The following is a 57,671-nucleotide window of genomic DNA, read 5'->3' on the forward strand; positions in this document are numbered from 1 at the left end:
GGTAGGAGGTGGTCCGGGTGATTTTCTTTTCATGTAGGTAATTTAATTAGTTCTTATTTATCTCCAACATGTAAAGTCAATTCTGAATCAATACAATTTACAGCGCCTTAAAAGGAACAGTAAAGGCTGGCTTAAAATACTGATCACCTGACCCTGGAATAAGAGCCGGTTCCTACCCCGTGAATTTTGCTTAAATTGCTGTCTGAATTTTTAGCGCCATTGATTTCACAGAATACCATACAACAGATACTCAGCCGGATTGACATAGTGGAGATAGTAGGCAATTTCGTGAAACTGAAAAAGCGCGGCGCCAACTATCTGGGACTTTGTCCGTTCCATAATGAGAAGAGTCCTTCCTTCACTGTTACTCCCAGCAAGGAGATATTCAAGTGTTTTGGTTGCGGACAGAGCGGGAATGCCATCAAGTTCATCATGGAACATGAGAAATATTCTTATGTGGAAGCACTGCGCTGGCTGGCGCAGAAATATGATGTTCCGATTGAGGAGACAGAGGTAAGTCCGGAGGTCAGACAGCAGCAGCTGATGGCAGACAGCCTCTACATCATCAATAATTTCGCCCGCGAATACTTTTCCAATACCCTTTTCAATACAGAAGAAGGCCAGAATGTTGGTCTGAGTTACTTTGAAGAACGCGGTTTTACACAGGAGACCATCCGTAAGTTCCAGCTGGGTTACAGTCTGAATACCTGGGATGCGTTTACAAAAACGGCGCTTGCCAAAGGCTATAATCTCGAGTATCTCCAGAAAACGGGGTTGGTCACCGTCAGGAACGAGCAACCCGGTGATAACTACCGCGGCCGTGTGATCTTCCCGATCCATAACCAGAGCGGAAAGGTATTGGGATTTGGCGCCCGTATCCTCGTTAAAAACGACCGTGCACCGAAGTATGTCAACTCTCCTGAAAACGAGATCTATGTAAAAAACCGGGTACTGTATGGTACCTACTTTGCCCGGCATGCGATTGACAAACTGAATGAGTGTCTGCTCGTAGAAGGTTACACAGACGTTGTCTCCCTGCATCAGGCAGGTATTGAGAACGTGGTAGCTTCCAGCGGCACTTCCCTTACGCAGCACCAGCTCAGACTCATTAAGAAATATACCAACAACCTGACCATCCTCTTTGACGGGGATAATGCGGGCGTCAAAGCTGCATTGAGAGGGCTTGATATGGCCATCGAGGAAGGGTTGAACGTAAAGCTCGTTTTAATCCCTGATAAAGAGGACCCGGACAGTTACGTACAAAAGATAGGTGCAGATGCTTTTCGTGAGTTTATTGCCAATAACAGGCAGGATTTCGTGCTGTTCAAGCTGCAGATCTCCATGCAGGACGCAGGCAATGACAGCAGCCGTAAATCACAGCTGGTAAATGATATCGCAGAGACCATTTCCAAGATCGATAAAACGGAGGACTTCACCAGACAACAGGATTACATCCGTCAGTGCAGTCAGTTACTGAAGATCGATGAGCAGGGGCTTATTAACCTGGTCAATAAATTCATCCGCGAGCGTTTCCAAAAGAAAGAGCAACAGTTCAACCGGGAAAACAATAATAATAACACTGCCGCTCCTGGCATGGATGACGATCTGTCTCCGGAGGCCATTGCTGCCATGGAGGCGATGGAAAATGGCGGAGAACCAGCGGTTAACTTCTTCAATCCGGATGAAAAGCAGGAAAGAGAGTTAGTGAAGATACTTCTACGTTTTGGCGACAAACCTTTCAGCGAAGAAGATCAGAGTACGGTGGCGGATTACATTTTCCACCTGCCCTATGATTTTGAATCGCTGGCAGACAATGAAATGGTGAAGCGCATACTGCGGGAATACAAGGTGATGTATGATCAGGATAGTCTGCCGGATAAGAAATGGTTCCTTTATCACAGTGACCAGGACGTGGCCACACTGGTAGTGGCGATCATGGAAGATAAGGAAGCAGAGCTCAGTGCTGCCTGGAAAGATAAGTTTGAGATCGATACGGTATATGGTGATAATGCTTATCTGAAAGATACGATCTCTACTACGAATTATCTGATCTTAAGAAAGATCCGTAAGATGATCATGGAAAATCAGCAGGAGATGGAACGATCAACAATATTTGAAGACCAGATCAAGTGTATCGAGATGCACAAACACCTGAAAGTGCTGGAAAACGAACTGACACAGGGACTGGGAACGGTTATTTTCAGATAATCTTTTCCGGCTGATATCATAAAAGCGAATGGCCTGACTGTAACAGTCAGGCCATTCGCTTTTATGATAGTACGTTTAGTGTTCTCTTTCCCACACCTGGAAGTTCAGCGCATATGCATGTTTTTCATCTTTTTCATGCCTTTCATCTTTTACCAGTTTCCATCCTGTCGGATCGAATTCCGGGAAATAAGTATCTCCTTCTACAGTAGCATGTACACGTGTCAGGTATACTCTGTCTACCAGGGACAGTGCCATTTTGAAAATCTCTCCGCCACCGGTCACAAAGATCTCTTCTGTACCAAAAGTTTTAGCCTTTTCGATACCTGCTTCCAGGGAAGGCACGATGTGCAGTCCTTCAGCAGCATAGTCTTTCTGACGGGTGATCATGATATTTGGTCTTCCTGGCAATACTCTTCCCAGTTCTTCGAAAGACTTACGGCCCATTACGATAGGTTTCCCCATTGTTGTATCCTTAAAGTATTTCATATCAACCGGTAAATGCCAGGGCAGGTGATTATTGATCCCTATTACATTATTTTCAGAAGCCGCAACGATTATAGAAAGTGTCAAGCAGTAAACATTTAAAATTAATAAAGTGATATTTCCGGTCCTCTTATATGGCTACAGGCGCCTTTATATGAGGGTGATGCTGATAATTCAGCAGCTCAAAGTCTTCAAATTTGAAGCCGAATATATCTTTTACTGCCGGATTGATCTTCAGGGTAGGCAGTTCAAATGGCTGGCGGCTGAGTTGCAGTTTCGCCTGTTCCATATGATTGCTGTATAGATGTACGTCTCCGAAAGTATGTACAAAATCGCCTGGTTCCAGGTCACATACCTGCGCCATCATCATAGTAAGGATCGCGTAGGAAGCGATATTGAAAGGTACGCCAAGGAATACATCTGCGCTACGCTGATACAGCTGACAGCTCAGACGGCCATCTGCTACGTAGAACTGAAACAGACAGTGGCAGGGACTCAGCGCCATATCCGGCAGGTCGCCTACGTTCCAGGCATTTACAATGATTCTGCGGGAATCAGGGTTATTTTTGATCGTTTTTACTGCGTCAGTGATCTGATCGATCACTCTGCCGTCTTTGGTTTCCCAGCTACGCCATTGTTTACCATAAACTGGTCCCAGGTCTCCATTTTCATCCGCCCATTCGTCCCAGATGCTCACACCATGATCTTTCAGGTATTTGATATTGGTATCACCGTTCAGAAACCATAATAATTCATATATGATAGATTTCAGGTGCACCTTCTTGGTGGTGACCATGGGGAAGCCTTCCTGTAAGTTGAATCTGAGCTGGGCGCCAAAGCAGCTGGTAGTACCTGTACCGGTACGGTCTGTTTTCACACTGCCTTGATCTATAATATGTTGGAGTAGTTTAAGGTATTGTTCCATGGGACAAAGTAACGAAATTTTACTTTCCCTATTTTACGCGGACATATTTGATTGAACAAAAGTCGAGACAAAATCCGCTGGTCAGGACTAAAGTATCTTTTGTCAGCCGGTTAATGAAAAAACTACCAGTCTGGTCCTGCTGAGCGGCTTTAGAAAGGGATAATACGGTGTCCCCGGCCGGATTGCTGTAAGTCACGATTTCCAGCTTGTAGGTGTCATAGATCATCTTGGGGGAGACAAATAAGCCATTAGAAGAAAAAGCAATATTGATCTTTTCCGTAGCGGGCGCCCATCCATTGGACGTCAGGAAAGACACTGATTCCCAATCGCCCTGTAGATTAGCGACCGTTTTAGGCTGGGAAACATAGTCTCCCGGAGGATTATTTTTGTCTTTTTTACAGGCAGCAAAAATCAGCGTAATGGCAGTGGCCATATACAGTACAACATTTTTCATAACATTTATATTTACTTCATTATTAAGGGAATCCGATAGTTGATGGCGAAATTATGTCCCCGCGCTTCGTGTGCTTTGCCACAACAGGGCAATGATCCTGGTTGAAATAAAAAAGCGTTTCACAACAGTTGTGTATACTGTCATGAAACGCTCTTCATATTGAAAAGTTACAACGTCTGATAAAATTCCTAAATACCTCTACGTTTTCTTTCCTTGCGGATAAGGCCTAATTCGCGGCCTACCTGGCCGGAGATAGAGGTATTTTCCTGCGCACGGCGGAGCAGGTATGGCATCACGTCTTTTACTGGCCCATAAGGCAGGTATTTAGACACATGATAACCGGCATGCGCCAGGTTAAAGGTGATATTGTCGCTCATACCCAGCAGCTGGGAGAAGTTAACATGCGGATGATTGTGTGGCAGTTCCTGCTGGTGTAGGAGACCAGCTGCCAGCATGCTGCTTTTTTCGTTGTGTGTACCGACAAACACAGCCAGCTTATCAAGACGCTCCATACAGAACGTCACAGCGGCATTGTAGTCACGGTCAGTTGCTTCTTTATCTGGCTGGATCGGAGAAGGATAACCCATCTCTTCGGCGCGTTTACGTTCTTTTTCCATATAAGCGCCCCTTACCAGTTTAGCCCCCAGCAGGTAGCCCTGTTGTGCTGCTTTCTCAAAAGAGCGTTTCAGGAAGGCCAGTCTGTCGTGACGGTACATCTGGAAAGTATTGTATACAATGACATCTGTTTTATTAAACTGGGCCATTAGTTCGTCTGTCAGGTCATCTACCGGTTGCTGGATCCAGGACTCTTCCGCATCGATCAGCAGACCCACCTTATGCTTAGCGGCAGTCGCTGCGATCGTCTGGATACGCTGGCGCACCCTTGCGTACTCGGCCGCCTCTTCAGGCGTCAGGGTTTCGTTGGCATGCAGCTTTTCCAGCAGACTAAAGCGGGCAAAGCCGGTCACTTTAATAGCGATAAAAGGAATGTTAGGATTACCTGCGGCATATTCGATCGCGCGAACGAACTCAGGTACTGCATGATCGTAGTTTTCCTCTCCTTCCATGGCTTCAACACCATAATCCAGCGCTACGCCAACGTGGAATTTACCCAGTAAGCTAGCTGTGGCAGCAGCTTCCTGGAGGTTTTCGCCTCCGCAGAACTGGCTGAAGATGGTATTACGGATCAGCCCCTTAATAGGCAATCCGATTTTCAGGGCAAACGGCGTAACCGCTGCTCCTACCTTCACCAGCCAGGGCTTACCTATATTGCTAAACAGGAAGTCAGCTTTTTTTAATGCTTTGTCTGTCTTTGATTCAAAAGCTATGGCGGTATTCTCGAATGATAATGATAGCTGCTTTTCCATGGGCCGCAAAGTTATCGTACAGCGGGATTTCAGCAAAAACGATCTGGCAACTATAACAATTCGATTACAATCGTTTTGAAAACATCTAATGAAAATCTCCCTTTCTTAAATAAATCATCCAGGAAATTACCCTTATTTAAACCCAATAAAGCTACCTTCCTATATTTTTTTCTTTAATTTTATATCTTCATCAAAATCAGTATTCCCAGTGCCTTCCAATCAGCAGCATTCTTTAACCCGCCGGGGAGCGGGCCTTTTCGTACTTATTATACTTTGTTCAGGGGCGTTTCTGTCTGCCTGTAAACAAGGGAAAAAACCGGTTTTAGGTGGATTTCAGGAAGCAGGGGTACAATATACCACTTATGAGGGCGCCATCGGAGAACGCAAAAAAGTGACTTTACCGGGGGGTATAAACGTTATTCTGAACAGTCACTCCCGACTGCTCGTACCACCGGATTTCCCGACCACCCATACCCTTTTACTGGATGGGGAGGCTTATTTTGATACGACCGCATTCCCATTGAGCGTCAAGACCAATATCCTCGTAATGACAGCAAAGACACCGGCAGCTTTTAAGATCCGTTGTTTTGAAGCGCAACAGGGGGCAACGGCTTATGTTTTAAAAGGAGAAGTGGAAGTCAGGAAGTCATACTATTCCAAAACGGATACCCTGCCTGAGTTGTTAGCTACAGGAAATATGGTGCTGGCAAACAAAGAGATCGATCTTATGGAAAAAGAGACCTACCACCCCGTAGATATGGAAACCTGGTTACAGGATAAGCTGGTGTTCCATGACGAGCCGTTTATGAATGCGGTTAGGAAACTGGAGGAATGGTATAGTACAGAGATCTATGTGGATGGTGATCCTTCGCATGCGGGTGGTGTGAATGGTGAGTTTCAGGGAATGTCTCTGAAGAGTGTGCTGGAGAAGATGAAAGAGACGGCGAAGTTTAGTTTTGATGTGAAGAAGAATAAAGTGATGATCGAGTTTTAAGGTTTAGTGCCGTGATAGGTAAAATGCATGCTTTGATATAGGTTATCTGAAATTTTTCTTCTTAGATAACCGGGGTATCAAAGCATGCATTTTTCTTTTTGCAGAGATTACGGAGCACTGAATTCAGCAGACCTCATGTCAGGAATACCAGGTATTGCCTATGATTGCCATTCAGGTCCATATTTCTTTAAAGAAAAGTGCTTTTGAATAATCTTGCCTATTCGGATCGATCATGTGGACTGAGAGGGGAGACCATCAACCATTCTCTGTTTATGAAGCAAGCGATTCCGGTTCTTTTTTGCAAGTTCAATTAAATCTGACGGGATAGGACACCTTGCAAGATTAGCTTCGGCTTGCGCCAATTTCTTTTTGAAAAAAGGAGCATCTCTATAGTCTTGCATATTATAATCTATGGTGAATCCATATTTACTATATATATCAAGCCTTCTCTCCATTGATGTAACTGTTTCCATAATTTTTTTCAGATATAGTTATAATATCAAAACTCCGAAAATAAGGTCTGCGAACCCGGCAGACCGATACAGATTTAACGTATTGTCTTGCGGTTTTTCAGATATTCTACAAATCCTTCGGTATTCCCCACTTTGCAAGACTGGCTTGCGCATGAGCTTTTTTCTTTACAAAAACCGGATCATCGGAATAGTCTCTCATGTTATAATCGATCGTGAACATACTCTTTTGACGAGTGCGTTCTTGTTTATTTAAGTCAATTGTCCTCATATTTTCACAGTTAGTTATGTCTTAAAAAAAGACCTCATAGAATAGCATCTCCATTCGGATTAATGAGATTTCTGGATTGACGAAGATGCGCATGACGCCTTGAATATTCCACAAAATCTTCGGGAATACCACACCTTGCAAGAGTAGCTTCTGCTTTTGCTGTTTTCCTTTTGAAAACCGGATCGTCAGAATAATCTCTCATGTTATAATCAATTGCAAATTTAGATTTAGGAAAAACATAGTTTCCCATTTCTTCTGATGTAATAGCTTCCATGTTACTTTTTTAAAATAGTTATAGTAATAAGATTTTAACTGGACCATCAATGTCATTTTCTCCTCGCTAGTATAGCCTCGTAATTTCTGTTATGCTGAAACGATTCCCATTCATCATTAATTTTTCCTTTTACTGAGAAAAAACTTGTAATCATTTCCCAGTTAGAATTTATTGTCATCTGATATAAACGTGTTCGCGCAGCTGTACTTCCTTCTCCATAGACAAAACAACCTGGATTCTTATTGGTAAAATCCATAATGCTATCAGCAACCGTGGACAATACTTTGTTCTTGTCATTATTATTCGTTACCTGTCGATCACATTTTCTTGCGGCACGCTCATCCCAATCTCCAAAACAGAGATTGTATCCTACTACGTCATTCCCATTTTTTATATATTGGTAATCGATAACCTTCTTTATACTGCCCTTGGGTCCTTCGCTATAAAACTCATACAGGCCGGTGGTCGGATTAACTGAACAATGGTATGCATCTAAATTCATGACTGCAAAATAATGCATGCAACATCACGTTTGCACTGCCGTGCAAACATGCATAAAAGTGAACAGAAAAACCATTATTTGAAAAAAAGTGAACAAACTGGCAAATCACGCAATCACGTCCATAAACGAGCCATAGCAAAGCATTTGACAAACAAACTACTCCCCTCTTCCAAAGGCAAACATCGCATGCACCTTATCTTTCTTCCCCTGAATAATATCCGCTAATATCTTCGCAGCAATCTGGCTGAACGTAATACCATTGCCACCAAAACCCAACGCAAAAAAAGTACGCGGCATACCAGGATAATTGCCAATAAAGGGAAGTCCGTCGGCAGTAGTAATAAACGTACCTGTCCATTTAAACGCAGGTATAAAAGGTATATGCGGGAACTTCTTTTCAAAATCGCTTTTAAGCGCGGCTGCTTTTTTATGGATCAGTTTATCACGACGGGCGGGGTTATAAAATTCTTCATCACGTCCACCGATAAGCAGACGTCTATCCATAGTAGGACGCATATACAGATAAGGATCTTTGGTTTCCCATATCAGACAGTCATTATACCAGCAGGATTCTTCGCCTGCTACACTTTCACTTACGACTGCATAGGTAGACCGTAATTCAATCAATGGTTCTTTGATGTATTGTGAGGCCTCATATCCGGTAGCGATGACCAGATACTTTGCTTTGATATGATATCCTTCTGATGTGGTTGCGGTAACGCCAGTACGTGTGTGACTGATACCTGTGACACTCGTTTTATCAAAAACTTCCATCCCCTTACCGATATTATACTGATGTAACGAATGGGTCAGCATATAAGCATCTGTCTGTGCAGCAACAGCTGAATAAATCGCGCCTGGTGCATCAAATCCCATGTTCGTTCTGATCATTCCGGCATCCCAGTAATCCACCTCGAATCCGGCTGCCTTTCGTGCAGCAAACTCTTTCCGGATCAATGCAAGGTCTTTCTTGTAAGAAGCGACAAAGAGACTTTGTTTACGATCAAACCAGGGGGCTTTTATTTTCTTACAGATCTTCTCCAGCGCAGTAATCGAGTCGTAACAAAGCTGATAGGCAGTAACCGCATTCTTCTCCCCTATTTTCTCTGATAATTCTGTCAAAGGGACATCAATCTCATATTGCAACAGGGAAGTGCTTGCACAGGTACTTCCCAGCCCGATAGTGCGCGCATCGACAACCGTGGCAGGTATACCAGCTTCCGTCAGATAAAAGGCGGCTAATGCACCTGAAATGCCTCCACCTATTATCAACACGTCCGTGTGAAGATCACGGTTCAGACGGGGGTAATTAAACGGCAGACCATATCTGACCAATGAATAAGGATAACCGGATTGAAGGTCCAAGGGGAACAAGTTTAGTTAACAGAGAACCGGCAATTATTGTACCTCAGGGCTTCGGGCTAAAATAAAAACGGAGGCATATCGATACGACATACCTCCGTTTCCCAAATTCATCTCAGGCGTCAGCTGATTTCTGCGCCTACTTTCTTCAGCAACTCCAGCGTCTTGCGAACACCTTCCTCTTCAGAGAGTTTGCTGCCTTCATACTCGATTCCGATATGACCTGTATAACCGGCGTCCTTCACTATTTTAAGCATCTTGCGATAGTCTGTTTCGATACAGTTACCATCTGCATCAAAGTCATGCGTTTTAGCGCTTACTCCTTTTGCAAAAGGCATCAATTCTGTTACACCTTCGTAACGATCATACTCTTCCAGGCATTTTGTAGCTGCCCAGCCCTGTGGCGTATTATCCACAGGTTTGGTACGATTCAGGCAAAAGTTACCAAAATCGGGTAGGGTACCGCAATTTGGCATATTCACCTGTTTCATGACGTTAGATAACCATTTACCGTTGGAGGAGCTGCCTCCATGGTTTTCCACGATCACACTGATATTGTGCGTATTGGCAAAGCCGGATAATTTAGCCAGCGACTCAATTACCGCTTTGGATACATCATCTGGTTTGCCTTCTCCCGCTGCGTTTACGCGGATAGCATGACAACCCAGGAATTCAGCTGCTTCTACCCATTTGTAGTGATTTTCCACAGCCTTCGTCCTTTTCTTCACGTCCAGATCCCCCATCTCACCTTCTCCATCGATCATAATGAGTACACTGCGTACGCCATTGTCGCTGCAACGTTTCTTAAGATCTGCCAGGTATGCCTTGTCAGTTGCCTTGTCTTTAAAGAACTGATTCACATACTCAACTGCCTCGATACCAAAGTCATTCTTTGCTTTGGCCGGGAAGTCAAGGTGATTCAGTTTACCGGAAAATAAAGCGTCATGAAAAGACCATTCTGCCAGAGAGATCTTAAAGAACAGTTCCTTCGCCGCGGCAGCGCCAGAGGTTCCTGCTACGTTGGTACTGTCTTTGCTTTCCTTTGTAGAAGAGCCGTTGTTGCAGGCGGCCAGGACAGAGGGCAAAAGGCCTGCTCCCATTGTATACAATGCCATTTGCCTGAGAAATTCCCTACGGTGTTTAGGATTGTTCATATACGTGGTTTTGTATAACAAAATACAATTTATGGGTCAAAGTGAGTAACCTAATAAAAAAAACCGTAAAAAATTACCTTAAAAGAATAGTTTTTTCACATTTTGTGATTATCTTGATAGCCACTTAACTTGTAATTCCCGTTTGTCTTTATGTAATATTCCACTCAAATAATGTGCAACGCATTGTTTACAGCACATTATACGTGATAAACTAAAGCCGTTCCGTTTCCAGCGGGACGGCTTTGTCATTCAGGTCCACTTTCACCGGTGGATGCCTGTGCCACCAGGATGCCAGCAGAGAACCAGTCACATTCATCAGCGGACCAAAGACAGCCGGCGCCAGTCCGACAGTGGCGATCTTACCCATGTTCTTAGCAATGGCTGTTGCCAGTCCGCCGTTCTGCATCCCCACCTCTATCGCGATCGTACGGCAATCCTGTTCATTCATTCTGATCAATCTGCATAACCAATAGCCCAGCGCATACCCTGACAGGTTGTGTATCAGTGAAGATACTATCAGCAATACACCGACATCCAGCAGACTCTCCCGTCCTTTAGCCGTAATAATGACAATTATAAAAGCAATCGCCGACATTGAGATCTTCGGCATGATGTTGTCCAGCCATTTCAGCTTACCGCTAAGGAAATGATTAAACACCAAACCTGCTGCCACCGGCAATATCACGATCTTGCAGATATCCCACATCATTGCTGTAACACTGATATCCACATAACTACCCGCCAGCCAGCGCATCAGAAAAGGCGTCACAAAAGGCGCCAGCATAGTGGACACGGCTGTCAGGGTCACTGATAAGGCCAGATTGGCTTTCGCCAGATAAGAGATCACATTCGAAGCCATCCCACAGGGTACAGTGCCTATCAGCACCACACCTGCGGCTATCTCCGGCGGAAACTTAAACAGATGCGCCAGGAACCAGCCTACAAAAGGCATAATGGTGAAATGACAGACCACACCGGTAAATACGCCCATCGGCATTTTAATAACACCATAAAAATCACGTAGGCTCATGGCCGTTCCCATACCGAACATGATGATCTGTATCAGCGGCGTGATCAGCTTCGACAGGTCAAAGCCGCCCACAGTCAGAAAATATTGAGGATAATACATAGCGGTTGTCACTGCTGCGAATATGGTCAGCGTATATACAAAACCGCGTGTCTGTTCACGTCTGGAGCAGATAATCGCCAGCACGATCCAGAACGCAATGACGAAAGGCCCGGCAAAGGGAAGTATTGTACTCATAAGTGGAAACATTAATCAATCATAATTATTAATCAGACTACCAGGTTCGCTTCTCCAGCATTTTGTCAAGCTCCTGACGGGTCATAGGTTTTAGTCCCTGTTGTTTGTGCTGCCATTCCAGGAAGGCCTGCCGGATAGCATCCGGCCAGTTATTATCGAGCTCACCGGGTGTATATCTACCTGCCTTAAGCATCTCAAAACTGAACTTATCTTTTACCTGGATAAAGGCGGCTATCCCAATCACCTTTTCTGCAAGATGTGCAGGTACAAACACCACCCCTTCACTGGAAGTTAAAACAAGATCACCGGGTAGTACCACCGCACGACCGATACGCACAGGTACATTCAACCCTGACAACATCACATTCTTCAGAAAAGAAGGGTCCCAATCCCTGACCAGCGCATTGAATCCCTCAATTTCTTTCAGGCCCTCGAGGTCTCTTGCAGCAGCATCGAATACCACCCCATTACCGGATCGCGCATAGATGGCGTTACCCAATGTAGAACCTATAAGAGTGCCTTCCGCAATTTTACCAAAACCATCGGCCACGTAAACATCACCTTTGCTCAACTGCTGTATGGGCCAGGAATTACTATTGCCCTTAAAACCTTTCTGTTGCCCTCTCTCCTTCACATGTGCTTCCACATCGGGACGTGCAGGAATAAACATCGCTGTGACGGCTCGCCCTACAATCGGTTTGTTGTCATAGATCATCTTCCATCCTCCATCAAACTGACAGTAATAGCCCTCTCCTTCCAATATGGTCCATACATCGTCCAGACTCACGGTACGTGCCTGTTCTATGATGGCATCAGGTATTTTGGGTCTGCCGTCAGGGAAACGTTCTCCTTTCCATTCAGCAGTCAGGAATACTAATTCCTCCTTTGGGATCGTTTGTGCACGCAGACAAAATGGGAGCAGCAATAATGGGAGGAAGTGGAATAATTTCATTCAATCGGGAATTAGGATTTAAGAATTGGGAACTGATAGCAGGGTATCCGACTATTCAGTTCCGTATCGTTATTTGTGTTGCGCAGCAAGTCCGTTGAGATCATAGACGATCTTACCGGCACGAACGGTTAATTCACACAATAATTTACTGTCGCCTTCCATACGGGTATTCGCATCTGTGAAACCGAATTTACCATTTTCCACGCGGAGCAGGGCAATATCAGCAACCGTGTTTACCGACAAACTACCCAGTTCTTCATGATGGATCACCTTTGCTGCTTCTGATGTTGTCGCCTTTACCAGTTCAGGTACTGACATCCCCATGTTCAGGAATTTAGACATCACATTCAGCAGGTCTTTCATATCGCCATTCATGCTACCGGTGTGGATATCCGTGCTGATCGTGTTGGGAAAGAATCCTGCTTTTAAAGCAGGTACTGCCTGTGAATAACTGAAGCTGGTGCCACCATGTCCGACGTCGAATATGATACCCTTTTTACGGGCTTCAAATACAAACGGACGGAGTTTACCATTATCGTCCACAATCGACATACGACCCTTTACTTTTGCATAGGCATGAGTAAAAATATCGCCGGGACGCAGGTGTTGCATAAAGAGTTCTTCCAGTGACAATGGCGGATTACTTCCACCGAAATCGATCATTACAGGCGTTCCTGTCACTTTACCTGCTTCAACTGCACGATCTACCGGCGCCCACTCAGCACCTTCATAATGGGCTACCTTTACGCCTACCACCCACTGTTTATAACGACGTATCGTCAGGGCCGTCATCTTACCATCCATATCGGAGAGATCCTGTTCATAAGGACCGCCCTGCATACCTCCGCCTACAATGTTGATAAATGCCAGTACACGGGTTTTAGAATGCATGATGGTCTGATTCAGGAACTGTTCAAAATTCCGCCAGCCGGAACTACCTGCATCTACTACCGTGGTAACGCCGCAACGAAAGGTAAACCCATCCGGCGCGATCGCATCGTAACTGTTATTAAGATAGCGGTTAGGGGTAGTACCGATAAAGTTATGTGTGTGAATATCTATGAGACCAGGCGTAACATATAATCCTTTTGCGTCGATCACATTCTTCGCGGCAGCAACATCAATATTCGCAGCTACCTTTGCAATCGTATCATTTAACAATGCAATATCCATCACTGCATCAATACCATTTTTCGGATCAAGAACATGCCCGCCTTTGATCAGCAAGGTGTATTGCTGTGCGTGAGCATTGACAAATAAAAGGCTCCCTGATACCAGGAGTACCAGGTATTGGATAATGCGCTTCATCTAATTACTTTTTAATGTTGAGACCTGAGTGGAGAGTGGTTTCCGTATATACTCACCGTGAAAGAATACAAGCTTAAAAACAGGGCAGAGCCGGTAACTTCGAGCTTAACATTACCAGCCCTGCTTGATCCTGTAGGTGACTAAACACACCATTTATCAACCATGCGCTTCTGACAGTGCTTTTTCTGTCAGGACTTTTTTTAGTTGTGTTGCTACGATCTTTTCCTGTCCTGGCACCAGCATCCAGGTTGTCACATTGAAAGTATGCTGGTTTGCGCCATCGGCTACTTCTATAGAAGGATTGCCACTGCGCAGTTTTTCCCTGACCTCTGCGGCGGTTGCCGGGATTTTCTTAGGGTCCCAGGAGATATGTAATGTCGGAATATGATTCGCTACCGGTGGCACTACTACTTTGGTTTCCACGCCGGATACAGACTTTACCGCATCGCTGATCAGTTTGATCTGCGCTTCCCACATCTTCCACTCTTTGTCATGATCTGTACCGAGATAGGTTTCCAGTGCCACGAGCATACCCAGGATCTCCTCCTTATTTACCTTCAATCCCCTTCCGACTGTATTACCACGCGGTGGTGCACTGAGTCTGCCTGCTTCAATGTATTTCTTTCTGCCCAGGAGCAGACCTGCACTCTGCGGTCCTCTGATCCCTTTACCACCGGAGAAACATACCAGGTCATAACCCATAGCGGTATATTTGAACAGGTTTTCCACAGGAGGTACATCTGCCGCACAATCGATCATGGTTGGGATACCATGTGCCTGTGCGATCTTCAGATATTCTTCCACCTGTATCTTACCGTCAAAGTTGTTAGCATTCAGGAAATACATCAGCGCTGTCTTATCACTGATCGTCTTCTCCAGTTCTTCCTTTGTTTCGATGTAGATCACTTTCAGACCTACATTCTTCAAAGCATGTGCATAGGCGATGTCATGCGCTTTCTGCATGATCACTTCTGTCTTCATACCCGTACCTTCCAGGAAAGGCAGTTGCGCTACCTTCTTTTCATCCATGCCTGTCAGGACGCCTGCCGCGCCCAGTGTCATTGCTGCTGCTGCCCCCGAAGTAACCGTTGCATATTCACAACGGAGCAGTTTAGCGATACGCTGTCCCACTTTATCCTGCAATTCATCCAGCAGCACATATTCTTTGGATGCGTAGTTGATAGCGCTCATCACTTCATCCCGCATAAGGGAACCTGTCATGAATGTATATGTACCGGCCGCATTGATAAATGTGCGGATACCCAGTTCTTTGAAATAGTCTTTTGCACCGGCTGCCGCTTCTGCTGATCCGTCAGTTAAGGGCAATAGTTTAGCGCTGCCTGCAAATGCACCGAATACGGGTATTGCAGACATATTTTTCAATAAGTCTCTGCGTTTCATATGTAAAAAGAAAAGAGTAAAGAAAAGCGTTCCTTTAGAGAGTAGCGATGCAATCCATCTCTACGAGAGAATCGCCCGGCACACCACCATAAACAGCTACCGTAGTGCGTACAGGAGGGTTGCTACCGAAACGCCCTTTATATACTTCGTTCATTGCTTTGTAGTCATTCAGATCGTGCAGGAACACGCTTACTTTCAGGACCTTGTTCATGGAAGAACCTGCCTTGATCAGCACTTTCTCCATTTCTTTCAGTACGTGGTCTGTATGCGCCTTGATATCGCCTTCAAAGTGAGCGCCGATACCTGCTACGAATACCATGTTGCCATGTACTCTGAAGCTGGAGAATAACGGTACATCCTGGTCATATACAATTTCGCCCTGTGGCGTACTATCAGGTAATGCCGGAGCGGCTGCTTTTGCGATTGCGTTGATACCTGTTATACCAGCCAGTGTGGCTGCCATCTTCTTTAATACGGATCTTCTCTGGTTTTGCATGATTTCGGTATTAGTTATTTTTATCCCACCATACGCGGGTTGTCATAAGATTCGCTCCCTGACGGCCGATTGCCTCGGCCAGACTTGCACTGTTCACACTTTCTTCAGAAGGTGGATACAGCAAACGACGTGGAATAGTACCACCGGTTGTATTACCAGCTACATTCACCGGTGTCAGTGCAGGATAACCGGTACGACGCCAGTTAGCATGTATCTCCTGCTCATCCAGGAATAAGGCCACCCATTTCTCCTGACCGATCATTGCCTTCATCGCTTCTGTACTACCTGTCAGCGGATGTGCTGCCTGATAGGCTGTAATTCTTTCTGGTGCTATCACGCCTCCGCTTCCAAACAATGCCCAGTTACGCATAGAAGCGCCGATCGCATTTGAGAAAGCAGTAGCAGCATTTCCTTCCCACCATCCTGCTACAGCGGCTTCTGCCAGCAGCAGATTTACCTCGGCAGCACTCATGATGATAAACGGTGCATTATATTGTAAAATAGTAGCCGGATTAGGTTCTGAATAACTGGTAAAATCAGCAGGTTTATTCAACAAACCATTTGGCATCCCTTTCTGTAAAGCGGAACTGGTATCTGCCTTACCTGCATTCCATACGATGGCTATTACATTCAGACGGGGATCTTTATTTGTCTTCAGTACATCGATGAAAGTCTGTGCCAGTTTACCACCTTCTGTATTGCTGTTACCATTCGCTACCGCGTAGTCATTAGACAACATGCTGGCAGCTGCCGGATTACGGTTGATCGCCTGAGAGCCATCTACATATTTCATCGTAGCGATATCTGCATCTGTTGTGATCACACCGCCGTCAATCGCTTTCTTCACCCATGTCTGTGCTATAGCAGGAGATTTCCTGGAGATACGCATACCCAGACGTAACATCAGGGAGTAAGCAAATTTCTTCCATCTTGTCACATCACCGGAATAGATAAAGTCACCTGCACCGAAAGTCGCTGTCGCCGGATCAAGCTTTGCGGCTGCTTCATCCAGTTCTTTCAGCATATCGTTATAGATCGCTTCCTGTGTGTCATATGCCGGTGTGAAATCATTTTCAGTATATCCCTTTACTGCTGCGGAATAAGGGATATCTCCGTACAGGTCAGTAAGACGGTGCATGATATACACACGGAAGATACGTGCGATCGCATGTTTATTCACATCCGCAGGCACATCAGGGTTCAGTGCGTTGATGGTAGTACCGATTTCATTCACCGCAGTTGTATACCCGGTTGTAAAATAGTCGTATGGATAAGTACCCTGCTGGAAATAATATTTATCACCGATACCCGGTACATCTTTATAAGTCGCAAAATGCTGCATAGAGCCACCACAGGCCAGTACATCTGTAGCGAAGTAGCTGTTACCAAAAGCATCCAGTAAAGCCTTGCTGAACATATATTCAGGCTGTACGGTAGTAGATGCATCCGGGTTGATGTTCATTTCTTCGAATCCTTTATCACAGGACTGAAAGGTCAGCATGGAAGCGACTGCTGTATATATGAGAAAGTTAAAGCGCATTTTCATCCGTAGTAGTTTTAAGAGATTAGAATTTCACCATCAGGTTAGCACCAAAGCTTCTTGTACGAGGCATACCAAATGCTTCGAAACCCTGTGCGTTGCCGTTTGTATAGCTGGATTCCGGATCGAAGTTGTCGGTCTTCTTGTAAAGGATCAGCAGGTTACGTGCTACGAAAGACAGGGAAGCACTCTGTACGATTTTGAGTTTCGCTACCGGGATCTGATAGCTGAATACCACCTGACGTAATTTCACAAAGCTGCCATCATACAGGAAGTGATCAGTGTAATTCTTGGTGTTATCGTAGTAGAGACGCAGATTGGCTACCGGAATCGTGTTATGATATTCATTTCCTTTTTCATCCACGCCATTCAGTTCGATACCGTTCTCTCTGCCTACCAGTGTTTTCTTGTGCAGACCGAAACGGGTAGCATATACATCTGTACCGGAGAATACCTTGTTACCAAACTTACCGTCTACCAGGATGTCGAGGGACAGACGTTTGTAGTTAAAAGTATTGCTCAAACCCATTGTCAGTGGCGGTACGCCTCTTCCTAATGCTTTCAGTTCACTCTTCTGCTCATAACCGGAAGTACTGTTATAAACAATCTGTCCTTTTTCATTCTGTACAGTGGTGTAACCCATGATGATACCATAAGGTTGTCCTACTGTATTGTGTACAAATGCCCAGCTACCCACGCTCGTTGCCATTTGCAGGGTGTTCAGACCTGCAGCCAGCTGTTCTACTTTGCTCTCATTGTAAGCCATGTTATAGCTCACGTTCCAGGAGAAGTCTTTACGCTTGATCGGCGTACCTGTCAGGAGTAATTCAATACCTCTGTTAGAAAGCTTACCTACGTTCAGTAAGGCATTGTTATAACCAGAGGCGGTAGAGATCGCAGTGCTTACGATATCGTCTGTTGTCTGTTTTTTGTAGTACGTCAGGTCAATGCCCAATCTGTTATTCAGAAACTGCGCTTCACCACCCACTTCATATGTTGTAGAGGTCAATGGTTTCAGGGTGGAGTTGGTTACCAGGTTCACCGCATTTGACTGCGTTACCTGCTGTACCGGACGGCCCAGGTGACCACCCTGTAACATGGTATATGTCTGATTCAGGATGTAAGGGTCCGGCGTTGCACCACCTACCTGTGCCCATGAAGCACGCAGTTTTGCAAAGCTGATCGCCTTCGGCATCTTCACCGCATCAGAGAGAATAAAGCTACCACCTACTGAAGGATAAAGAATGCTGTTGCTCAGTGGACTCAGTGTGGAGAACCAGTCCTGACGGGCAGTAACATTCAGGAAGAAGATAGATTTGTAATCAAGATCCAGGGAACCAAACACTGAGTTGGTCGCTACTTTACCTCTTGTTGGTGTAGTCGTAGAGGTGGTCAGGTTGGTAGAGCTGTAGAAGAACGGAATGATGAACTGTGTACCTGCGATAGCCGTCTGATTGGTGTTAAAACGACGGGCGTTAGCACCCAGTAAAGCATTCACACCAATGTTACCTGCAATCTTGGTATTGTAACCTGCGGTCACCATGGAGTTGGTCTCTGCTACAGAATTTCTCAGTTCACTGTATTCACCTGCCGCACCGGTTGTGTATACGGTACCGGTTGGAATGATACCGATGTAGTTGTAGTCAAAAAAGTCACGGCTCACTGTTCCTTTTACATAAAGATTTTTCAGCAGATCGTATTTAACGCTGGCCTGACCGATAAAACGGTTTTTGGTATCGTTGTTTTTAAATCTGTTGACAACAAAATAAGGGTTGGAAGCGTAGGCTGTTTCGTTCCACTGGATCTCACGACCGGTTTCATCATAACCCGGATCCATCCAGCGTACATCAACCGTGTTGGCGACCATATACACGCCCCAGTTGGGGTTACCGGTGGCATCCCCGGAACTGGGACGGTTGGTTGCATTCTCAACATTATATTGCGCTATAGCTTCTATGCTCAGTTTTTTACCCAGGAAAGCATTCAGGTTCAGGTTCGCAATTTTTTTGTCGAACTTTGAATTGGGGATGATGGCTTTACTGTTAGTATTTGAGAGGGAGAAGCGGAAATTTACTGCTTCACTGCCACCGTTGAATGCTACTGTATTTGTAAAGGTAGATCCGGTACGGTAGAAGTTTTTGATATTATCTTTCTGTGGTGTATAAGGATGCATTTTTCCATCAAACGCGATATACTCTGTGCCATCCATTTTAGTACCCCATGAGCGGCGGCCGTAAGTGATCGCTTCTGCCTGTGAAGTTGGCTTCAGACCTTTATCCCCCTGACCATACTCATACTGCCACTCAGGCAATACAGCTGGTGCTTCCAGTGTCATGGTTGTATTGTAGTCAACACCGATCCCTTTACGTGCACGGCCTTTTTTAGTAGTGATCACGATCACACCATTTGCAGCACGGGAACCATACAGTGCGGCAGCAGAACCACCTTTCAGTACACTGATCGTTTCGATGTCATCCGGGTTGATACCACCGATACCATCACCTCTGTCCACGTTCTGTCCGCCACCACCGGTAGTAGGAGCACCACCTGGTGTAGTATTATCGATCGGCATACCATTTACCACATACAGCGGCTGGTTATTACTACCCAGTGAGCTGTTACCACGGATGATCACACGACTGGAACCACCTGGACCACTGGCCAGACTGGTTGCATTCACACCCGGGATCTTTCCGCTTAATGCATTGGCAACGTTCACTTCACGTGCCTGTGTGAATTCACTACCTTTTACTTCAGATACCGCATATACCAGGGCTTTCTTTTCCTTTCTGATACCCAATGCAGTAACAACTACTTCGGATAATGATTCGTTGGATTCTGCCAGACTGATAGCCAGTGGCGCATCCGCATCAGTTACATTTACTTCTTTTTTGGAAAAACCCATGGAACTGATCACCAGCACAAACGGCGGAGTAGCGCCTTTAAGGTTCAGTTCGAAGCTACCATCAGGACCGGCCATTGCAGCCACGTTTGAATTACCTTTCAGCACGATGCTTGCACCTGGTACAGGCGAACCATCAGGACCCGTTACTTTACCTTTCAGTTTATCAGCCATCAGACTGTTCACATTAAGGATAGTGGATACTGTAGGTGTATATATAGAATATTGTGTTTTATTTACACGCATATAAGCAAGCGCAAAATCAGACAGCAGCAGACGTAAAGCTGCTTCAGTCTCCATGCTTTCTGCCTTTTCCATTAGTTCTGCTGATATAAGTTTCCCATCCAGTAATCCCTCTTTATAAGCGATACGGACATTTTGAAATTTCTTTAGCTTGATTAAAGCTTCTTTAAGGGACACAGTGGCAGATACGTGTTTTACAGGGATCTTATCAGACTGCCTCATGGCATACATCGAGGGCGTCTGTGCGCTGACAGATATGGCAATACCTGGCAGCAGGGCACAAGAGAGCAGCCCCAAAACGAGATTTTGGTTCAAAATGTTCATAGTTTTTTTTTACGTGTCCTAGTATTCCCGCGTTAAGCGTGTGTTTTTCACACCGTTTACTTTCCTGAAGCGATGATTAATTCCTTCTCTGAAGGCTGTTCAATTCTGACGTTGAGCGTAGTAGTAATTACAGTCAATAGTTCTTCAACATTAGCTACGTTAATATCTCCCTCTATCTTTAGCTTTTTGATGGATTGTTCACTGACCTTTACAGTGTAACCGTAATTATCCTGTAATGTCTCTATTATTTCTCCTAAAGTGGCATCGGTAAACGTCAGTGGTACCTGTATCCAACGTTTGATCGATTCTGGTTTGTTTATTTTTTTGGTTAGCAATAAATGATTGTCTGCATACTCTATGTAATCTCCAGGCAACATGACCACTGCTTTGGGTGCAGCCGGTCCTTCTTTGAACCCTACCTGAATCTTACCTGTTACCAATCCTACTTTTGTTTTTCCGTGGCGGCTTCTTACATTAAATGAAGTACCCAGTACTTCGATGGTCAGTCCGTTGCTGTGTACCAGAAAACGCTGACCGGGCCTTACATTGGTGGTATCCCTGTTCAGGTGTTTGACATCGAAGAAAGCTTCTCCTTCTATCCATACTTCTCTGGGAGCGATCGTATCCCATTTTTCCTGAAAGGAGATAGAAGAGGTGGCGTTCAATGTCACTACTGAATGGTCGGGCAGGGTGATCGTTCTTTTCTCGCCGTATCCTGTTGCGATCATCTCCATGTGCGGCCTGTTCAGCTTACTGTAGATCAGATATCCGCCGGCAGTGGCTATCAAAGCGATAGCAGCTGCTCTTACCCATACATTCATTCTGCGGAAGATACCCGGACGACGGGATTCTTCTGCTGCAATGGTAGCAGTGATCCGGTCCAGCAAATGCGCTTTGTTGTCCTTGTTTTCCCAGATCTCCTGCGAACGGTAGGTACGGATCACATTGACTGCAAAATTGAAATTATCAGCAGCTGAAGGGTACTGTACAGGGAATTCGCTCCAGAACTGTGCTACAAGAACGTCCTGCTCTTTGCCTGACACCCATTTAATGAAGGCATCATCATCCAGGAAATTCTCCAGTGTATACGTCGTATATTTTTCATTGTTCATCACGATATCCCCTATTTACTACTATTAGACATGACATGGTTGAAATTATCCCTCGGTTACCGGAATTTTTTTAGAAAAATTTCCAAAGAGGAATATCATAATACTTAGGAAGGTCAGGAAGCGTTTATCTGACACTTTATGAAGGTTGTCGAGGGCCTTGTATAATAATTTATATGTGGAGCTCATATTGATGTCCATAATGACGGATATTTCCTCATAGGACATGCCTTCATAAAAACGGAGAAAGATGATTTCCTGCTGACGGGCAGGCAGTGTATTGACAAGTGCGATGACCTGATTTCTGAGTTCCTGTTCTTCCTGGCGGAAAGAGGCATCAGGTATAAAGTTGACAGCAAAAGTTCCCTGTCCGGATGCATTATCCAGTTCTACAAATTTAGACAGGGATTGTATTTTACGAAACAATGTAGAGCGTAACGCTTTATACAGGTAATTCTTCACGGAGGCCGGATTGCCCAGCCGTGCGCGGGTAGTCCATAGTCTTACAAAAAGATCATGTACCACATCCTGGATCAGATCCGCATCCTGCGTAAATTTGCGGCCGTAATTGTTCAACAATTCATAAAATTCACCGTAGAGCGCAGTAAAGGCGTCCCAATCTCCCTGTTTAAACGCATTCCACCATAACACGTGACTCTCCGATTGCATTGGCAGTTAGTTTATCAAGACGATTCCTAATAATACAAAAAAAATACCGCCCGGTGATAACATTTTCGTTCGCGTCAGATTTTTACGATTATATTTCTTTTATACATGATCCATACTGGTATGAACATCAGGATCACCAATGTGATCGCGGCTGCAAGGGATGCATTGAATGGAGATAAGAAACTGCCATATGTGCGGAACATGCCACCTGACATACCTTTAAATATCATAGGAATGGCGCCGGATAAAACATAGGCTGTGATCGCATTACGACCAAAGGCTACAAAAGGTGGTGTGATACGCTTGTATTGCTGCACATCAATGAGCCAGTAAGAAAGCGCGAGACCCATAGCGGCCAGTCCGCCGGTATACAAAACAAAAGAACTTGTCCATAATGATTTATTGATCGGGAAAAAGCCATCCCATATCAATCCCGCTATCACTGACAGAAAACCTGCTGCAAATAACCAGGACACCTTCTCCGCATCTGCAACATCTTTTCTGCGTAACCAGTCGCCGGTCATAATACCTAACAATCCTGTGGATATCGCAGGCAGTGTACTAAGCAATCCTTCAGGGTCCCAGGTACGGGCCTGTTTCCAGAGATGCTGCTCACCCAGTACTGTTCTGTCTATCCAGGCAGCAAGATTGGTTTCCGCTTCCAGATTAGCCGGACCATATCCGGGTACCGGTACCACTGTCATCAGCAGCCAGTAGATCACCAGAAACGAAAAACAAAGCCATATACGGGTCTTTGCGCCCGTTTTTAAGTACAATAAGGAGATAACAAGGAAAACGATAGAAATGCGCTGTAATACGCCTAAAATCCTCAGATTGCGGAAGTCAAAAGAGGGGATCAGACGAAAAGCGAGTCCGATAGCAAAAAGTATCGCCGCACGGCGGATGATATGAATGATCAGTGAGGTATGTCCGCTGACATCAGCTTTTCTGCTGCTCAGCGCAAAAGTGACCGATACCCCGACCATAAAAAGGAAGAAGGGAAAGACCAGGTCTGTAGGTGTACAACCATTCCATTTTGAATGTTCCAGTGGCGGATAGACATACGACCAGCTTCCCGGATTATTTACCAATATCATGGCAGCAACAGTTAATCCGCGGAAGAAGTCGAGCGAAAGGAGCCTTTGTTTCATTGACGTGACGATTTAATGCTGGTTGCCTGTTAAGATAGCAGAATAAATTTTATCACAAAAGCTCCTTCTACTGATTTTCTCTGAATGCGATAAAGGCTTCCCTTCCGTAATGGTCTGCCTTGCGGGTTGTTTCAGGCAGACGGTATGTTACACACATCTTCAGTACAAGGGCTGTAGCTGTCTCCAGAGAGACTTTATGACCGGTGGAAATGAATACAGGATTGATCCCTTCCTGTGTTCTGAGGGCATTACCAATATGCTCACCATTGTCTTCCGCCAGTAAAGGACTGACAGCGCCTCTTTCAGCAGCCAGCTCCTCATACTTTCCAAACAAACGGGTTTTACCACATCCCAGTGTAGGGACATCCAGCAGTACGCCCATGTGACAGGCGAGTCCGAAGCGGCGGGGATGCGCGATTCCCTGTCCGTCGCAGATAATGACGTCAGGCCGGTGTTGTAGTTTCTTCCAGGCCTCCAGCAATACCGGCATTTCCCGGAAAGAAAACAAACCGGGGATATAAGGGAAAGTAACCTGCATACAATGCGTAGCCACTTCCACGACTTCCAGTGTGTTAAAATCAAGTATGACAAAAGCACCTGCAATCAGGTCGCTTTCCTTATCATACTCTACATCAACACCTGCAATGAGCTTTATTTCAGCAGGCAGCTCGTCTTTCCTGATCACCCTGGACCGTAAGTCTTCCTGTAATTGTATCGCTTCCTGTTCTGTAAGTATCGTGTTCATGATAAATTTCCTTTACTTCCTAAACGCGTCACAGCTGAGCGCTGTAACTTTTGAGTCCGCCAGTGCGTTTAACTGACAATTGCAACCCCGTGATCAATCAACCAGACTAAACGAAAATGAAACGTATTATTGCTATTTGTACCCTAATATCAGCATTTGCCTGCTCAAAAGAGCATAACAGGATTTTTAAAGGGATCATAACTGAATCGGACAATTGCTGCTCTTCAATGGAAGGCGGCAGAATTTACAAGGTGAATATCATTGGATCGGACAGTACCGTCACAACGGTATTACCGACAGCATACCAACCCGGAGATGCCATTGCATTTACCATGCACACAAATGATACACCTCCGGCAATATTGTGTCTTGCGATCTGTACAATGCCCCAACTTGTAAAGCTATCGGATGTGACAAGAGTAGAGTAACAAACCGTTATTTCTTAATAACGCCATCAAACTTTAATACTTTATTCAGCTCTTCCCTGATCAACTGGGAAAAGGAGGGTTTAAAAACATCAGCTTTACCCGCATCCAGTACATAAACAGCAGGATCGTCTTCCTGTGACGCACAATCGAAGAAATAAGAGGAAAGCCCCTGCCACTGGCCAAAAAAGAAGTGACTGTCTTTGATTACAAAGGCTGTGGAGCCAGTGTCTGTCAATGATTTGACAGCATCTTTCCTGTTCTGCGCCAGATAAGATACTTCACTTGAATAATTTCTCAGAATACGTCCCTTTTTCTTTCCGAATATGGTGATGAATTCCACGTAGGCTAAGGGAAGCTTTACATTATACTGTAACTCAATCGCTTTGATCTCTTCTGCATTAACTCCCTGAGGATCACCCAGGTGCTTTGGATATTGCTGTAAAAAATCCAGGTACTTTGCCATGTGATAGTCTGATAATAAAACATAATATTAATTATTTTTTCCATGAAACGTGGGAATTTTTCCACGACCTGTTGCGCCTGGTATAAGATCGTGTTTGCGGATGATAGAATTGACTATCGCTGATGTAGAGGGGATATCGTTGTATACGGGTTAGATTGCACCTGGATGAGGTCCGGCACTGAAACAGATGACAATCATCAATGGAGAAAAAGAAGTGAGGGAAAATATAAAGCTGGGTCAAATAATGGAAGAAAGGCCATTCGTACTGTCCCTATCCCAAAATAGATGCCAGAATGTAGTACAATCTACACACAATTATCCTGAAGCACCACATGAGTGCGACGCACACACGCCTCTAATTATTAGTGTTCAATGCATTAAGCAGCGCGCTCAGATCTTATCAACATTCGCTGATTTAGTGGACTGGGCGCATTATTGCTATCAATGATCAATACGCAAAAACAACTGCTCTCTTTCTGGCATCAGGTTGCCCTTCAGCCTGTTTATACTCACTGACTACGAAACTGGTATGATTTTACGCGCAATTAATTAAGCGTTCACCATTTAAACCAGACAGGATGAAAAAGACTACCAGGGATGTTGCCGTTATCGCGGGAGTAAGTGTCATCGCCGGATCACGTGCGACCTTAGCACCGGCATTACTGTTTCCGGAAAATAAAGTACTGACCATGATGGCTGCCGGTGAGGCTTATGTGGATAAACTACCGGGTATTGGTGACAGAATAGCTCCCTCAGGGTTGGTAGCCCGAAGCATTTCAGGGGCTTTTACCGGTGCTGTGGTGAGTAAACGCAGACAGAAGAATATGTGGCTGGGAGCGCTTGTGGGTGCTGCTGCTGCCTGCGCCGGGGCTTATGTAACGTACTATGCCCGCAAGAAAATCGGACAGATCACCCGTACGCCCGACCCCATCGTCGGACTGATCGAAGACGTCACGATGATCTGCCTTGGAAGCATATTACTGGACGACGACCGAATATAGACTATGTATAAACCTAAGGCCGTCCACCTCTGGCGGACGGCCTTCGCTTGTCTGATAGTGTCCATTGTTCTGTTCGTATAAACCACGTTTCGCTGCCATCTCTTTGGCGGGTACCGGATATTAGCGTCGCAGTATGGACACCGGGGTAAATACGCAAAAGCAATTTAGATAGCAGAGAATTTTGTTATCAATCAGACAACTAAATATCAGGAAGAGAGACAGCAACATGATGCGACAGGCAACATAATAAGATGCATTCGTGTAACAGTTATCGTGTGTAATCAAACAGGCATTAAAAAGGCTTTATCCTTCAATGATCCTTCATTCATAAACGAAAGATCGACGTAGGATAAAGCCTCTCTGATAAACTTTATAAACAGTGATTATCTTCTCTCATCAAAGATACCGAATTCTGCGATCGCAGGAGCATCTTTGAACTCGTCGATGAGGATACGTACTTTACCACCCCATATTCTGTTGAAACGGTGGATTCTCACACGACCGCCGCCTTCACCTTGTGTAATTGGTTTCCATACACCGTTTTCATTGTATTCCAGGCGGTATTTTTTGATATTGCTGCCGTCTTCAACGATGGTGATCATATTGAAGCTTTTGTCTTTATCAAAAATGATCTCATACCATGGCTGTTTTACAACCGGATTAGACTGCCAGCTGCTGCCGAAACGGTCATCATTACCAAAGTCCATGATATTCATATCATTGCTCCAGCTGGAATTGCTACGCTGGAATTTGGCAATATTAGAAGAAATGATCGGCGCTTCTGCTGGTGTCAGAGCCGGCATAGCACCTGTGTTTTTCCAGCGCTTTCCTACTTCTTCCAGTGCCTTTACAGCGTTAGGATCGATCAGACCATCACGGTTTGGCGCTACGTTCAGGATGAAGTTACACCATGCTTTGTTCAGCGGTACCAGGATCTCATCCACCAGTTTTGCCGGATCTTTTACAGGGGTAGCCGGGAAATCAGATTTCCAGAACCATGCGCTGTTGATTGGCAGACAGGATAATGCAGGCAGTTTGTTCGCTTCTTTGGAGATGTGCTGACCTGCACCCTGCTCGTAAGATTTGATATCGGTGTAAAACAGGGCCTCTGTCGGATATTTTGCCGCGTTGAGGTCCATCACCAGACAATTAGGCTGCAGGGTCTTAATGAGGCGGTAAACCTCCTCAAATGGCACTTCATCATAAGAGATCCTGGACCATGGAGCATCCCATCCATCGATGATGAGTGCACTGATCTCGCCGTAGTTGGTCAGGAGTTCGGTCAGCTGTGCTTTCACCATATCGATGTGCTGACGGGTAATATCATGCGGACGCAGTTTGTGGTGGGTATCCAGGATAGAGTAATACAGCATTACTTTCAGTCCTTTGGCCCTGAATGCGTTCACATATTCCCTTACAACGTCTTTCTTGTAAGGACTGTTCATCACATTGTAATCTGTCGTCTTGGTATCCCAGATACAGAAACCACTGTGATGTTTGGTGGTCAGACAGCCATAGCTCATATTAGCTGCTTTTGCGGTGGCTGCCCATTGGTTACAATCCAGCTTTTTAGGATTGAACAGGGATACCGGTGCTTCCGGATCAGGCCAGTCCTGATCAGCGAACGTTGGGATGTTAAAGTGAATAAACATACCAAAACGCAGATCAACAAATTCCTGCTGTAATGTTGCGAGTGGCTTTGCGGTTGATTTCACCTGCGCCTTTACCATTGCCGGCATTGCCAATAGCATGCACAATGCAAGACGCAAAAAGAATACATTCTTCATAATGTCTGAATACGATTTTTAGATTTTGAGACCCGAGAGTTCGTGGATAAATAAAATTTCTACGGCTACTAAAATAGAACAATCAGATTAGGCTTTTCAGCTATGAGAAGACAATATAATGAATTGCGAATTTCCCATTAGTTGATGTCTTTTAACAATTTAACAGGAATATACATGAGTGCGTAGCAAAAAGTGGCATGGTGTTGGATTTATGGGCAATAAAGAGAACAACAGCAAGAGTCATTAAAAACAAACACAATTTATATGAAACTTAGATTCATAGCACTATCATTATCCCTTCCAATTTTCTTATTTTCCTGCGTGAGCACGAAGAAGTTTAAAGCTTCTGAAGCGAAGTACGCGGAACTATCATCGCAGTATGCAAGCTTACAGGGTAAACTGGAAGATTGCCAGCGCAGTCTGCGTGATACCGCATCTGCTTTTGAGCGCAGCAGAAACGTAAGTGAAGAAAGAGTGGAAGGACTCAAACAAAATAACAGCACCTTACTTAATCAGTTGAAAGACCTTTCTGTGATCAGTAATTCACAGGCAGAAAGTATCAAAAAATCACTGGATAACATTGGTGCCAAAGATGCTTACATACAGGACCTGCAGTCTGCGATTGCACGTAAAGACTCCCTGAACATGGCACTGGTAATGAACCTGAAAGGTGCTATTGGTAACCTGGATGATAAGGATATCAACATCAAAGTGGAAAAAGGCGTAGTGTATATTGATATCTCTGATAAGATGTTGTTTGAAAGCGGTAGTTATGATGTAACACCAAAAGCGAAGGAAGTACTCGGTAAAGTGGCTAAAGTACTGTTAAACCAGCCTGATATCGAATTCATGGTAGAAGGTCATACCGACAGCAATCCTTATAAGAAAGGGGTATTACTGGACAACTGGGATCTGAGTGTGAAAAGAGCAACTGCTGTAACCAGGGTATTACAGAATGACTATGCTATTCCTCCGGCTCATATCACTGCTGCGGGTAGAAGCGAATATCTGCCAATCGCCAGCAATGATACACCTGAAGGTCGCGCGACTAACCGTCGTACACGTATCGTGATCCTTCCTCAGCTGGATCAGTTCTTCAAACTGCTGGAGAAAAAACAATAATCATCCATTTCATTATAGCAAGAAAGAGCGTCTCTCTAGCGGGGGACGCTTTTTTGTGTCAGATAGTAACTGACATCGCAGTACGGGTGTCTGTATCCAGTATCAGGATACCTTCACTGGTAGCATCCAGCTGCTCCAGGACAGCCCCGGTACTATCCCATACAGCAGACTTGCCGGCACACAGAAAACCGTCTGATTCTCCTACTGCATTAGATAATAAGACCATCATATCGTATTCACTGCCTATTCTGGACAAACGGGCAATGGCATTTTCAATACCCCCGGTCGATTTTACAGAACTGGCCAGGTAAAACTGTGCACCACATTTGTAAGCGTCCTCTACATGTTGAGGAACGGATAGCTCGTAACAGATGGCCAGTGCCACATCTCCGTCTTCTCCCAGCAGACTGAGACTGCTTTCTCCGCTGACGAAATAGGGGTCTTCATCTGCATGCAGGTATTTTTTTGCATATACGTTCCGGCTTTCCTGCGGCTGGAACAGCACCATACTGATGGTAATGCCAGTAGGCGTTTTCAGGGGTACTCCTACCCCGATGGTAATTGCTTTTTCATCACTGATATCCTGAAAGACATTCAGTCTTTCGTCATGCAGCTCTGTGGCCAGTTCTTTTGCCAGGGTGGGTTCATAACCTGTGATAGATAATTCGGGGAAGATGATAGTATCTGCGCCATTGGATACCGCAAGATCGATGATCTTTTTGTGATTTTCGATATTACTCAGGATGTCCCCTTTTACCGCTCTTGCCTGCGCTACGCAAAGTTTCATAGTCTAGTGAGTTTTTAAATGGACGCCTAAAAGATTAAATACTAATCTAATCAATAAATGGCGATCAGGAAGCATAAAATTTTAAAGAATATACTCCAAATAATCCGAAATTTGGCCAGGAATGCATGTTCAATTCTCCGTAAATAGCCGACGATGGAAGTACAACATCTTTTAGATACGAATGAGGCCCGTTTGAAGGCTGTGATTGAGGCAACCCCGGAATGTATCAAAATTGTCGCCCAGGACGGGACAGTACAGTTTATGAATAAGGCTGGTCTGTGCATGATAGATGCCACTGAAGCCCAAACTGTTGAAGGGTGCTGTGTATTTGATATCATCGCCGCTGAATACAGGGAACGCTGGATCGAAAACCATAACAGGGTATGCAACGGGGAAAGCCTGAACTGGGAATTTGATCTGATCAGCCTGAACGGTACCAGGCGTCACATGGAGACACACGCTGTTCCCATGCCCAATGGAGATGGCACATTTTCACAACTCGCTGTTACCCGTGATGTTACGGAAAGAAAACGGTCAGAGCAGACCTTAAAAAGACATGACATTATCCTCAGGGGACAGAAATATGCATTAGAACAGGCCGTACACGGCAAACCCATCAAAGAGGTACTGGAAACGCTGGTAAAAACAGTGGAAGAGCAATCCAACGGTTCTCTGATGGCCTCCATTTTGCTGATAGATCCGGAAGGCAAGCGGATGTTGCACGGTGCATCGCCCAGCTTACCAGCCAGTTATAACGAAGCAGTCAATGGCGTAGAGATCGGCCCGGCTGTAGGCTCCTGCGGAACCGCTGCCTTCACAGGCGAAGAAATTACCGTAGAGGACATCTCCAATGATCCCTTATGGGCAAATTATAAAGAGCTGGCCTTATCACATGGTCTGCGTGCCTGTTGGTCTATACCGATCCTTTCTTCACAGCAACGACCACTTGCTACATTTGCACTGTATTATGGAACAGAACAAACGCCTGCTCCGGAAGACAGGGAAGCAGTGGAACTGCTAAGGAGAACTGCCGGTATCGTGATAGAATGGTACAGGGAGATATCAGAACGTAAGGCATTAATGGCGCAACTGGAGACCCGTGTCAGCGAACGCACCAATGAGCTCAATAACGTAAATGCTGCCTTACAGAGCTCCAATGATACCCTGGAACAGTTTGCACACGTAGCCAGTCATGATCTGAAAGAACCGGTCAGAAAGATCAAGATATTCACATCGAGACTGGAGGATGAAACAGGGCATTTACTGAATGAGCGGGGCAAGACCTACCTGCATAAGATACAGTCTTCCGCGGAGCGTATGTCCACTATGATAGAAGGAGTACTCAACTACTCCGTGCAGAATGGCGCCCATAAGATCAATGAAAAGATAGACCTGAATATCATTATAGAAGAGATCAGAAATGACCTGGAAGTCCTGATACAGCAGAAACATGCGGTCGTGAAGGCCGGTCCGCTACCGGTCATAGAAGGCGATCGTATACTGATACATCAGTTATTCTACAACCTGCTGAACAATTCACTGAAATTCACTACTGAGGAGGAGCAGCCTGTTATCACCATCGAAGCAACGCCGGTGCTGCAACACAAGGAGGCTTATTATAACATCATCATTACGGACAATGGTATTGGCTTTGATCAGCAGCAAAGCGAAAAGATCTTCGATACATTCACCCGGTTAAATTCAAAGGATAAATACGACGGTACTGGTCTCGGACTGGCCTTATGTAAGAAGATCGTACAACGCCATCATGGTACCATTGCGGCGACCAGCGAGAATGGGAAAGGCGCTGCTTTCAGTCTGGTATTGCCGGTCGTACAACCTGCATCAGCCGATCTGCAACCCGTATAAAAAAGCGGTCCGGAATAGCATAAAGCCATTCCGGACCGGGTATAATACATTGGTTTATTATCCTTTACTCTGTGGATTGGCAGTCGCCAATACCACTTTTGCACCGATTTCACGGGCTACTTCCATCACTTTCACTACATCTTCCACCGGCACTGTTTTCTCTGCGTTGATAACAATGGTCGGATCCACTGTTTCACGTCCGAGTGCAGGGACCAGCATCTGTTTCAGGCTTTCGAAAGGCACTTTGTTGGTTCCTACGAAGAATTCCCTTTTATCATTGATGCTGACTACCACCGTCTGTTTAGCTTTCGTATTGCTCTTTGCTTTCGGCAATGTCAGCTTGATCACATTCGGATTGGCCAGGGTTGATACGATCAGGAAGAACAGCAACAGAATGAACAGGATATCATTCAGTGCGCCGTTGTGCAGCTCCACATGCCGCTTGTTTCTTCTATTGCGTAAGTTCATATTTTACAATTACAGATGATCGATGATTTATCTTGTTGGTTCCTGCAAAATATCAATGAACTCTGCTGAAGCGCCTTCCATTTTATTGATCACCTTATCGATCTGTGCATTCAGGAAGCTGTAACCGATATAGGCTACCAGACCAATGATCAGACCTGTAGCGGAAGTGATCATCTTTACGTAGATACCACCAGCGATCGTACCCAGGGTGATATCGGAGGTGATGGAGATGTTAAAGAAGGTCTGGATCATACCTGCGATCGTACCCAGGAACCCGAACATTGGTGCGATACCTGCGATGATGGACAGGATCACCAGGTTCTTTTCCATCTTATAGATTTCCAGTTTACCTACGTTCTCCATGGATTTCTCGATACTTTCGATCGGTTTACCTATACGCTGTACCCCTTTGTCGATCATGCGTGCTATAGGACTATTGGTATTTTTTGACAAAGAGCGGGCAGCGGAGATATTGCCATTGGAGATATGATCCCTGATCATTGGCATAAAGTTATCTTCCAGCTTACCTGCTTTGGAGATAGTCAGATATCTTTCCACGAAAGCGAAAACAGCGATCACGGAAAGGATACCCAGAGGTATCATCAGTACCCCACCTTTTGCCAGCAGATCCATTAATCTGATTTGCTGATCGGCAACTGCCGCAGTAGCCGCTGTGGCAACGGTGTCTGCCTTTGGCTGTAATAGAGAATCCTGTAATAATGTAACGAGTCCTAAGAGCATGAATAAATTTTTAACCTTGCAAAAGTATATATTTCAAATGCAACAAGGGAGGAAGATACCAATAATATGGTAAACATTTAACGTATGTTCCGGCAAAATATTGCCAATCAATGAACTAATTAGCTACGTTCTTCCCAAACCTGAGCCAGATGGACGATAGTTTGCACGGCTTTTTCCATATCCTGAATACTCACATACTCATTTTTGCTGTGCAGCGCCATCTCTCCGGTGAAGATATTCGGACAGGGTAAACCCATAAAAGAGAGCCTGGAACCATCTGTACCACCACGGATGATCAGTCTTAAGGGTTCTACCCCGGCACGACGGATGGCTTCTTCTGCATTAGCTGTTACTTCCGGATGGAGGTCCAGCACTTCTCTCATATTACGATATTGCTGTGTAACGGTCAGGGTTGCGCTGGCCTGTGGATAACGGGCCATCACTGTGTTCATAATATTACGCAGGAAGGCGGCATGGTCATCCAGTTTAGCCGTTACGAAATCACGCAGTATAAAATCGATCTCTGCCTGCTCTACGATACCGTGTATCCTTACCGGATGAATAAAGCCCTGACGGTCTTCCGTTGTTTCAGGAGACAGGCTGTCTTTCGGAAGCGCATCCACGATCTCACTCGCTATTTTAATGGCACTCACCAGTTTATCTTTAGCCGTACCCGGATGTACGCTGACACCGTTTATAACGATCTTAGCGCCATCAGCAGAAAAGCTTTCGTTCTCCAGAGAACCACGTTCACCCCCATCCAGCGTATAGCCGAACTGCGCCCCCAGGCGTTGCATATCCAGTTTTTCCACACCACGTCCTACCTCTTCATCCGGTGTGAACAGGATACGGATGTCCCCATGCTTAATTTCAGGATGCGCCAGCAGGAATTGTGCAGCATCCATAATCTCAGCTACACCGGCTTTATCATCGGCGCCCAACAGCGTAGTTCCGCTCGCGGTAATAATATCATCTCCTTTTTTGGATACCAGGTAAGGATGCTCCGCAGCCCTGATCACAGTGCCTTCTTCTGGTAAAGCAATATCCCCTCCATCATACTGGCGGTGAACGATCGGTTTTACATCTTTACCGCTGCAATCGCTGGAGGTATCCATGTGAGAACAGAAACAGATAACAGGTACCTGTTTATCCGTATTACCAGGGATGGTGGCAAACACATACCCATGTTCATCCATGACAGCATCTTTGATCCCCATTGCCAGCAATTCGCTGACCAGCAGGCGACCAAGGTCTTTTTGCTTTTCCGTGGAAGGGAAGGTCTTACTGAGTGGATCTGATTGTGTATCTATCTGTACATAGCGCATAAAGCGCTCAGTTACCGTGTATTTATAATTATTGAACATATTGCAAACGTAAGGAATTTCGGATTCCGGCAAATAAGTACTGTCCGTTTTCTATATCCCACAGAAAAAATCACTGTTTAAGTGGTGTTCCAGACTCCAAACAGGACATTCATCTACCTAAAGAGAAATTAAAGAACAAAACACCAAATAAAAATAATTTACAATTATTTTGTTCCACCGCACTAAGTTTGCACAGAAAATAAATAAGGTTACTTATATTTGTTGTGGAACTTAAATGCCACTCAAAACTGTTTGCGGTGTCCTTCCGGTAAAAAAGAAGGAATTAAAAAGGAACCGTGTGTAAATCACGGGCTGACGCGCAACTGTAAGTAACCTCCCGGGTTATGACCGGCATATGTCCATTGTCCAGGTACATCTGCAGATGTACAGACGAGAAGGACGGTCATAACTGTTACAAGCCAGGATACTTGCCTCAGACAGATTGATGTATGCTTTCGCGAAATATGAAGCAGCCATCAGGTTATCAGTGCCGGTACTATACTGTTGACATCCCGTCAGCAAATTGCCGCCTGTTCCTGTCCTTCTCATTTCCGCATCGCATACCTGCAGTAAGTCTCCTATTATTTCACTCCTTTAAAACATGCAAGTATGCAAACCAACATTCTTGGCTATCCGCGTATTGGTAGCAACCGGGAATTGAAGAAGGCAAATGAAGCCTATTGGACCGGAAAGATCTCCCTTGAAAAATTACAGCTTACCGCCAGACAGTTACGCCGACAGAACTGGGAGACATTACATCAGGCAGGAATTGACCTGATCCCTTCAAATGATTTCTCTTATTACGATCAGATACTCGATATGTGTATCATGACCGGTGCTATACCTGCCCGCTTCAGGGCTTTAAAGGAAAGTCTCGTTACACCGAGCAGTCCGGAACTCTACTTTGCGATGGCCCGTGGTTATCAGAAAAACGGATTTGATGCAACGGCCATGGAAATGACCAAGTGGTTTGATACCAACTATCACTACCTGGTACCAGAGTTTGACGCTTCACAGGAATTCAGTCTGTTGTATAATAAGCCGCTGGAAGAATTCAAAGAAGCACAAGCCATCGGTATCCATACAAAACCTGTCCTGGCAGGTCCTGTCAGCTTCCTGCTGCTGGGAAAGATAAAAGAGGAATCTTTACAGCTGCCTGCTTTGCTGGATAAACTCTTACCTGTGTACATCCAGGTATTACAGTCGCTTCACCAGGCTGGCGCTACCTGGGTACAGATCGATGAACCAACCCTTGTACTGGATCTGACACCAGCACAACAGGAGCTATTCCTCCAGGCATATACACAGATCAGAAAAGCGGTTCCTGCCCTGAAATTACTCCTGACCACCTACTTTGGCGGGTTACAGGATAACACAGCCCTGACCACACAACTGCCAGTAGATGCATTGCATATAGACCTGGTAAGAGCACCTGAACAACTGGATACAGTGCTGGCAGCCTTACGTGAAAATGTACAGCTTTCTGTAGGTGTTGTGAATGGCCGTAACATCTGGAAAAACAATTACGATACCTCTCTCCTGCTGATCAAAAAAGCAGTTGCAGTACTTGGTGAAGAACGTGTACTGATAGGCACTTCCTGCTCACTGTTGCATACACCTTATGACCTTGAACTGGAAACAGACGAAGCGGTACTTACACCACAGATTAAAAACTGGATGGCCTTTGCAAAACAGAAGGTCTATGAAGTGATCGCACTGAAAGATATTCTGAATGGTAACAATGAATTACTGCAGGCAAACCAGCGTACAATGCAGGAAAAAGCAACAGCTGCTATCATCCACAAACCGGCTGTTAAGGCCCGTCTGGCGGCACTGACGCCTGCTGATGCAGAACGTAAAAACGTATTCACTACCCGTCAGAAAGCACAGGAAGAAGTGTTACAATTGCCGCTGTTCCCAACAACGACAATCGGCTCTTTTCCGCAAACAGAAGATATCAGAAAACTACGTGCAGACCTCAAAAAAGGCGATATCACAAAAGAAGGATACGATACTGCCATTCGCAAAGCCATACAGGATTCCGTACAGTTGCAGGAAAGTCTGCGCATAGATGTATTGGTACATGGTGAGTTTGAACGTAATGACATGGTGGAATACTTTGGAGAGCAACTGGAAGGATTTGTGTTCACTAAAAACGGCTGGGTACAAAGCTATGGTTCACGGTGTGTAAAACCACCCGTGATATATGGCGATGTGCAACGTAATACACCGATGACCGTTGAATGGAGCAGTTATGCACAATCACTGACAGACAAACCGATGAAAGGAATGCTGACCGGCCCTGTAACTATTTTACAATGGTCTTTTGTGAGAGATGATCAGCCTCGTTCTGAAACCACACTACAGATAGCGCTGGCTATCCGAGATGAAGTGGTAGATCTGGAAAAGGCGGGCATCCGTGTAATACAGGTGGACGAACCTGCTATCAGAGAAGGGCTTCCGTTACGTCAGGCAGACTGGCAGTCATACCTGGACTGGGCGGTAAAAGCCTTCCGCGTATCTGTTTCCGGCGTGGAAGATGCCACACAGATCCATACGCACATGTGTTATTCAGAGTTCAATGATATTATCAGCAATATTGCTGCGATGGATGCAGATGTGATCACGATAGAAACATCGCGTTCACAGATGGAATTACTGGAAGTATTCTCCACTTTCCATTATCCATATGAGATCGGACCAGGCGTATATGATATCCACTCACCACGCGTACCTACGGTAGCCGAAATGACAGAACTGCTGGAAAAAGCGATACAGTTGTTACCGGCACGGAATATATGGGTGAATCCGGACTGCGGACTTAAAACCCGCAAATGGCCGGAAACGGAGCAGGCATTGCGCAACATGGTGGCTGCTGCCCGCAATATGCGTGTAGCAGTGCAGGCAACGGCATAACCATTCCCTGATAACCACTTATCCGCTATTCAAACAGGCAAAGTGCAGCAGGACGTCCTGCTGCACTTTCGTGCTATCTGCAAAATGCACATAGCCAGTACTTTAGCAAACTCTTCCTGTTTACTAGATTATGATTCGTAACTTTATCATATGGCTTGTCATGAAACCATTACCTGTCCACGCTGCAATGCAGCTTTTGAGTGCCGCGTAGGTTCTATCCTTCGCTGCCAGTGCCAGCAGGTAACGCTGACTGAAGAAGAGCGGGCCTTTATTGGTGAAGCTTACTCCGGATGTTTATGTGCCGGATGTTTGAATGACATGAAAAAGAGTTACAGGCAAACCCGCTTTAAAGAACGCCTGCTGCAATTATTCTCCCTGCGGTTTAAACGATAAATTAGTTGAACAACAATATGGCATACGAAAAACAGATAGCCGACTCCGTTACACGGATATTCAAAGCAGTCTTCCCGAACACAGTGAACCATTATGATACTTTATTTGGCGGCACAGCAATGCAGCTCATGGATGAAGCAGCATTTATTACAGCTACCCGTTTCAGCCGTATGCGTATGGTCACCGTGTCAAGTGACAAAATAGATTTTAAAATGGCGATCCCGCATGGTACTATCATCGAACTGGTGGGAACAGTTGTACATGTAGGTACTACCAGTCTGAAAGTAGAGGTAGATATTTTCGTGGAGCAGATGTACAATACACACCGGGAAAAGGCGATTTCAGGCTCTTTTACGTTCGTTGCGATCGATGATCAGAAACGTCCGACCAGGATCGTACTTACACATGAGTAATGTGATATTACAGCATGACATTTAAAGCAGAAGGCTGATTACCCTGTTGGATAATCAGCCTTCTGCTTTAATAATTTAACTTCCCTTGTCTGAACGACTACTTGATCTCAACCAGTTCGATATCGAAGATCAGCGCTTCACCAGCCAGTGGATGGTTAGCATCCAGTGTAATGGAAGTATCGCCGATAGCAGCAACCTTTACAGGGAATACCTGGCCCTGTGGGTTACTCATCTGCAGATCCATACCTACCTGTGGGTTCAGATCAGCCGGAATGTTTTCCTTTGGAAACTCCATGATCAACTCATCATTCTTAGGACCATATGCTTCTTCAACAGGAATATTCAAGGTTCTTTTTTCACCAATAGTCATGTCAACAACACCATTGTCGAAGCCTTTAATAACCATACCGGCGCCAACCTTAAATTCAAGCGGATCCCTACCTTCGGATGAGTCAAAAGTTGTTCCGTTGGTCAGGCGGCCATGATAATGCACACGCACCGTATCTCCGTTTTTAACTGCTTGCATAATAATTTAATTAAAAGTGTTATTGGATAATTACCGCAAGGTAAAGAAATTAGTGAATAGATATTCAATTTAGCAATATTCCACTAAACTACCAATCCTTAATATCTTGCCTGATTTAAACTATTTTTACGGCATGTACAAGGTCGTCATTACGCTTTTTTGTTGCCTGGTATTTACGGCAGCCGCCCAGGCGCAGGTCCTTACAGGCGCTGACAGAACAGAAGGATACCTGCCTCTACTAAGAGGCAAAAGAGTTGCACTACTGGTTAATCAGACTGCCATGATAGGCCATACACATCTCGTTGATTCATTACTGAAACTGCATGTGCATATACAGAAAATATTCAGCCCTGAACATGGCTTCAGAGGTAATGCAGATGCGGGTGAAAAAGTGGGGAACAGTACAGACCCCAGCACCGGACTGACCATCGTATCCTTATATGGCAGGCACCGTAAGGCAGATGCCGCCGACCTTCAGGATGTTGATATACTGCTTTTCGACATTCAGGATGTAGGTACGCGCTTTTATACTTATATCTCCTCATTGCAGGAGTTCATGGAATCTGCTGCTGAGAATAATAAACCGCTCATTGTACTGGACCGGCCCAACCCTAACGGACATTACGTAGACGGGCCCGTACTGGAAGATACCAGCCTGCGCTCTTTCGTAGGCATGCAAGCTATTCCCATTGTACATGGTATGACCGTAGGAGAATATGCATATATGCTCAATGGAGAAAAATGGCTCAAAAACGGCGTGGAATGCAAACTGACCGTCATTCCATGCAAGGGGTACGATGATCATACCTTCTATCAGCTACCTGTAAAGCCATCACCTAATCTGCCCAATATGGCAGCGATTTATCTCTACCCTTCCACGTGTCTGTTTGAAGGTACGGTGTTGAGTCTGGGCAGGGGTACCGATCTTCCTTTTCAGGTATTTGGTCACCCGTCTTTCCCGAAAGACCTGTACAAATTTACACCCCGCAGTACACCAGGGGCCAAGGAACCACCACTGAAAAATGTGACCTGCTACGGGTATAATCTCACCGGCACACCGGAAGCTGTAAGGGCTGAAATGGACAACAAACTTCAGTTGAAATGGTTATTACAGGCATATGATCTGTACCCGGAGAAGGAAAATTTCTTTACGCCATTTTTCAATAAACTTGCAGGTAATACTACCTTGCAAAGACAAATAAAACAGGGCCTCAGTGAAGCGGAAATACGCGATACCTGGGAACCTGCACTGACACAATTTAAAACCATCAGGAAGAAATACTTATTATATGCAGAGTGAGTTAAAGGACCAACAAAATATGAGGATCATCTTTATGGGCACCCCTGATTTCGCAGTGGCTTCACTCGACATACTGGTGCAAAACGGCTATAACGTGGTGGCTGTGATCACAGCGCCTGATAAACCTGCCGGAAGAGGCTTACAATTGCAGCAAAGTGCTGTTAAACAATATGCAGTGTCTAAGAACATTCCGGTATTGCAACCGGAGAAACTGAAGAACCCGGATTTCCTGGCTGAATTAAAGGCTTTAAAGGCCGATCTGCAGGTAGTGGTGGCCTTCCGTATGCTCCCGGAAGTGGTATGGGATATGCCGCCTCTGGGCACGATCAACGTACATGCTTCGCTGTTGCCTAATTACAGGGGGGCTGCGCCTATCAACTGGGCAATCATCAACGGAGAGAAAGAATCTGGTGTGACCACCTTCAAACTTCAACATGAAATCGACACGGGTGATATCCTGTTCAGTCAGTCAGTAGTGATCAGAGATGATGAAACTGCCGGCGAACTCCATGACGACCTGATGGCTACAGGCGCCGGACTGCTATTAAAAACAGTGCAGGCACTGGGCTCCGGTACAGCTACCGGTACGCCACAGGCACATATCAGGGCAGAGGAGATCAAACATGCACCCAAGATCTTCAAAGAAGACTGTCAGATAAAATGGGAACAGCCGGTTGAGCAGATCTACAATCTCGTACGTGGTATGAGTCCCTACCCTACCGCCTGGACCCTGCTTGCCGGAAAGAGTGTGAAGATATTCAAAGCTACCAGGGAACATGCACAACCTGCTGTTGCTCCGGGCGAAGCGATCAGCGATAATAAGACCTATCTGAAAATAGCAGCACCAGACGGCTACCTTTCCTTACAGGAGATACAGATGGAAGGCAAAAAGCGGATGGATATAGAGGCTTTCTTAAGAGGATACAAAGTCAGTTAGGAATTGGTCAATCAGGAATTATAATGCAGCGAAGATTGAAATTGAGATTAAATTAGTTGAAGCATATAAACGATAAAGGCGTCCAGGGATACTGGACGCCTTTATCGTTTATATGCTTAGAGAGTGATCAGACGAGTATTCTCTCTGAGGCACCTGTCTGTTTCATTCTTAATTAACTATTCTTCGTAATTCAGCTGACAGTAGAATTTCGCCTCATTTGTACCCAGTGCTTCCAGTGCGGAATCACTCAGTTTAATGATCAGGCCTTCATTCTGCTTGATCTGCGGAATTGCTTCCAGTACTTTTGCGTAGATGAACTTACCATTCAGCGGGTTGGTCACTTTAATGATCGTACCTCTTGGTGCTGTATTGTGCAATGCATAATATTTACCAGGGCTTGCGTTGCTTTTGAACCATCCACCAGGACCTTTTTCAGAAGTCACGCTCTTACCGTTGCTTGTCTGCTGGTTATACAGTTGCTCGAAAGAAGAGCCTGCACTGCTTGCTGGCGCTGGTTTTGTAGCACCGGTATTAGTAGCAGGAGCTGGTGTTGGCGTCGTAGCTGGCGTTTCTGGTGGCGCCTGCTGATCTGGTTTTGTTACCGGAGGAGCTGGCGTTGTACCTGCCGCAGGCGTAGTCGCTACCGGCGTTGTTGGCGCTGGTGTGGACGGCGTTGGCGTTGGCGTCGTAGCTGGCGGCGTGCTTGCCGGATGGGTAGCAGGAGGAGGTGTGGTAGACGGATTGCTGGCTACCGGTGCAGAAGCTGGAATACCAGTTCCTTTCAGATAACCCACGATCACGAAACCATCCTTCTGTAAACCATCACCGGTCATATTATTCCAGCGACGGATATTATCCAGTGATACTTTGTTATGGTTTACACTAAGACGATACAGTGTTTCTTTTTCTTCTACCTTATGATACACAGGCGTGCCACCTGCATCTGTTTTCTGTGAAAAATTGGTGCTGTTTAAGGGGATCTTTACAGACTGTCCAAGCTGCAAACCCTGTTCAGCTGAGATATTGTTTTCGCCTGCAATCTCTTTCGGAGACAAACTGTAGGACCTGCCCAGACTGTAAAGGGTTTCTCCTTTCTTTACAGTGTGCAGTACATACAGATCGGGAGAGGTACCCTGTACCTGGACCCTGTCCTGTGCCTGTACTCCACCGGCAACACATAATACAAGTCCCGCAATTGTCATGAACGTTTTTACCATTACTACGCTGTTTATACCTTTCAGGTAACTAAATTAAAAATTTTTGCCTACACTTCTTTCAGAATACGGAGTTCTTTAGGATAGTAATTGTTGATACGGTTAGGTAATATTTTCGCCCATCCGAGCGCCATCCCTTCATACTTCATCAGTGCCCAGCCTTTCACATCTGTAGTTACCTCAGGGTCTTCTTTTCTCAGATAGCGTAAAGACTGCTCACGGGTCAACGTCACTTGTGGGATTGTGTCCCTGGTCATATTGCTCATTGCCAGCTGATGATCAGGAATCAGTTCTTTCGCTGCCAGCTGGCCCGCTTTTACGCCAGCTTTCCGCAAATATAAGTGCTGTTGTAGTAAAGAAACAACAGACGCCATATTTTCCGGAAATATTAATACCTCTCCCTGATGATCCATCATAAAGAGGTTGTCCGTATTTTTCAACCATTGTGCGACCTTCTCCTGATCTTTTTTAGCAACCGGCGTAACGCTATCCCGTTGTTTCTTAGCGGAATACTCATCTCCGGAAGTCTTACGGAAACAGGTGATAAAGAAGCCTTCACCTTTTACTTTGTCAGGGTAAAAACGGTATCCTTCTGCCTGTTGCGGTCCTGCTGTGGTCTTCACAATATGCCAGTCTTCACTGACTGGTATCGCAATATTCTCTACTGAAAAGTTATCCTGTATCCATTCCATGATCTCTTCGTCTTCCTGACGGGAATAAGAGCAGGTGGCATAGATCAGTATCCCATTCTCTTTTAACGTATTCCATACGTCCGCAAGTATGCGCTGCTGACGCTGACTGCACAACATCACATTTTCCGGGGACCACTCTTCTACTGCTTCCGGCTCACGTCTGAAAAGTCCTGAACCAGAGCAGGGTGCATCCACCACCATCACATCAAAGTATCCGGGCAGTCTGCCGAAATCACGCGGATCATTGTTGGTAACGATCACATTTGCAGCGCCCCATTTACTGATATTATCCCCTAAAAGCGCGGCCCTGCTTTTGATCACCTCATTGGATACCAGCACACTGTCGGTACTGATCAGCGATTGCAGCAGGGTTGATTTACCACCCGGGGCTGCACAGAGATCCAGTACTTTCAACGGTGCTTCCAGGTCACATACCTGACGCATTACCTGTTCTACGAACATGGAAGAAGCTTCCTGTACGTAATAAGCGCCTGCATGGAAAAAAGGATCAAAGGTAAAAGACGGTCTTACTGGCAGATAGTATCCATACTGTGACCATGGAACCCGGCTGACGGTTGTTTCTGTCAGTGATTGCAGTACCTTTTGTACGGCCTGTTCATCCTGTAATTTGTTCGGATTTATCCTGAGAGAAGTGATTTTTTCGCCTGCCTCATGTATACGCAAAAAGGCTGCCAAATCCATACCTGGCAGTCCTGATAGTGTGTCTGTAAATTTTTTTGGTAAGAAATCCAACCCCTTATTTTTGCAGCAAAATACTGAAAAAACGGGGCATAGCAGTCAGATGGCCTTTTATAGGCTGTTTACAATCTCTGCCACCAGCTGCTGTAGTACCTGTTTGGCATCTCCAAACAGCATAGAAGTTTTAGGTTGGAAAAAGAGGTCATTCTCGATACCGGCATATCCCGGTTTCATACTGCGTTTATTGACAATCACGCTTCTGGCGTTTTCTACTTCCAGTATCGGCATGCCATAGATCGGACTGGAAGGGTCGCTTTTTGCGGCCGGATTTACCACATCATTGGCCCCTAATATCAGCACTACATCCGTTGTATTAAACTGTCCGTTAGCCTGTTCCATCTCCAGCAGTTTGTCATACGACACATCTGCTTCAGCCAGCAACACGTTCATATGTCCCGGCATACGACCTGCTACCGGATGGATCGCATATCTTACTTCCACGCCCCTTGCCTCCAGCAATGTTTCCAGTTCATGACAGGCATGTTGTGCCTGTGCTACTGCCAGTCCATACCCCGGTACGATCATCACTTTATGCGCATAGGCCATCACTACGGCTGTATCTGACAGTCCGATCTCCTTGTAGGCGCCCTGTTCGCGGGTAATGCTTCCTGCTTTTGTACCGCCAAATGCGCCGATCAGCACATTCTTCAGCGAGCGGTTCATGGCTTTACACATCAGGATGGTCAGGATAGTACCTGCCGAACCTACCAGGATACCACCGGTCAGCATCACCGGATTATTATACAGAAAGCCACCACAGGCAGCTGCCACACCGGTAAATGAATTCAACAGGGATATCACCACCGGCATATCTGCTCCGCCAATAGGCAGTACGAAAAACACGCCGTAGATCAGCGACAGTACCAGCACTGCTGCAAACAATACCACTGTGGCGGAGGGCAATGTAACGGCCACGAATATGGTCAGCAGTACGATCACCGCCAGTACTGACAGGTTGAGAATATGCTGTCCCTGGAAAGAAATATCCCTGATACGTCCGTTCAGCTTCCCCCATGCAATAACAGAACCTGCAAATGACACAGCACCGATGATCATTCCTGAGAATATGATCCCCAGCTGTCCGCGTACATCCGGTATATCCGCCAGTGTACCCGCCATATGTTCAAATTCCACGATGGAGATCAGTGCCGCACAGGCGCCTCCCATGCCATTGAACAGACTGACCATTTCAGGCATGGCGGTCATTTTCACTCTTCTTGCGGAAACAAGACCGATCACCCCTCCGACTGCAAGTCCTGTAATAATCCAGCCGTAATTATGTAATCCTTGTCCGTTATGCCTGTAAAGGAAAATCGTTCCGAGTATAGCAAGCGCCATTCCTCCCGCAGCAATAGCATTGCCTTTCCTGGCTGTAGCGGGATTACTCAGCATCTTTAATCCGACAATAAATGTGACAGAGCCTATCAGATAGATCAGCGATAACATAGTGCGATGATTAGGTACAACTATTTGGTCTTTTTCGATTTGAACATCTCAAGCATTCTGTCAGTTACGACAAAGCCGCCAACTACGTTTATTGTTCCCAGTATCACCGCCAGAAATCCCAGTATCAGCGCCAGGTAATTTTCATCACTGGCCTGTCCCATTACGATGATAGCGCCGATGATCACAACACCGTGAATTGCATTGGCGCCACTCATGAGTGGGGTATGTAATACGGATGGTACGCGTGAGATGACTTCCACGCCAAGGAAGATGGAAAGAATAACAATGTAGGTCAGCTCAAGATGTTGTTCTAAAAAAGAAAAAACAGCTTCCATGATGGGGAATATTGATGTCAGGTAATAACAGATATTTTACAGCTTGACGCCTTCGGCCTGCTTCAGCCTTTCATTGGTAATAGCACCACTATGGGTGATACAGGCGCCCTGCACAATGTCATCTGAAAAGTTTAGTACGAGGTCTCCGTTCTTTATCAGTAACTGCAAAAAATTATACACATTTTTTGCGTACAGTTTACTTGCATCTGACGGCATAGAGGAAGGGAGGTTGGAATCACCAATGATCGTAACACCCTGGTGTATGACCGTCCTGTTGTTCTCAGTAAGGGACGTATTCCCGCCCGTAGCAGCCGCTAGATCTACGATCACCGAACCCTGTTTCATTCTCTCCAGCATGGCTGTCGGGATCAGTAAGGGAGCCTTCCGGCCGGGGATCTGGGCAGTCGTGATCACGATATCTGCTTTAGCGATACTTTCCGCGATCTTATCCTGCTGTCGTTGTCTATAATCAACGCTTTGTTCCACTGCATATCCACCTGCGGCGGATGCATCGGCAGCGCCATCTACCTCTATAAACCTGGCCCCAAGGCTCATCACTTCTTCTTTCACGGCGGGTCTTGTATCAAATACTTCCACTACCGCACCCAGTCGCCTGGCAGTTGCAATGGCCTGTAAGCCGGCTACGCCTGCTCCGAGTATCAGCACTTTTGCAGGTGCAATACTACCTGCTGCGGTCATAAACATCGGGAAATAACGGCTATAACTGGTCGCTGCAACCAATACAGCCTTATAACCGGCAATATTGGCCTGTGAACTCAGTACATCCATACTTTGTGCCCTGGTAGTGCGGGGTACACTATCAAGACTGAAGGCAGTCAACTGTTTGTCAGCCCATTGCTGCATCAGTGCTGTATTATACAAAGGCTGATAAATACCGGCCAGCACCTTCCCTGCCGGGATCATCTTCCAGGACGACTCTTCTGGGATCTGTATGCTGAGGATAATATCTGCCTGTTGCAGGATCTCTCCGGCAGGTTTGATCTTGGCGCCTGCCTGTATATAAGATTCATCGGGGTAAAATGCCCGGGTTCCGGCATCTGGTTCAATCCAAACCGTTACTCCTTGTTTTTCTAACTGCTTAACTATCTCCGGCACTAAAGAAACCCTGTTTTCTCCTGGCTGTTCTTTAAGGACGCCTGCAATCATCTAGTGGAATTTATGATCTGAATTTACGGTAGTTTTTCTAAATATAAGGTATCACAACAAGTTGAACAAAAAACTCTCCGGCTCAGCAGGAAAGGCTTGGCAGGATATTGGTGTGCATATCATCAGAAGACAGTCCAGAATCAGGCTGAGCTTGTTTTTGAAAATCTAAACTTACATGTTATGCCAAAAGATCAAAACGGAAAATTTACCCCGATAAAAGGGAAGCCTTCCGGTAATGGAAAGGAGGGATTAGGTTTAAGAAAGTCCATTTCACCTGATGAGCTGGAAACAGACCTTGAAATGACAGACAAATATACTATGGGGCCGGATGAACTGCAACCGGCAGTCAACGTGCGCCATCCCAACAGGGATACTGTAAAAAGAGCTGTACAACAGCAAAACGGACGGAATACCATTACGGAGAATTCAGGCCGGAATATGGCAGATATGACCACTACAGAAGCACAGGAACTACCCGGCAGAATGGACAAAAGTATCTTTGCAGAACTGGCAGCTGAACAGGGGCGTACCTGCCTCACTATCTATATGCCTGCACATGCGTCAGGACACGAGGTAAATGAACAGCAGGACATGAAAATGTTCAAGAATATGTTGCAGCAGGCCCAGAAATTACTGGAAGAAAAAGAAGGCTCTTCTATGGCTTTACAGCAGATGCTGAACCCGGGATATGAACTCCTCAAAAATGAAACATTCTGGCGGAATCAACAGGATGGTCTGGCCTGTTTTATCACAGCAGATTCCTTCCGTTATATGCGTCTTCCGATGAATATACAACAGCAGGTATACTGTAACCATTCATTTATGTTAACGCCATTACTGCCGGTATTAACGAATAATGAACAGTTTTATGTGCTTACATTCAGCAAGCACAACGCAAAGCTGTTCCTGGCAGATGCATTTGGTATGAAAGAAGTACCTGTAGAAGGAATGCCGGATGGTATGGACGATGTTATACACTTTGAAGAAAAAGGCGACCAGCAGTTATTCCGTACGGGAAGCGCGGGTGGTGGTCACGGCGCCAGTTATCACGGTATGAATTCGAATCCGGACCACAAAACAGATATCGCAAATTATCTTGAAGAAGTGGATAAAACCATGTGGAAAGAAGTGCTGCATAACAAGCACATTCCATTGATCATGGCTGCAGTCGATTATCTCCAGCCTATTTTCAGAAAGGTGACCCGCTATCAGCATGTAGCTGATGAAGCGCTTACTGGAAATTTTGAACATGAGAAAGTGACAAAAATTTACAGGCAGGCCAGAGAGAAAATGCAGCCATTTTTTGAAAGGCGTAAAGAGCAGGCTTTAGATAAATACAACAACGGATCAGCCGGAGCATTGACAGCATCCATTCCGGATGATGTCATACCTGCTACCTATTATGGTCAGGTAGACTGCTTATTTGTTGAAAAGAATGCACAACTATGGGGTACCTTCGATGAGAAAGAAAACAGGGTGATTATACACGAAGCGCAACAACCCCAGGACGAATGCCTGCTAAATAACGCCATCACCCAAACCATTCTCCACAATGGCGATGTGTTCATTCTGGAGAAAGATAAAATGCCAGCTGAGAGCAGTATAGCTGCTTCATTGCGCTATGCATAAAATAGAAGACTGACCAGCTATTCCTGGTCAGTCTTTCCTTTTTTATTCTCCTTCAGCAGGCGGTGCTGCCTGTTTAATTTTCAGTTGAAAAGTACGGGCATTAGCCGCATTATCCGGTTTCGCAGATAATGTTACGCTCTCCTTGTCTTTCAATGCATCCGGTAATGTATAATTGAAACTGATACTATCCGGCTTTCTTTCCGGATTATCCACAGGCGTATTTTCTATAGTAATACTGATATTACCTTCATTTAGTTTCTCACCTGTCAATGTGATCAGTGCAGGTTTACCTGCCTCCAGCGGATCAGCTGTCACACCGGTTATTTTAGGCGCTCCATTTGTCAACTGGTCAGGTCTTTCTTCCTTCGGATTTGTACGGAATAATACATCAAAAATCTCCTTCAGCTTTAATGTTGCCCTGTCTGTGAATAATCCTGACAAGAGCGATATCGTCATCAGACCATAAATATTGATGTTCGAACTGTCGTCACTCATATTCAGAAATCCTCCCCTGAACACAAAGTAAATCGCAATGGCCAGTGCGGCTGCTGTGAATGGTTTGACAACATACCAGAGCACCCAACTCTTCCGGAATTTTCCGGCGCCGATGAAAGTGGTGAATGAGGTCGATATGTGGATCATATTCCCGAGAAATCCTGCCACACCTACCAACAGCAGCAATAGTGTGTTAATATGTATCAGATCATCTTCACTTCCCTTATAATATACCTTCCGGCCATCTAACCTGATAAAGAGAGAATCATCTGTTGTCGCTGGCAGAGACGCAACTTTGACAACATCAGTTGCCGCTTTTGTAGCAGCCGTATCCGTTTTGGTTCTATCTACCTTCGCAGTATCAATGACTGTATTTACAACCTGTTTTTGTAAATGGGCAGTATCAATGATTGAATCAACCAGGCGTACATGAAACCATTTATTGATATACAGTGAGGTGGTGTTGTCCTTCGGACCTGGTATCCTGTCCGGCCAGTGTGCGATCAGATAGATAGCGCTGAAGAATGTAAAAAAGATGATCAGTAAACCGGCCAGCCATTTCCCGGTGGACGTAATTTCATTGCCATCATTATCCTTGTAGGGAGGAGGTTGCGGGACAGTAGTCTTCATTTCAGCCATAAAAGATGAATTAAAATAGTTGTGAAATATTGCCTGAGCAGGCGTTACGGCATTATGTCTTTATGTGCTCATTTTGTATATGGATATCAACACGACAAATGAAGTATATGGGGTTTGGGGTCTGATTTATTTATACTACAAGTTAACAAAAAACGGGGATAATAAAAAATGAGGGATGCCTTTCAGCATCCCTGTGATATCGGCTATTCAAATAGTTCCTGTTCGTTTGTATAATACGTTTTCCGGCCATTCAGTTCCTGTTGCTCAATAACAGCTCCCGTCGGACTATGCGTCTTTTTAGGCTGGTGTATTTTCATAAAATCACGTATCTCACCTGCAATGATATCCGGGTGTTCTTTGCGGATCTGTTTTTCTGCTTCCTTCAGCACCTCATGAATAGCAGTATGCAGGGCTTTAACCTTTGGTGCAGGGATCTTGCTGGCAATAGAAAAAGGCGAAATACCGGCCTCCCAGAATATCTCATCTGCATAGGCATTACCGATGCCTCTGACGATATGCTGATCGAGCAATATTTTCTTGACAGCTGTCTTTTTCTTCGCCAGTTGCTCCTTCAGAAACTCCACTGTGAATTCTTTGGATAATGCATCAGGCGCTCCCGCGACTTCGGGATTCAGCGAAGGCACTGCTGCCTTCTGAAAATCCGTCAATGCAAGTCCTTTCCCTCCTTCAAATAACAACTCAATGATCGTATGCTTATTGGTATTCTCTTCTTCGAAGTAATACAGCTTCCCATGCAGCATCAGGTGCATGCCCAGCACGGCGTCATTTTTAAACTGGAAACGCAGCTCCTTCCCTTCCCTGTACACGCGTTCAAGTGTCTCTCCTTCCAGGGCTTTCTTAAAAGCCGCAGGCGTGTCTTTTGCTTTTTTAGTATTCTCCAGTTTAACAGCCTTCAATTTTTTGCCGGATAAAGCTTTATCGAGGTTGTGACTGAATACCTGCAGATCTGGTAATTCGGGCATATGACTGATTTATTTGGAGGATGATTGCATCATTGCGGCGCTGGCGGTGTTGAACAAACTTCAATATAGCGATCTTTAGCAATACCCTTTCGCGGCCTGTATGATAGCAGGTACTGCTACGCCTGTCACGTAGTTACCTGCCAATCTGATGCCAGGATAACGTTGTTCAAAGAAGCGGATCTGCTGTCTGGTCTGTGCATAACCTACATTCAATTGTGGGATTGCCCTGTTCCATTCACTGAAACGTTGCATTTCAGGAGGCGTTGTCAGCCCCAGCAGCTCCATCAGTTCTTTTACGACGGTCTGCTGCAGCTTTTCCGGTCCCAGCTGGTCAAACAGTTGCTCCTGTCTTGCGCCACCTACAAACACGGTAAACAGTACCTTACCGGTGGGTACACGGGATGGAAATATAGCACTGTTACAGATAGCGCCCAGGAAGTGTTTGCCTGCTGCATGCGGCACCAGGAATCCAAAACCTGCCGGTGCTTTCTGCTGGGCTTCCTGTCCGAATCCCAGGTGTAATACGCCCATACGGGGATAAGGCACCTCGCTGAGATGTGCGGCGAGAGACGCATCAAGGCCCTGTATTGCAACAGCTGTGCTATACGCAGGTGTAGTGAAGATCACACGGGATGTGTTCAGCATGGCAGTGTTACCACCCTCTGTATATTGTACGATATAGTCGTCTGCCCCACGGGTAACGCCCGTTATGGCACAATTGAATCTTATCTTACCAGTGAGCAGGGATTGTAATTTATTGGTCAGTGTTGCATTACCGCCTTTAAAGGCGATGATCTTACGGCCACCCATTGCGCCCTTATTCTTCATCAGTCCCTGCGTAACACTACCGTATTTCTTTTCCCACTGTGGCAGCATCGGGAGTACTTCCCCTACTGACATCAGATCAGGATTACCTGCATAGATACCAGAGAGCACGGGTTCAAACAGGTATTCATTGATCTCCTTTCCAAAACGGCGGGTCACAAAAGAGGAGACCGTTTCTTCTCCTTCCGGAGTAGCCGCTTTGCGAAATCTTTCAGTAAAAAGCCGCCATTTGGCGCCGCCACTGATATAGTCGGATTGCAGTATCTTAAACGGATGTGGAGATACGGCATGTAGTTTATTATTTCTGACCAGAAAGCGGTTCTTGCTGGCAGCCGCGGCTTCCAGCACCTCGTCCTGCAAACCCAGTTGATCGATATAGGCCATGAACTCAGGAGACGCTGCCAGGGAATTCGGTCCGGCATCCAGTTCATAGCCGTCAATATATAATGATCTTACAACGCCTCCTGCATAGGAAGAGGCTTCCATAATTTCATAGGGAATGCCTTGCTGCTGTAATTCGTAGGCAATACTTAGTCCGGCAATACCGGCGCCGGCAATGATAACGGGTTGTGTTTGCATGGTTGCGGATATTGGTCATAACTGGTCAGGACATCGCTGTCATCCATTTTACCACTGCCCCCACCCATAGCGGATGTACATTCAGACAAGGTATCATGGTAAAGCTGTCGCCACCACTATTGATAAAGGTATGCTTACCTTCCACTGCAATTTCTTCCAGCGTTTCAAGACAGTCCGACACAAACGCAGGACATGCCACCAGCAAACGCTTCACTCCTTTCTTCGGCAATTCCTCCAGCGTAGCAGCTGTATAAGGTTTCAGCCATTCTTCCCTGCCCAGGCGGGACTGGAAGGTAACGCTCCACTTCTCTCTCGGTATTTTCAGTTTCTCTGCTACCAGTTCGGAGGTAATAAATACCTGATGACGGTAACAGAACTCATGAGCAGGAGAACCAACATGGCAGCAGTCTTCTACCTGCAGACAGTGTTTCCCTGTAATATCTCCTTTTCGTATGTGCCTCTCAGGTACACCATGATAGCTGAACAACAGGTGATCAAAGTCCTGTGAGACATATGGACGCATACTCTCTGCCAGCGCATTGATATAATCAGGCTCGCTATAGTAGGGAGGTACGATATTCAAAGTAAATGGATACTTCTTTTTCTTATGTACAGCCTTTGCGTGCTCTACAGCCGTCTCATAGGAAGACATAGCATAGTGCGGATATAAAGGCAACAGGATCACTTCTTTCAGATTGGGATTCTGTTTAAGTAACTTGTCATATGCCTCTTCCTGCGAAGGATTACCGTAACGCATAGAGATTTCCACTGGCATCTGCAGATCATGCTGTACAGCATTCTGCAATTGCTTTGTCAGTGCGATCAGCGGAGACCCCTCTTCCCACCAGATGGATTTATAAGCCTCTGCTGACTTAGGCGCACGCCTTGGTACTATAATACCTTTGATCAGCATTAAACGGAACAGATACGGATAATCAATTACCCGTTTATCCATTAAAAACTCATTGAGATAACGCTTAACATCCGGTACTGCCGTAGAATCCGGCGAACCCAGGTTCATCAGAATAATTCCTTTATCAGATTTAGCTTCCATCCTTATACTTAAAATTGTTGCAAATGTAATGGCTTATCCGGCCTGCAAATGTCATACAATTGTTGAAATAATTTAATTATTAACTATAATGTAATAGATAACGTATATCAGTATGTAAACTGACAAAAGTCATTTTTATGCATGTCATTCTACCAGCAGTAGAAATGACACACTAATGACAGCCTCCTGCCCTTTCTTGCAGTCTATGCAAGTATTTTTGCACCCGGAAGCTTATAAGAACAAAATGCAGGGTAGTCATTCAAAAGATATAGCCCATTTTCATATCGTTGGTATCAACTATAAGAAAACAGATGCTGCTATAAGAGGATCGTTTGCTATTAACCAGGTACAATATCAGCACTTACTCGAAAGTGCAAAGTCCCTAGACCTGGATGATATTTTTGTACTCTCAACATGCAACAGAACTGAGATCTATGGTTTTGCCAATGATCCACAGCAACTGGTGGAGCTGGTGTGCAATGAAACCGATGGTGATTGCAACCTTTTCAGCCAGTTATCTTATGTGAAAACGGGAGAAGAAGCCATTAAACACCTTTATCAGGTAGGCACAGGACTGGACTCACAGATCCTCGGGGATTATGAGATCATCGGTCAGATACGCAATGCAACGAAATTTTCCAAAGTAAATGGTTGTTTCGGCGGATTCCAGGAAAGACTGGTGAACAGTGTATTACAGGTATCCAAGCTTATCAAGAATGAAACAGGTCTCAGCTCTGGTACCGTTTCTGTGGCATTTGCCGCAGTTCGCCTGCTGGAACATAAAGTACCTGATATTCATCAGAAAAAGATATTGTTGGTAGGCGTGGGTAAGATTGGCCGTAATACCTGCAAGAACATGATGGATTATCTTGGCGTGACCAACGTAACACTGGTGAACCGTACTACCGCTGTAGCACAGGAATTTGCCAGTCAACACGGTCTGCGCTATGCGCCATATGAAAATCTTGCAGAAGAATTACAGGCCGCAGATATTATTCTCGTAGCCTCTAATGCACCGGAACCAAACGTACTGGCAGCACATTTCCAGCAGCCTTCCCGCAAACTCATCATTGATCTTTCCATTCCATTCAACGTAGCGCCTGAAGTGAGCGACCTGTCGCACATTGAGCTCGTGAATGTGGATGAACTGTCTAAAATACAGGATGAGACATTGCAGATGCGCTTACAGGAAGTGCCAAAAGCACTGTCTATCATCGAGGAGCACATGAACGAGTTCCTCTACTGGTACAAAATGCGTAAACACGCGGTCGTACTGAAAGCCGTAAAAGATAAGCTGACAGAGATCCATGCAAAGGAGATACAGCAGCAGAAGAACGGTAGCCAGTACAACCTGGAAGATATTGAAGCAGTATCTTCCCGCATCATCCAGAAGATGATCAACCTGATGGCGGGTAAAGTACGCCGCGAAACAGATAAAAGTGACCAATATATCGCCATGATCAATGATATCTTTGAGACCGGCGTTAACCAGGAATAATTCATGAACAGAGAAATAAAGATAGGTACAAGGGACAGCCAGCTCGCACTGTGGCAGGCAAATAAAGTAAAAGGCCTGCTGGAAGCACAGGGTTACAGTACGGTACTGGTACCTATCAAAAGCGAGGGAGATATCGACCTCGTTACTCCACTTTACGAAATAGGCGTACAGGGCATCTTCACCAAGAGCCTGGATATCGCGCTCCTCAACGGCCGTATCGATATTGCCGTTCACTCTCTCAAAGACGTTCCGACGCAACTGCCTAAAAATATTATTCAGGCCGCTGTCCTGGAAAGAGGTCCTGTAAAAGACCTGCTGGTATACCGTGAGGATACCGCCTTCCTCGATCAGCCGGAATATATCGCAAATATTGCTACCAGCAGCGTACGCCGTAAAGCACAATGGCTGCGCAAATATCCGAAGCATCAGCTGCACAACCTGCGTGGGAATGTAAATACCCGTCTGCAGAAGCTGGCTGCTGAAAACTGGGACGGCGCTATCTTCGCCGCTGCCGGACTGGAAAGAATAGGCGTACGCCCTGCTACTTCCATAGAACTGGACTGGATGCTGCCTGCTCCCGCGCAGGGCGCCGTGGTAGCTGTATGCCGTGAAGATGATGATTTCTGCAGACAGGCATGCGCACCATTCAATGACCTGGCTACAGCGCTTTGTACCCGTGTAGAACGCGATTTCCTGCGTACACTCATGGGTGGCTGTACTACGCCGATCAGCGCATATGCGACGATCAGCAATGAAACCGTACACTTCAGCGGTGAACTGTGCAGCCTGGATGGACAACAGCTCTTTACCATCACGGAACAGCTCCCCTTACAGGATGCAGGCGTGATCGGCAGAAGCGCTGCAGAAAAGATCCTTGCACAGGGAGGAGATAAAATTGTTGCTGAAATAAAGCATGCCATCAAATAAAAGATATCGCATATTAAGCACCAGAGCTGTGGACCCGGAACTGGTCAGCAGTGCTGCGGAACAATCTGTCGATATCATCCCGCAGACCTTCATCAGTACCAGACCATTGGTGACTGACAGTCTGCTGCAACAGGTACAACAACTGCTAAAGGAAAAGGCGACGGTCGTTTTCACCAGTGTGAATGCGGTCAACTCCATACAAAACCTGTATTCCCGGATCTTCCCGGCAGGTACAGTCACGGAACAGGTCAATATACCCGGATGGAATGTATATTGCCTGGAAGGCGCTACAAAGGAAGCCATTTCCCGTACAGCCATTCCGAACAATATTACCGGCACAGCAGCCAATGCAGCCATGCTGGCGCAGATCATTGTCAGGAATGAAGAGAAAGGTCCGCTGGTATTCTTCTGCGGAGACAGACGCAGGGACGAACTGCCGGATATACTACGGCAACGGAACATCGGCCTGAATGAAGTGATCGTATACGAGACAACGGAAACGCCGGCCGTCACCGGAGAAACATATGACGGTATCTTCTTTCTCAGTCCCAGCGCTGTACAAAGCTTCTTCTCCGTCAACCACCTGAAGCAGCATACCGTATGTTTTTCAATAGGTCCGACCACAGCAGCCGCACTGGAACAACATACCAACAATAAAATTATTATCAGCACCGGTCAGCGTATGACTGATATGGTGCAGACAGCAATATTCTATTTTAACAACATCAACTGATACGAATGAGCGCCTTAAAGAATGACCTTTTACTGAGAGCTTTACGCGGAGAAACAACAGAACGTGTTCCTGTGTGGATGATGCGCCAGGCTGGCCGTTACCTGCCTGACTACATCAAACTGCGCGAGAAATACTCCTTCTTTGAACGCTGCATGAACCCTGAACTGGCTACGGAGATCACTGTGATGCCCGTACACCAGGTAGGTGTGGATGCTGCCATCATCTTCTCGGATATCCTCGTAGTGCCACAGGCAATGGGCATGGAAGTACAGCTGATCGAAAAGATCGGTCCTGTATTGCCAGATCCGGTAAAAGGTGCAGCTGATCTTCAGAAACTCTGCGTTCCTGATGTAAAGGACACCCTCAATTACGTATTTGAAGCACTGGCTTTAACAAAGAAAACACTGGATGGCGCTGTTCCATTGATCGGTTTTGCCGGTGCTCCATGGACCCTGCTCTGCTACATGGTACAGGGTAAAGGTTCCAAAACCTTTGACGCTGCCAAAGCATTTTGCTATCAGCAGCCGGAAGTAGCGCATCAGCTGCTCCAGATGATCACTGATACAACGATCGCTTACCTGAAAGAACAGGTAAAAGCAGGTGCTGACTGTTTACAACTGTTCGATTCATGGGGTGGTTTGCTCAGTCCACAGGACTTCGAGAATTTCTCTCTTCAATATATGCGTCAGATCGTGGCTGCACTGAAAGATGTGTGCCCGGTTACTGTATTCGCAAAAGGTGCCTGGTTTGCGCTGGAAGAAATGGCTGCCACCGGCGCTAACTGTCTGGGTGTTGACTGGGCTATCCAGCCTGCCCGTGCAAGACAGTTCGCTGGCAATAATGTCACGCTCCAGGGTAACTTCGATCCTGCCAAATTACTGGCTCCGATTCCTGAGATCAAAAAATCAGTAAAAGAAATGCTGACCGGCTTTGGTAAGCATCGCTACATTGCGAACCTCGGCCATGGTATCCTGCCAAATGTGCCGGTTGACCACGCAAGAGCATTTATCGATACTGTAAAGGAATTCTAAAGGAAGCCAGTTATGAACATTAAAGACAACTTTATTTCCCTCATCCATCGCCTGCAGGATGAAATCTGCACAGCGCTGGAAAATATAGATGGTAAAGCCAGTTTCCGTGAAGACCGCTGGGAACGCCCCGGTGGCGGAGGTGGTAAATCACGTGTGATCGCTGACGGCAATGTATTCGAGAAAGGGGGTGTGAATACCTCTGTTGTACATGGAGAACTGCCTGAACTGATGGCTAAACAGTTTGGCGTAGGCCAGGCCCAGTTTATGGCCTGTGGGATCTCCCTGGTCATTCACCCGGTCAATCCTTTCGTACCGACTGTACACGCTAATTTCCGCTATTTTGAACTGTATGATGATAATGGTACGCTGAAAGACTCGTGGTTTGGCGGAGGTGCTGACCTGACACCCTACTACCTGGATGAACAGGATGGTATCCATTTCCACCAGACCTTCAAAAACGCCTGCGATCCTTTTGGTACGGAGTTATACCCGATGTTCAAAAAGCATTGTGACGAGTACTTTATCAACAAACACCGGAACAATGAAGCCCGCGGTATCGGCGGGATCTTCTATGACTATCAG

General features: G+C 45.7%; 53 protein-coding genes and 1 riboswitch (1 of these 54 running past the window's edge). Of the genes, 17 read left to right on the plus strand and 36 right to left on the minus strand.

Annotation, left to right across the window (positions count from 1 at the left end; genetic code table 11):
* Nucleotides 1-219 precede the first annotated feature (219 nt).
* Complete coding sequence (gene dnaG, locus BMZ72_RS35195) at nt 220-2,208, plus strand: DNA primase (protein ID WP_089816442.1); 1,989 nt, start codon at nt 220-222, stop codon at nt 2,206-2,208.
* Between the two features lie 75 nt (nt 2,209-2,283).
* Here the strand turns inward: dnaG and BMZ72_RS35200 are convergent, their stop codons facing one another.
* The 4 genes from BMZ72_RS35200 to BMZ72_RS35215 all read right to left on the minus strand — a co-directional run bounded on the left by BMZ72_RS35200 (nt 2,284) and on the right by BMZ72_RS35215 (nt 5,437).
* A complete protein-coding gene (locus BMZ72_RS35200; protein WP_089816090.1) occupies nt 2,284-2,778 on the minus strand; it encodes a dihydrofolate reductase in 495 nt (164 codons plus the stop codon).
* 43 nt (nt 2,779-2,821) lie between these two features.
* Nucleotides 2,822-3,616, minus strand: coding sequence for a thymidylate synthase (locus BMZ72_RS35205; RefSeq protein ID WP_089816092.1), 795 nt, complete (start codon nt 3,614-3,616; stop codon nt 2,822-2,824).
* Between the two features lie 28 nt (nt 3,617-3,644).
* The gene (locus tag BMZ72_RS35210) at nt 3,645-4,070 is read right to left on the minus strand and encodes a hypothetical protein (RefSeq protein ID WP_089816095.1); all 426 of its coding nucleotides are present in this window, start codon (nt 4,068-4,070) and stop codon (nt 3,645-3,647) included.
* Between the two features lie 188 nt (nt 4,071-4,258).
* Nucleotides 4,259-5,437, minus strand: coding sequence for a proline dehydrogenase family protein (locus BMZ72_RS35215; RefSeq protein WP_089816097.1), 1,179 nt, complete (start codon nt 5,435-5,437; stop codon nt 4,259-4,261).
* A 208-nt stretch (nt 5,438-5,645) separates the two neighbouring features.
* Here BMZ72_RS35215 and BMZ72_RS35220 point away from each other — a divergent pair, with 208 nt between their 5' ends.
* Nucleotides 5,646-6,431 carry a FecR family protein gene (locus tag BMZ72_RS35220; RefSeq protein ID WP_089816099.1) on the plus strand — a complete coding sequence of 262 codons (786 nt, stop codon included), beginning with the start codon at nt 5,646-5,648 and terminating at the stop codon, nt 6,429-6,431.
* A 230-nt stretch (nt 6,432-6,661) separates the two neighbouring features.
* Here the strand turns inward: BMZ72_RS35220 and BMZ72_RS35225 are convergent, their stop codons facing one another.
* The 16 genes from BMZ72_RS35225 to nfi all read right to left on the minus strand — a co-directional run bounded on the left by BMZ72_RS35225 (nt 6,662) and on the right by nfi (nt 24,568).
* Entirely contained in the window at nt 6,662-6,904 is a 243-nt protein-coding gene (locus BMZ72_RS35225) for a hypothetical protein (protein ID WP_143087868.1), read from the minus strand.
* A 302-nt stretch (nt 6,905-7,206) separates the two neighbouring features.
* Nucleotides 7,207-7,446, minus strand: a complete 240-nt coding sequence (locus tag BMZ72_RS35230) for a hypothetical protein (RefSeq protein WP_089816102.1) — start codon at nt 7,444-7,446, stop codon at nt 7,207-7,209.
* 52 nt (nt 7,447-7,498) lie between these two features.
* A complete protein-coding gene (locus BMZ72_RS35235; RefSeq protein ID WP_177223045.1) occupies nt 7,499-7,948 on the minus strand; it encodes a DUF6934 family protein in 450 nt (149 codons plus the stop codon).
* A 156-nt stretch (nt 7,949-8,104) separates the two neighbouring features.
* A complete protein-coding gene (locus tag BMZ72_RS35240) occupies nt 8,105-9,313 on the minus strand; it encodes an NAD(P)/FAD-dependent oxidoreductase (RefSeq protein ID WP_089816106.1) in 1,209 nt (402 codons plus the stop codon).
* A gap of 119 nt (nt 9,314-9,432) precedes the next feature.
* On the minus strand, nt 9,433-10,464 hold the full coding sequence (locus BMZ72_RS35245) for a sugar phosphate isomerase/epimerase family protein (protein ID WP_089816108.1): 1,032 nt from the start codon (nt 10,462-10,464) through the stop codon (nt 9,433-9,435).
* A gap of 211 nt (nt 10,465-10,675) precedes the next feature.
* Complete coding sequence (locus BMZ72_RS35250; RefSeq protein WP_089816109.1) at nt 10,676-11,728, minus strand: bile acid:sodium symporter family protein; 1,053 nt, start codon at nt 11,726-11,728, stop codon at nt 10,676-10,678.
* A gap of 37 nt (nt 11,729-11,765) precedes the next feature.
* Nucleotides 11,766-12,680 carry an RraA family protein gene (locus tag BMZ72_RS35255; RefSeq protein WP_089816111.1) on the minus strand — a complete coding sequence of 305 codons (915 nt, stop codon included), beginning with the start codon at nt 12,678-12,680 and terminating at the stop codon, nt 11,766-11,768.
* Nucleotides 12,681-12,749: 69 nt separating this feature from the next.
* Entirely contained in the window at nt 12,750-13,988 is a 1,239-nt protein-coding gene (locus BMZ72_RS35260; protein ID WP_089816113.1) for an amidohydrolase/deacetylase family metallohydrolase, read from the minus strand.
* 156 nt (nt 13,989-14,144) lie between these two features.
* Nucleotides 14,145-15,389 (minus strand): aminotransferase class V-fold PLP-dependent enzyme, encoded by a 1,245-nt coding sequence (locus tag BMZ72_RS35265; RefSeq protein ID WP_089816115.1) that lies wholly within the window; start codon nt 15,387-15,389, stop codon nt 14,145-14,147.
* A 34-nt stretch (nt 15,390-15,423) separates the two neighbouring features.
* A complete protein-coding gene (locus BMZ72_RS35270) occupies nt 15,424-15,885 on the minus strand; it encodes a RidA family protein (RefSeq protein ID WP_089816117.1) in 462 nt (153 codons plus the stop codon).
* 10 nt (nt 15,886-15,895) lie between these two features.
* Complete coding sequence (locus BMZ72_RS35275) at nt 15,896-17,431, minus strand: SusD/RagB family nutrient-binding outer membrane lipoprotein (protein WP_089816119.1); 1,536 nt, start codon at nt 17,429-17,431, stop codon at nt 15,896-15,898.
* 19 nt (nt 17,432-17,450) lie between these two features.
* Nucleotides 17,451-20,894 (minus strand): SusC/RagA family TonB-linked outer membrane protein, encoded by a 3,444-nt coding sequence (locus tag BMZ72_RS35280; protein ID WP_089816121.1) that lies wholly within the window; start codon nt 20,892-20,894, stop codon nt 17,451-17,453.
* A gap of 56 nt (nt 20,895-20,950) precedes the next feature.
* Nucleotides 20,951-22,006 (minus strand): FecR family protein, encoded by a 1,056-nt coding sequence (locus tag BMZ72_RS35285; protein ID WP_089816124.1) that lies wholly within the window; start codon nt 22,004-22,006, stop codon nt 20,951-20,953.
* 45 nt (nt 22,007-22,051) lie between these two features.
* On the minus strand, nt 22,052-22,672 hold the full coding sequence (locus BMZ72_RS35290) for an RNA polymerase sigma factor (protein ID WP_089816125.1): 621 nt from the start codon (nt 22,670-22,672) through the stop codon (nt 22,052-22,054).
* A 74-nt stretch (nt 22,673-22,746) separates the two neighbouring features.
* Nucleotides 22,747-23,823, minus strand: a complete 1,077-nt coding sequence (locus tag BMZ72_RS35295) for an acyltransferase family protein (protein ID WP_089816127.1) — start codon at nt 23,821-23,823, stop codon at nt 22,747-22,749.
* Nucleotides 23,824-23,890: 67 nt separating this feature from the next.
* Nucleotides 23,891-24,568 carry a deoxyribonuclease V gene (gene nfi / locus BMZ72_RS35300; RefSeq protein ID WP_089816129.1) on the minus strand — a complete coding sequence of 226 codons (678 nt, stop codon included), beginning with the start codon at nt 24,566-24,568 and terminating at the stop codon, nt 23,891-23,893.
* A gap of 227 nt (nt 24,569-24,795) precedes the next feature.
* Here nfi and BMZ72_RS36460 point away from each other — a divergent pair, with 227 nt between their 5' ends.
* Nucleotides 24,796-24,996: an SRPBCC family protein gene (locus BMZ72_RS36460; protein ID WP_143087870.1), complete on the plus strand. Its 201-nt coding sequence runs from the start codon at nt 24,796-24,798 to the stop codon at nt 24,994-24,996.
* 7 nt (nt 24,997-25,003) lie between these two features.
* On the opposite strand, the gene BMZ72_RS35305 is transcribed toward BMZ72_RS36460, so the two are convergent.
* Complete coding sequence (locus BMZ72_RS35305; protein WP_089816131.1) at nt 25,004-25,459, minus strand: SMI1/KNR4 family protein; 456 nt, start codon at nt 25,457-25,459, stop codon at nt 25,004-25,006.
* A 578-nt stretch (nt 25,460-26,037) separates the two neighbouring features.
* Here BMZ72_RS35305 and BMZ72_RS35315 point away from each other — a divergent pair.
* The gene (locus BMZ72_RS35315) at nt 26,038-26,460 is read left to right on the plus strand and encodes a hypothetical protein (RefSeq protein WP_089816135.1); all 423 of its coding nucleotides are present in this window, start codon (nt 26,038-26,040) and stop codon (nt 26,458-26,460) included.
* Between the two features lie 383 nt (nt 26,461-26,843).
* Here the strand turns inward: BMZ72_RS35315 and BMZ72_RS35320 are convergent, their stop codons facing one another.
* Nucleotides 26,844-28,247: an alpha-L-fucosidase gene (locus tag BMZ72_RS35320; protein WP_089816136.1), complete on the minus strand. Its 1,404-nt coding sequence runs from the start codon at nt 28,245-28,247 to the stop codon at nt 26,844-26,846.
* Nucleotides 28,248-28,511: 264 nt separating this feature from the next.
* Here BMZ72_RS35320 and BMZ72_RS35325 point away from each other — a divergent pair, with 264 nt between their 5' ends.
* The gene (locus BMZ72_RS35325; protein WP_089816138.1) at nt 28,512-29,369 is read left to right on the plus strand and encodes an OmpA family protein; all 858 of its coding nucleotides are present in this window, start codon (nt 28,512-28,514) and stop codon (nt 29,367-29,369) included.
* A gap of 58 nt (nt 29,370-29,427) precedes the next feature.
* Here the strand turns inward: BMZ72_RS35325 and BMZ72_RS35330 are convergent, their stop codons facing one another.
* Nucleotides 29,428-30,156 carry a carbon-nitrogen hydrolase family protein gene (locus BMZ72_RS35330; protein ID WP_089816140.1) on the minus strand — a complete coding sequence of 243 codons (729 nt, stop codon included), beginning with the start codon at nt 30,154-30,156 and terminating at the stop codon, nt 29,428-29,430.
* A gap of 153 nt (nt 30,157-30,309) precedes the next feature.
* On the opposite strand from BMZ72_RS35330, the gene BMZ72_RS35335 reads away from it, so the two are divergent.
* Complete coding sequence (locus BMZ72_RS35335) at nt 30,310-32,025, plus strand: sensor histidine kinase (RefSeq protein ID WP_089816142.1); 1,716 nt, start codon at nt 30,310-30,312, stop codon at nt 32,023-32,025.
* Between the two features lie 57 nt (nt 32,026-32,082).
* Here the strand turns inward: BMZ72_RS35335 and BMZ72_RS35340 are convergent, their stop codons facing one another.
* The 3 genes from BMZ72_RS35340 to pepT form a co-directional block, all read right to left on the minus strand.
* Nucleotides 32,083-32,493 (minus strand): ExbD/TolR family protein, encoded by a 411-nt coding sequence (locus BMZ72_RS35340; RefSeq protein WP_089816144.1) that lies wholly within the window; start codon nt 32,491-32,493, stop codon nt 32,083-32,085.
* Between the two features lie 27 nt (nt 32,494-32,520).
* The gene (locus BMZ72_RS35345; RefSeq protein ID WP_089816146.1) at nt 32,521-33,234 is read right to left on the minus strand and encodes a MotA/TolQ/ExbB proton channel family protein; all 714 of its coding nucleotides are present in this window, start codon (nt 33,232-33,234) and stop codon (nt 32,521-32,523) included.
* A 119-nt stretch (nt 33,235-33,353) separates the two neighbouring features.
* The gene (gene pepT / locus BMZ72_RS35350) at nt 33,354-34,598 is read right to left on the minus strand and encodes a peptidase T (RefSeq protein ID WP_089816147.1); all 1,245 of its coding nucleotides are present in this window, start codon (nt 34,596-34,598) and stop codon (nt 33,354-33,356) included.
* A gap of 238 nt (nt 34,599-34,836) precedes the next feature.
* Nucleotides 34,837-35,049: riboswitch (cobalamin riboswitch) on the plus strand.
* Between the two features lie 158 nt (nt 35,050-35,207).
* Here pepT and metE point away from each other — a divergent pair.
* The 3 genes from metE (at nt 35,208) to BMZ72_RS35365 (ending at nt 38,320) form a co-directional block, all read left to right on the plus strand.
* Nucleotides 35,208-37,514 carry a 5-methyltetrahydropteroyltriglutamate--homocysteine S-methyltransferase gene (metE, locus tag BMZ72_RS35355; RefSeq protein ID WP_089816149.1) on the plus strand — a complete coding sequence of 769 codons (2,307 nt, stop codon included), beginning with the start codon at nt 35,208-35,210 and terminating at the stop codon, nt 37,512-37,514.
* A gap of 150 nt (nt 37,515-37,664) precedes the next feature.
* Complete coding sequence (locus tag BMZ72_RS35360) at nt 37,665-37,907, plus strand: cysteine-rich CWC family protein (RefSeq protein WP_012794050.1); 243 nt, start codon at nt 37,665-37,667, stop codon at nt 37,905-37,907.
* Nucleotides 37,908-37,924: 17 nt separating this feature from the next.
* A complete protein-coding gene (locus BMZ72_RS35365; RefSeq protein ID WP_089816151.1) occupies nt 37,925-38,320 on the plus strand; it encodes an acyl-CoA thioesterase in 396 nt (131 codons plus the stop codon).
* 97 nt (nt 38,321-38,417) lie between these two features.
* Here BMZ72_RS35365 and BMZ72_RS35370 read toward each other — a convergent pair whose 3' ends face one another.
* A complete protein-coding gene (locus BMZ72_RS35370; protein WP_089816153.1) occupies nt 38,418-38,846 on the minus strand; it encodes an FKBP-type peptidyl-prolyl cis-trans isomerase in 429 nt (142 codons plus the stop codon).
* A gap of 133 nt (nt 38,847-38,979) precedes the next feature.
* Here BMZ72_RS35370 and BMZ72_RS35375 point away from each other — a divergent pair, with 133 nt between their 5' ends.
* Both BMZ72_RS35375 and fmt read left to right on the plus strand, forming a co-directional pair.
* On the plus strand, nt 38,980-40,146 hold the full coding sequence (locus BMZ72_RS35375; protein WP_089816155.1) for an exo-beta-N-acetylmuramidase NamZ family protein: 1,167 nt from the start codon (nt 38,980-38,982) through the stop codon (nt 40,144-40,146).
* The gene (gene fmt / locus BMZ72_RS35380; protein ID WP_089816157.1) at nt 40,136-41,083 is read left to right on the plus strand and encodes a methionyl-tRNA formyltransferase; all 948 of its coding nucleotides are present in this window, start codon (nt 40,136-40,138) and stop codon (nt 41,081-41,083) included. Before BMZ72_RS35375 ends, fmt begins: the two co-directional genes overlap by 11 nt.
* A gap of 176 nt (nt 41,084-41,259) precedes the next feature.
* Here fmt and BMZ72_RS35385 read toward each other — a convergent pair whose 3' ends face one another.
* The 5 genes from BMZ72_RS35385 to BMZ72_RS35405 are packed head-to-tail and all read right to left on the minus strand — an operon-like array spanning nt 41,260 to nt 46,696.
* On the minus strand, nt 41,260-42,300 hold the full coding sequence (locus tag BMZ72_RS35385; protein ID WP_089816159.1) for a LysM peptidoglycan-binding domain-containing protein: 1,041 nt from the start codon (nt 42,298-42,300) through the stop codon (nt 41,260-41,262).
* A gap of 47 nt (nt 42,301-42,347) precedes the next feature.
* Nucleotides 42,348-43,742, minus strand: a complete 1,395-nt coding sequence (locus BMZ72_RS35390) for a methyltransferase RsmF C-terminal domain-like protein (protein ID WP_089816161.1) — start codon at nt 43,740-43,742, stop codon at nt 42,348-42,350.
* Between the two features lie 57 nt (nt 43,743-43,799).
* Nucleotides 43,800-45,194, minus strand: coding sequence for an NAD(P)(+) transhydrogenase (Re/Si-specific) subunit beta (locus tag BMZ72_RS35395; protein ID WP_089816163.1), 1,395 nt, complete (start codon nt 45,192-45,194; stop codon nt 43,800-43,802).
* Nucleotides 45,195-45,214: 20 nt separating this feature from the next.
* Complete coding sequence (locus BMZ72_RS35400; RefSeq protein ID WP_012794057.1) at nt 45,215-45,529, minus strand: NAD(P) transhydrogenase subunit alpha part 2; 315 nt, start codon at nt 45,527-45,529, stop codon at nt 45,215-45,217.
* A 36-nt stretch (nt 45,530-45,565) separates the two neighbouring features.
* Nucleotides 45,566-46,696, minus strand: a complete 1,131-nt coding sequence (locus BMZ72_RS35405) for a Re/Si-specific NAD(P)(+) transhydrogenase subunit alpha (protein WP_089816165.1) — start codon at nt 46,694-46,696, stop codon at nt 45,566-45,568.
* A gap of 180 nt (nt 46,697-46,876) precedes the next feature.
* Between BMZ72_RS35405 and BMZ72_RS35410 the strand changes: the two genes are divergently transcribed.
* Nucleotides 46,877-48,325 carry a baeRF7 domain-containing protein gene (locus BMZ72_RS35410; RefSeq protein ID WP_089816167.1) on the plus strand — a complete coding sequence of 483 codons (1,449 nt, stop codon included), beginning with the start codon at nt 46,877-46,879 and terminating at the stop codon, nt 48,323-48,325.
* Nucleotides 48,326-48,367: 42 nt separating this feature from the next.
* Here BMZ72_RS35410 and BMZ72_RS35415 read toward each other — a convergent pair whose 3' ends face one another.
* From BMZ72_RS35415 to hemH, 4 genes are all read right to left on the minus strand, one after another.
* Nucleotides 48,368-49,459 (minus strand): hypothetical protein, encoded by a 1,092-nt coding sequence (locus tag BMZ72_RS35415; RefSeq protein ID WP_089816169.1) that lies wholly within the window; start codon nt 49,457-49,459, stop codon nt 48,368-48,370.
* A gap of 203 nt (nt 49,460-49,662) precedes the next feature.
* Nucleotides 49,663-50,442, minus strand: a complete 780-nt coding sequence (locus tag BMZ72_RS35420; protein WP_089816171.1) for an Fpg/Nei family DNA glycosylase — start codon at nt 50,440-50,442, stop codon at nt 49,663-49,665.
* 75 nt (nt 50,443-50,517) lie between these two features.
* Nucleotides 50,518-51,846, minus strand: a complete 1,329-nt coding sequence (hemG, locus tag BMZ72_RS35425) for a protoporphyrinogen oxidase (RefSeq protein WP_089816173.1) — start codon at nt 51,844-51,846, stop codon at nt 50,518-50,520.
* Nucleotides 51,847-51,871: 25 nt separating this feature from the next.
* On the minus strand, nt 51,872-52,900 hold the full coding sequence (gene hemH, locus BMZ72_RS35430; protein ID WP_089816174.1) for a ferrochelatase: 1,029 nt from the start codon (nt 52,898-52,900) through the stop codon (nt 51,872-51,874).
* Nucleotides 52,901-53,105: 205 nt separating this feature from the next.
* Between hemH and hemA the strand changes: the two genes are divergently transcribed.
* The 5 genes in view from hemA to hemF are tightly spaced (at most 12 nt apart) and all read left to right on the plus strand, a layout consistent with a single transcriptional unit that may run on beyond the window.
* Nucleotides 53,106-54,398: a glutamyl-tRNA reductase gene (gene hemA / locus BMZ72_RS35435; protein WP_255373378.1), complete on the plus strand. Its 1,293-nt coding sequence runs from the start codon at nt 53,106-53,108 to the stop codon at nt 54,396-54,398.
* Between the two features lie 3 nt (nt 54,399-54,401).
* Nucleotides 54,402-55,325, plus strand: a complete 924-nt coding sequence (gene hemC, locus BMZ72_RS35440) for a hydroxymethylbilane synthase (protein ID WP_089816179.1) — start codon at nt 54,402-54,404, stop codon at nt 55,323-55,325.
* Nucleotides 55,312-56,058: a uroporphyrinogen-III synthase gene (locus BMZ72_RS35445; RefSeq protein ID WP_089816180.1), complete on the plus strand. Its 747-nt coding sequence runs from the start codon at nt 55,312-55,314 to the stop codon at nt 56,056-56,058. The genes hemC and BMZ72_RS35445 overlap by 14 nt, the downstream gene beginning before the upstream one ends.
* A 5-nt stretch (nt 56,059-56,063) precedes the next feature.
* Nucleotides 56,064-57,089, plus strand: a complete 1,026-nt coding sequence (gene hemE / locus BMZ72_RS35450; RefSeq protein WP_012794069.1) for a uroporphyrinogen decarboxylase — start codon at nt 56,064-56,066, stop codon at nt 57,087-57,089.
* A 12-nt stretch (nt 57,090-57,101) separates the two neighbouring features.
* Nucleotides 57,102-57,671, plus strand: the 5' portion of a protein-coding gene (gene hemF, locus BMZ72_RS35455; RefSeq protein ID WP_089816182.1) for an oxygen-dependent coproporphyrinogen oxidase. 342 nt of this gene lie beyond the right edge of the window; 570 of the gene's 912 nt are visible here — the first part of the coding sequence; its start codon is at nt 57,102-57,104; its stop codon lies off the right edge, out of view.

It is taken from the genome of Chitinophaga sp. YR627, from assembly GCF_900114995.1.
In the GTDB taxonomy this organism is placed as follows: domain Bacteria; phylum Bacteroidota; class Bacteroidia; order Chitinophagales; family Chitinophagaceae; genus Chitinophaga.

Coding starts and splice junctions, on each gene's coding strand:
- BMZ72_RS35205 (WP_089816092.1), bottom strand. CDS start 3,616: ATGGAACAATACCTTAAACTACTCCAACATATTATAGATCAAGGCAGT.
- BMZ72_RS35210 (WP_089816095.1), bottom strand. CDS start 4,070: ATGAAAAATGTTGTACTGTATATGGCCACTGCCATTACGCTGATTTTT.
- BMZ72_RS35215 (WP_089816097.1), bottom strand. CDS start 5,437: ATGGAAAAGCAGCTATCATTATCATTCGAGAATACCGCCATAGCTTTT.
- BMZ72_RS35225 (WP_143087868.1), bottom strand. CDS start 6,904: ATGGAAACAGTTACATCAATGGAGAGAAGGCTTGATATATATAGTAAA.
- BMZ72_RS35230 (WP_089816102.1), bottom strand. CDS start 7,446: ATGGAAGCTATTACATCAGAAGAAATGGGAAACTATGTTTTTCCTAAA.
- BMZ72_RS35235 (WP_177223045.1), bottom strand. CDS start 7,948: ATGAATTTAGATGCATACCATTGTTCAGTTAATCCGACCACCGGCCTG.
- BMZ72_RS35245 (WP_089816108.1), bottom strand. CDS start 10,464: ATGAACAATCCTAAACACCGTAGGGAATTTCTCAGGCAAATGGCATTG.
- BMZ72_RS35250 (WP_089816109.1), bottom strand. CDS start 11,728: ATGAGTACAATACTTCCCTTTGCCGGGCCTTTCGTCATTGCGTTCTGG.
- BMZ72_RS35255 (WP_089816111.1), bottom strand. CDS start 12,680: ATGAAATTATTCCACTTCCTCCCATTATTGCTGCTCCCATTTTGTCTG.
- BMZ72_RS35260 (WP_089816113.1), bottom strand. CDS start 13,988: ATGAAGCGCATTATCCAATACCTGGTACTCCTGGTATCAGGGAGCCTT.
- BMZ72_RS35265 (WP_089816115.1), bottom strand. CDS start 15,389: ATGAAACGCAGAGACTTATTGAAAAATATGTCTGCAATACCCGTATTC.
- BMZ72_RS35270 (WP_089816117.1), bottom strand. CDS start 15,885: ATGCAAAACCAGAGAAGATCCGTATTAAAGAAGATGGCAGCCACACTG.
- BMZ72_RS35275 (WP_089816119.1), bottom strand. CDS start 17,431: ATGAAAATGCGCTTTAACTTTCTCATATATACAGCAGTCGCTTCCATG.
- BMZ72_RS35280 (WP_089816121.1), bottom strand. CDS start 20,894: ATGAACATTTTGAACCAAAATCTCGTTTTGGGGCTGCTCTCTTGTGCC.
- BMZ72_RS35285 (WP_089816124.1), bottom strand. CDS start 22,006: ATGAACAATGAAAAATATACGACGTATACACTGGAGAATTTCCTGGAT.
- BMZ72_RS35290 (WP_089816125.1), bottom strand. CDS start 22,672: ATGCAATCGGAGAGTCACGTGTTATGGTGGAATGCGTTTAAACAGGGA.
- BMZ72_RS35295 (WP_089816127.1), bottom strand. CDS start 23,823: ATGAAACAAAGGCTCCTTTCGCTCGACTTCTTCCGCGGATTAACTGTT.
- nfi (WP_089816129.1), bottom strand. CDS start 24,568: ATGAACACGATACTTACAGAACAGGAAGCGATACAATTACAGGAAGAC.
- BMZ72_RS36460 (WP_143087870.1), top strand. CDS start 24,796: ATGGAAGGCGGCAGAATTTACAAGGTGAATATCATTGGATCGGACAGT.
- BMZ72_RS35305 (WP_089816131.1), bottom strand. CDS start 25,459: ATGGCAAAGTACCTGGATTTTTTACAGCAATATCCAAAGCACCTGGGT.
- BMZ72_RS35315 (WP_089816135.1), top strand. CDS start 26,038: ATGAAAAAGACTACCAGGGATGTTGCCGTTATCGCGGGAGTAAGTGTC.
- BMZ72_RS35320 (WP_089816136.1), bottom strand. CDS start 28,247: ATGAAGAATGTATTCTTTTTGCGTCTTGCATTGTGCATGCTATTGGCA.
- BMZ72_RS35325 (WP_089816138.1), top strand. CDS start 28,512: ATGAAACTTAGATTCATAGCACTATCATTATCCCTTCCAATTTTCTTA.
- BMZ72_RS35330 (WP_089816140.1), bottom strand. CDS start 30,156: ATGAAACTTTGCGTAGCGCAGGCAAGAGCGGTAAAAGGGGACATCCTG.
- BMZ72_RS35335 (WP_089816142.1), top strand. CDS start 30,310: ATGGAAGTACAACATCTTTTAGATACGAATGAGGCCCGTTTGAAGGCT.
- BMZ72_RS35340 (WP_089816144.1), bottom strand. CDS start 32,493: ATGAACTTACGCAATAGAAGAAACAAGCGGCATGTGGAGCTGCACAAC.
- BMZ72_RS35345 (WP_089816146.1), bottom strand. CDS start 33,234: ATGCTCTTAGGACTCGTTACATTATTACAGGATTCTCTATTACAGCCA.
- pepT (WP_089816147.1), bottom strand. CDS start 34,598: ATGTTCAATAATTATAAATACACGGTAACTGAGCGCTTTATGCGCTAT.
- metE (WP_089816149.1), top strand. CDS start 35,208: ATGCAAACCAACATTCTTGGCTATCCGCGTATTGGTAGCAACCGGGAA.
- BMZ72_RS35360 (WP_012794050.1), top strand. CDS start 37,665: ATGGCTTGTCATGAAACCATTACCTGTCCACGCTGCAATGCAGCTTTT.
- BMZ72_RS35365 (WP_089816151.1), top strand. CDS start 37,925: ATGGCATACGAAAAACAGATAGCCGACTCCGTTACACGGATATTCAAA.
- BMZ72_RS35370 (WP_089816153.1), bottom strand. CDS start 38,846: ATGCAAGCAGTTAAAAACGGAGATACGGTGCGTGTGCATTATCATGGC.
- BMZ72_RS35375 (WP_089816155.1), top strand. CDS start 38,980: ATGTACAAGGTCGTCATTACGCTTTTTTGTTGCCTGGTATTTACGGCA.
- fmt (WP_089816157.1), top strand. CDS start 40,136: ATGCAGAGTGAGTTAAAGGACCAACAAAATATGAGGATCATCTTTATG.
- BMZ72_RS35385 (WP_089816159.1), bottom strand. CDS start 42,300: ATGGTAAAAACGTTCATGACAATTGCGGGACTTGTATTATGTGTTGCC.
- BMZ72_RS35395 (WP_089816163.1), bottom strand. CDS start 45,194: ATGTTATCGCTGATCTATCTGATAGGCTCTGTCACATTTATTGTCGGA.
- BMZ72_RS35400 (WP_012794057.1), bottom strand. CDS start 45,529: ATGGAAGCTGTTTTTTCTTTTTTAGAACAACATCTTGAGCTGACCTAC.
- BMZ72_RS35405 (WP_089816165.1), bottom strand. CDS start 46,696: ATGATTGCAGGCGTCCTTAAAGAACAGCCAGGAGAAAACAGGGTTTCT.
- BMZ72_RS35410 (WP_089816167.1), top strand. CDS start 46,877: ATGCCAAAAGATCAAAACGGAAAATTTACCCCGATAAAAGGGAAGCCT.
- BMZ72_RS35415 (WP_089816169.1), bottom strand. CDS start 49,459: ATGGCTGAAATGAAGACTACTGTCCCGCAACCTCCTCCCTACAAGGAT.
- BMZ72_RS35420 (WP_089816171.1), bottom strand. CDS start 50,442: ATGCCCGAATTACCAGATCTGCAGGTATTCAGTCACAACCTCGATAAA.
- hemG (WP_089816173.1), bottom strand. CDS start 51,846: ATGCAAACACAACCCGTTATCATTGCCGGCGCCGGTATTGCCGGACTA.
- hemH (WP_089816174.1), bottom strand. CDS start 52,900: ATGGAAGCTAAATCTGATAAAGGAATTATTCTGATGAACCTGGGTTCG.
- hemA (WP_255373378.1), top strand. CDS start 53,106: ATGCAAGTATTTTTGCACCCGGAAGCTTATAAGAACAAAATGCAGGGT.
- hemC (WP_089816179.1), top strand. CDS start 54,402: ATGAACAGAGAAATAAAGATAGGTACAAGGGACAGCCAGCTCGCACTG.
- BMZ72_RS35445 (WP_089816180.1), top strand. CDS start 55,312: ATGCCATCAAATAAAAGATATCGCATATTAAGCACCAGAGCTGTGGAC.
- hemE (WP_012794069.1), top strand. CDS start 56,064: ATGAGCGCCTTAAAGAATGACCTTTTACTGAGAGCTTTACGCGGAGAA.